Consider the following 50,660-nt stretch of genomic DNA (forward strand, 5'->3'; position numbering starts at 1 on the left):
CGACGCCGCAGCCCGCGCCGGCGCCGGCGTCCGGCCGCGCACCCGCCGCGTCCCCCTCGCCGCCGCCCTCGGCGAGGTCCTCGCCACACCCCTGGACGCCCTCACCGACCTGCCGTCCTTCGACACCTCCGCCATGGACGGGTGGGCCGTCGCCGGCCCCGGCCCCTGGACCGTCCGCGCCGACGGCGGCGTGCTCGCCGGGTCCGGGCGGCCCGAGCCCCTCGCCGACGGCGAGGCCGTGCGGATCGCCACCGGCGCCCGGATCCCCGCCGACACCACCGCCGTCATCCGCAGCGAGCACTCCCGCGAGGCCGGCGGGCAGCTCTACGCCGACCGGCCCGTCACCACCGGCCAGGACATCCGGCCCCGCGGCCAGGAGTGCCGCTCCGGCGACCTGCTGCTGCCCGCCGGCTCCCTGGTCACCCCCGCCGTCCTGGGACTCGCCGCGGCCGCCGGGTACGACGGGCTCACCACCCGGCCCCGGCCCCGCGTCGAGGTGCTGGTCCTCGGCGACGAGCTGCTCACCGAGGGCCGTCCGCACGACGGCCTGATCCGCGACGCCCTCGGCCCGATGCTCGGCCCCTGGCTGGAGCGGCTCGGCGCCGAGGTCACCGCCACCCGCCGGATCGGGGACGACGACGCGGGCGCCGAGGCGCTGCTGGAGGCCGTCACCGGTTCGGAGGCCGACGTCGTCCTCACCACCGGCGGCACCGCCTCCGGGCCCGTCGACCACGTCCACCCGGTGCTGCGCCGGGCCGGCGCCGAGCTGCTGGTCGACGGGGTGGCCGTACGCCCCGGGCACCCCATGCTGCTGGCCCGTCTCGGCGACGAGGCCGGCGGCCGGCACGTGGTCGGCCTGCCCGGCAACCCCCTCGCCGCCGTCTCCGGCCTGCTGACCCTCGCAGAGCCGCTGCTGCGCGCGCTGGCGGGCCGCCGCCGGCGGCCCCGGTACGGGGCCCCCGTCCAGGGCGACGTGCCGGGGCACCCGTACGACACCCGGCTCGTCCCGGTCCGGCTGACCGACGAGCACGCCGTACCGCTTCGCTACAACGGGCCCGCGATGCTGCGCGGCATCGCGGCGGCCGATGCGCTGGCCGTCGTACCGCCGCACGGTGCGCGGTCAGGACAGGACCTGGAGATCCTCGACCTGCCGTGGGTCTCGGGAGGATGTTTCACGTGAAACTGCACGGCCACGACGCCATGGCGCGGGGGGCGGACGAGAAGCTCGTCTCACGCCGCATCAAACTGCCGCGGCAGGTGGTGGAGAAGCCGCTCCGGCAGGTCGCCAAGCGGCTGCTGATGGCGCTGTTCGTCCTGCTCCTGACGGTGCTGATCGTCTGGCTCGACCGGGACGGCTACCACGACAACGCGAACGAGACGGTCGACCTGCTCGACTGCTTCTACTACGCGACGGTGACCCTGTCGACGACCGGCTACGGCGACGTCGTCCCGCACAGCGACAGCGCCCGCCTGGTCAACATCCTGCTGATCACGCCGCTGCGCGTGCTCTTCCTGATCATCCTGGTGGGTACCACCCTGGAAGTGCTCACGGAGCGCACCAGGGAAGAGTGGCGGCTGAGCCGCTGGAGGAAAAACTTGCGCGAGCACACGGTCGTGGTCGGCTTCGGCACCAAGGGCCGCTCGGCCCTCCAGACACTGCTGGCCACCGGCCTCCAGAAGGAGCAGGTCGTCATTGTCGACCCCAGCTCCAAGGTCATCGACATCGCCAACTCCGAGGGCTTCACCGGCGTCGTGGGCGACGCGACCCGCTCCGACGTCCTGCTGCGCGCGGAGCTCCACAAGGCGCGCCAGGTCATCATCGCCACCCAGCGCGACGACACCGCGGTCCTCGTCACTCTGACGGCGCGGCAGATGAACCGCGGCGCGAAGATCGTCGCCGCGGTCCGCGAGGAGGAGAACGCGCCGCTGCTGCGGCAGTCGGGCGCCGACGCGGTCATCACCAGCGCGAGCGCGGCCGGCCGGCTCCTCGGGCTGTCGGTACTGAGCCCCAGCTCCGGCGAGGTGATGGAGGACCTCATCCAGCAGGGCAGCGGCCTGGACATCGTGGAGCGGCCCGTGAAGAAGTCCGAGGTCGGCAAGGGGGTGCGGGAGACCGAGGACCTGGTCGTCAGCGTGCTGCGCGGACACCGGCTGCTGCCGTACACCGACCCGCACGCCAGCCCCCTCCAGCTGACCGACCGCCTGATCACCATCGTGCGCGCCGCCCCGCCGGCGCAGCCCCCGATCAACCTCGGCCCGGCCGACTAGTAGTGCTGCACGGACCGGCCCGGGGCGGGGCGTTGGCGTACGCTCCGGGCCATGCATGCGATCACGATCGAGCAGCCCGGCGGTCCCGAGGCCCTCGTCTGGGACCGGGCACCCGACCCGGTGGCGGGCGAGGGAGAAGTCCTCGTCGACGTCGCCGCGAGCGCGGTGAACCGCGCCGACCTCCTCCAGCGGCAGGGCTTCTACGACCCGCCGCCCGGCGCCTCCCCCCACCCCGGCCTGGAGTGCTCGGGGCGGATCGCCGCCGTCGGGCCCGGGGTGTCGGGCTGGGCCGTCGGCGACGAGGTGTGCGCCCTGCTCAGCGGCGGCGGCTACGCGGAGCGGGTCGCCGTCCCCGCGGGGCAGCTGCTGCCCGTTCCGGCGGGCACCGACCTGGCGACGGCCGCGGCTCTGCCCGAGGCGGCCTGCACCGTCTGGTCCAACCTCTTCATGGTCGCCCACCTGCGCCCCGGCGAGACCGTGCTGGTGCACGGCGGCGCGAGCGGCATCGGCACCATGGCCGTCCAGCTGGCGAAGGCCGCCGGGGCGACGGTGGCGGTCACCGCGGGCGGGCCCGAGAAGCTCGCCCGCTGCAAGGAGCTCGGCGCCGACATCCTGATCGACTACCGGACCCAGGACTTCGCGGCGGAGGTGAAGGCCGCGACCGGCGGGGCCGGGGCCGACGTCATCCTGGACATCATCGGCGCCAAGTACCTCGCACGGAACGTCGATGCCCTCGCCGTGAACGGACGGCTCGTCGTGATCGGGCTCCAGGGCGGCGTGAAGGCCGAGCTGAACCTCGGCGCACTGCTCGCCAAGCGGGCCGCGGTCGCCGGGACGACGCTGCGGGCGCGGCCCCGGGAGGAGAAGGCCGCGATCGTCGCGGCCGTACGGGAGCACGTGTGGCCGCTGGTGGCGGCGGGCCGCGTCCGGCCCGTCGTCCACACCGTGCTGCCGATGCGCGAGGCCGCCGAGGCCCACCGGCTGGTGGAGTCCGGCGCCCACGTCGGCAAGGTGCTGCTGGCCGTCTGACCCCGCAGCGCACTGCGGGGCCGGACGGCCGGGCGCGGTGGCGCGCCGGTCCGGGCGGTCTGACCCCCGCCCGGACCGGCCGCCCCGCCCGCGGGCGGGTCTACAGGGTGCGCAGCAGCACCGCCGGGTTCTCCACGCAGTCGGCGACGTACCGGAGGAAGCCGCCCGCCGTGCCGCCGTCGCACACCCGGTGGTCGAAGGTGAAGGACAGCTGCACGACCTGGCGGACGGCGAGCTCGCCCCGGTGCACCCACGGCTTGGGGGTGATCCGGCCGACCCCGAGCATCGCGGCTTCCGGGTGGTTGATGATCGGCGTCGATCCGTCCACCCCGAACACCCCGTAGTTGTTCAGGGTGAAGGTGCCGCCCGTCAGGTCGGACGGGGCGAGCTTCCCGGTGCGCGCCAGCTCGGTCAGCCGCGCGAACTCCGCCGTCAGCGACTCCGCGCTGCGCTCGTGGGCGTCGCGGACGACCGGGACGACCAGGCCGCGCTCCGTCTGGGCGGCGAAGCCCAGGTGCACGGAGGGCAGGCGGACGATCTCGTTCGCCGCGAGGTCGACCGTGGAGTTGAGCTCCGGGTACCGGGCCAGCGCCGCCGTGCAGATCCGGGCCAGCAGGGCCAGCACCGAGACCTTCGGGCCGCCCGCGGCGTTCATCGCCGCGCGCGCCGCCATCAGCTCGGTGGCATCGGCGTCGACCCAGCAGGTGGCGTCGGGGATCTCGCGCCGGCTGCGCGAGAGCTTGTCGGCGACCGCGCCGCGCAGCCCCTTGAGCGGGATCCGCTCGGCGCCGGCCGGCGCCGCGGCGGCGGTGGCCGGAGCGGCGGCGGGTGCGGCGGGGACGGCCGCCTGCGGCCGGAGCGCCGCCTCGACGTCCGCGCGCAGGATCAGGCCGTCGGGCCCGGACCCGGTCAGGGCGCGCAGGTCGATCCCGTTGTCGCGGGCCAGCTTGCGCACCAGCGGCGAGATGACCGGGACCGGCCCGGCGGGCCGGACGGCGGGAGCGGCCGGAGCAGCGACGGCCGCGGGGGCGGCGGGAGCGGGGGCCGGAGCCGCGGAGGCGGGTCGCACCCGCCTCCGACGCGCCGTGCGCGAGTGGTCCGTGCCGTAGCCGACCAGGACGTTGCCCGAACCGGACTCCTCCGGCTCCCGCACCGTGCCCGCGCCGGCCGCGTCACCCGCGCCCGCACCCACCGCCACCGTGATCAGCGGTGCTCCGACGGGGAGTTCCGTGCCCTCCTCCCCGAAGCGGGCGGTGACGACACCGCCGTAGGGGCACGGCACTTCCACCATCGCCTTGGCCGTCTCGACCTCGACCACGGGCTGGTCGACGGCGACGACGTCGCCGACCGCGACCAGCCAGCGGACGATCTCGGCCTCGGTCAGTCCCTCCCCGAGGTCGGGGAGCTTGAACTCCATCACCTGGGCCATCAGTTCTCCCACTGGAGGCGGGCCACGGTGTCCAGGATCCGGTCCACACCGGGCAGGTGGTGCTTCTCCAGCATCGGCGGCGGGTACGGGATGTCGAAGCCCGTCACGCGCAGCACCGGTGCCTCCAGGTGGTGGAAGCACTTCTCCTGGATGCGGGCGGCGATCTCCGCGCCGGGGCCGCCGAAGCCGTTCGCCTCGTGGACGATCACGGCGCGGCCGGTGCGGCGCACCGAGGCGACGACCGCCTCCTCGTCGAACGGCACCAGCGAGCGCAGGTCGAGGACCTCCAGGTCCCATCCCTCCTCGCGCGCCGCCTCGGCCGCCTCCAGGCACACCGGGAGCGACGGCCCGTACGTGATCAGGGTGGCGCCGGTGCCCGCGCGGCGGACGAGCGCCTTGCCGATGCCGGGCACGCCGGCCGGGGCCTCGGGGTTCCAGTCGGCCTTCGACCAGTAGAGCCGCTTGGGCTCCATGAAGACGACCGGGTCGTCGCTGGCGATGGAGGCGCGCAGCAGCCCGTAGGCGTCCTCGACGGTCGCCGGGGTCACCACGTGCAGCCCGGGGGTGGCCGTGTAGTACGCCTCGGAGGAGTCGCTGTGGTGCTCGACGCCGCCGATGCCGCCGCCGTAGGGCACGCGGATGGTGATCGGCAGGGGCATCGCGCCGCGGGTGCGGTTGCGCATCCGCGCCACGTGCGAGATGAGCTGCTCGAACGCCGGGTAGGCGAACGCGTCGAACTGCATCTCCACGACCGGCCGCAGGCCGTACATGGCCATGCCGACCGCCGTGCCCAGGATGCCGGCCTCGGCGAGCGGGGTGTCCGTGCAGCGGTCCTCGCCGAACTCCTTCGCGAGTCCGTCGGTGATGCGGAAGACGCCGCCGAGGGTGCCGACGTCCTCGCCCATCACGTGCACGGCCGGGTCCGCGGCCATCGCGTCGCGCATGGCCCGGTTCAGGGCCTGCGCCATCGTCGCGGGCTTCGCCGCCACCGTCGTCACGACTGCTCCTCCGCGTCGAGCTCGGCGCGCAGCATGTCCGCCTGCTCGCGCAGCCGGCCGGTCTGCTCCGCGTAGACGTGCGCGAAGATGTCCATCGGGTTCAGGACCGGGTCGGCGTTCATCCGCTCGCGCAGGTCGGCCGCCATCTCCTCGGCGGCGTCCTTGGCCGCCTGGACCGCCTGCTCGTCCAGGATCCCGCGGGCGGTCAGCTCGCGCTCCAGCAGTGCCACGGGGTCGTGCGCCTTCCATGCCTCGACCTCGGCGTCCCCGCGGTAGCGGGTCGCGTCGTCGGCGTTCGTGTGGGCTTCGATGCGGTAGGTGACGGCCTCGACCAGGGTCGGTCCGCCACCCGAGCGGGCCCGCCGGACGGCCTCGGACAGCACCTCGTGGACGGCGGCGATGTCGTTGCCGTCGACCAGGCGGCCGGGCATGCCGTAGCCGACGGCCTTGTGCGCCAGGGTCGGGGCGGCCGTCTGCTTCGAGAGCGGGACGGAGATCGCGAAGCCGTTGTTCTGGACGAGGAAGACCACCGGGGCCTTCCAGACGGCCGCGAAGTTCAGGGCCTCGTGGAAGTCGCCCTCGCTGGTGCCGCCGTCGCCGACCATGGCGAGCGCCACCACGTCGTCGCCGCGCAGCCGGGCCGCGTGGGCCAGGCCGACCGCGTGCGGCAGCTGGGTGGCCAGCGGGGTGCTGAGGGGGGCGATGCGGTGCTCGCGCGGGTCGTAGCCGGTGTGCCAGTCGCCGCGCAGCAGCGTCAGCGCCTGGACGGGGTCCAGGCCGCGCGCCACGGCCGCCAGGGTGTCCCGGTAGCTCGGGAAGAGCCAGTCCTGCTCCTCGAGGACCAGGGCGGCCGCGATCTCGCAGGCCTCCTGGCCGACCGTGGAGGGGTAGACGGCGAGCCGGCCCTGCCGGGTCAGCGCGGTGGCCTGCGCGTTGTAGCGGCGGCCGCGGACCAGTTCCGCGTGGCAGCGGCGCATCAGGTCGGCGTCGAGCCGCTCCGCGGCCGGGGTGCCCAGCACCCGGTACGGCTCGGGGTCCGGGAGCAGCGGAGCGGCGTCCGTACGGGGCCTCCAGGCGGGCGGCGGGGTCGACCGGTGGGACGCACCTGCGCCGGGCAGCTCTTGGACCGTCATGGCGGCGTACACCTCCTCTTGGGAAGCGGGCTGGGGTACCGCCCAGCGGGTGGGCTGGGGGGAGGGACGCGGCCACGGGTGTGAGGCGCCTCACCAACCGATTGTTCGGTCGATGGCGCAATTTGGCTACAGGCGGGTGCAGGCTGTGGACAAAGTGGCGCCGGGGCCCTGGGATGGATGCAGGACGTCCAGGACAGGGAGGCAGTGGGCAATGCCGGATGAACAAATGGCCGCGGCGGGCTCCGCAGCGGGATCCGCACCCACGCCGGCAGGAGGTCCCGCTCCCGCCCCTCAGGCCCCTCCCCGCCCACTGGACCCCATCGACCGTTCGATCATGCGGCTGCTCCAGGCGGACGGACGGGCCTCCATACGGTCGGTCGCCGAGCAGGTGCACGTGTCCCGGGCGAACGCCTACGCCCGTATCAACCGGCTCATCGACGACGGCGTGATCCGCGGGTTCACGGCGCGCGTCAACCACGAGCGGGCGGGCCAGGGCGCCTCCGCCTACATCACGCTGAAGATCGTGCAGAACTCCTGGCGGACGGTCCGCGAGAAGCTCCGCGAGCTGCCGGGCGCGGCCCACATCGCGCTGGTCAGCGGCGACTTCGACGTCCTGCTGCTGGTCCACACGCCCGACAACCGCACCCTGCGCGAACTGGTCCTCACCCGCCTCCAGTCGATCCCGGAGGTGCTCTCGACGCGCACCCTGCTGGTCTTCGAGGAGACCGACCTGCTCGATGCGGGCCCCGGCGGCGGAGCCCAGGCCATCGCGGAGGAGTGACCGCGCCCCTCCGGCCCCGCGCCGGACGCGGCGGCGCCCCGGAGGCGGCCCTGCGGGCCTGCCTCCGGGGCGCCGTTCACGGGGTCACTTCGTCTCGTAGTACCCGAACATGTCGACGATCAGGTCGATGTCGCCGAAGCTCTGGTTCCAGAGGTCGATGGTGCCGTTGGTCCCGCCGGAGCTCGCCTGCACCAGGTTCGGGACCGTCTTGCCCGGCGTGAAGTTCAGCGAGGAGGACTGCGGCGGGTCCTGCCAGACGGCCGTCTCGTCGAAGTAGGACGCCGGCGAGTTCACGTCGGGGGCGACGGAGAGGAAGCCGCTGTCGCGGGTGTTGGTCACCGTCGTGTTCAGCACGTACCCGGCGATGCCCTCCTCCTTGTGGGAGATGTTCATCCAGATGTACTCCTGGCCGGGCAGGGGGCCGCTGCCCCACGTGCGGGTGTCCAGGCGGCGGTGCGGGGCGACGGCCATGAAGGCGCCCGAGCTGTCGGGGCTGTAGTAGCCGACCACGTCGACGATGACGTCGACGCCCGCCCAGGCGCCGTTCATGATGCTGATCCGGCCGTCGGAGCCGACCGGGACGATCACCGAGTTCGCGACGGTCTGCCCGGCCGTGAAGTTGACGTTCGAGGTGTTCGGGGCCGCCTGGCCGCTCGGGTAGACGGTCAGGTGGCCGGCCTCGCGCGGGCCGGTGGCCGTCACGTTCAGGGCCACGGCGGTGGCGTTCGAGGGCACGTAGAGGCCGCCGAGCTGGGTGGAGAAGCTGCCGCGGCCCGCGACCTGGCCGACACGGGGCGCGCCGAGGCCGGAGCGGGTGTCGACGGTGCGGACCGGCGTCATCGGCGTGTAGCCGCTGGAGGCGGTGCGGCTGAAGTAGCCGGTGACGTCGGCGATGAGGTCCACCGCCTCCCAGCCGCCGTTGTACAGCTCGACCGTGCCGTCCTTGCCGACCGGCACGATCACCATGTTGGGGACGGTCTGACCGGCCTCGAAGTTGAGGTTCGAGGTGGCCGGGCGCTGGCCGCCGCCGGGGAAGGCGGTGACGTGGCCGCCCGTGGCGGTGTTGGTGACGGTGACGTTCAGGGCGACCGCGGTGGCGCCGGCCGGGATCTTGGCGTTACCGGCGATCTTCACCCGGGTCGAGGTGTAGGGCGCGACCTTGCCGCCGCCGCTACGGGTGTCCAGCAGGCGGGTCGGGGTGTGCGGCGTGAAGTCCGAGCCGCTGGTCGAGAGCGGGACCTCGTTGACGACCTGGGCGTTGTTCGCCTCGTCGGTCACGGTGACCTTGACGTTGTACTCGCCCAGCTCGGCGTAGCGGTGCTGGCGCTTGACCTCCAGGCCGGGCAGGCCGTCGGCGGTGTCGACGGTCCCGTCGCCCCAGTCGAAGGTGACCTTGAGCGTCGTGCCGGGGGCGCTCACGATCGCCGCCTGCAGCTCGACGCCGTGGGCGGTGGTGGTGCGGCCGTTCAGGACGACGGCCAGCTCCTCGTTGGCGGAGGGGGCGGGCTCCGCCTGCGCCGTGGCGTCGGACTGCGCGGTGGCGCCGGCCTCCGCGCCGGAGCGCGCCTTGCCCTTCGTACCGGGCAGGGCCTTGCGGACCGACCGCTCGGCCGGGCTGTGGAAGGTCTTGGCCTCGGGCTTGGCCAGCGGGCCCGCGTCCACGCCCCCTGCGGGCGCCCCCTTGGCCGCGGGTCGGGCGGGAGCGGCCTGTGCCGCTGCCGGCACCAGGACCGTTCCGAAGCTGGCCGCCACGACGACGGCGGCGGAAATGACAAGACGGCGGTTGCGCACCGGCCCCCCATGTTGATTTTTGAACACGCTCAGGATCGAGTCGGGCCCAGCGTACATGCCGCCACACCCTCTTGATCGCACAATTTTTCGGCCAAAAACCGCAGGCCGGATGGAAGGGACCCGTCCGCTACGGCCGGGCGGTGCGCAGCCCGTCGAAGGCCATGTGGACGACCGCGTCGGCCAGCTGGCCGGGGGTGGTCCCCGGGTGCGGCCGGTACCACTCGACCAGCGAGTTCACCATGCCGAACAGCAGGCGCGTGGCCAGCCTGATGTCCACGTCCGCGCGCAGGTCGCCGTCCGCCGCGGCGGCCTTCAGCAGCTCCGCGACCTGGTGGTCGAACTCGCGGCGCCGCTCCAGCGCCCACCGCTCGGTGCGCGTGTTGCCCCGCACCCGCAGCAGCAGCGTCACGTACGGCAGCTCGTCGACCAGCACCTCGACGGTGCGCCGGGTCACGTACTCCACCCGCTCCACCGCGCGGCCGCGTACGGCGCCGGGCTCGTCGAGGACGGAGAACAGCCCGTCCAGGGCCCGGCTGACGGCGCGCTCCAGGAGTTCCTCCTTGCCCGCCACGTGGTGGTAGATCGAGGACTTCGAGATGCCCGCCGCCTTGGAGAGGTGCTCCATGGAGGTGCCGTCGTATCCGCGCTCGTTGAAGACCTGGACGGCCACGGAGAGCAGGCTCTCCGGGGTGTAGGTGTCGCGCCTGGCGGTCGTCATGCGCCGCCCCCGTCCTGCCCGTCCGCCCCGGCCCCGGCCTCTTCGCCGTCCGCCGCGTCCTCGGCGTAGCCGAGCCTGAACAGCGCGAGGGAGGGCGCGTACCGGCCGCCCGGACAGCGCTCGTCCAGGTGGTGCAGCAGGTCGTAGGCCCAGTCGCGGCCGAGGCGCCGCTGCCATTCGGAGGGGCCGAGCGGGTAGTTCACGCCGAGCTTCATCGCGGTGTCGACGTCCTCGGCGGTGGCCACGCCGCGGGCGACCGCGTCCGCGGTGAGGTCGATCAGCATCGCGACCGTGCGGGCCACGATCATGCCGGGCACGTCGCCGATGACGGAGACCTGCTTGCCGAGGCGCTGGAAGAGGCCGACGGCCTCGGCGAGGGTGCGCTCGCTCGTGTCCTCCGAGGCGGACAGGGCGATCCGGGTGGCGCCGCGGTAGTCCGGCGAGAGGTCGAAGTAGACGACGTCGGTGAACTCGACGGACGTCCTGCCGTCGGCGAGGACCAGCTGGCCCTCGCCGGGCAGCTGGATGTACGGGCCCCCGCTGCCGGCGGCCGTGACGGCCACGCCCGCCTCCTCGATCAGGTCCACGAGCTCCGCGGCCGGCCCGAGGTCGCCGACGACGGTCACCTTCTCCGGCGCCTCCTCGGGCCCGGCGGTGTGCGGCTGCGGGAGCTCCGCGTCCGGCCCGTACGGGAACCAGCCGTGCCCCGACTTGCGGCCGAGGCGGCCCGACTGGACCAGGCGGCGCTGCGCGAGCGACGGGGTGAACTTCGGGCTGCGGTGGAAGGACTCCCACACGGAGCGGGTGACGGCCTCGTTGACGTCCTGGCCGATCAGGTCGGTCAGCGCGAAGGGGCCCATCCGGAAGCCGCCGCACTCGCGGAGCACGGCGTCGATCGTGGCCGGGTCCGCGCCCTGCTCCTCGTACACCGCGAAGGCCTCGGCGTAGAAGGGCCGGGCGATCCGGTTGACGATGAAGCCGGGGGTGTCGGCGCAGCGCACCGGCGTCTTCCCCCAGCCGAGGACGGTGCGGTACGCGGACTCGGCGGCGGCCGGGTCGGTCGCGAAGCCGCTGACCACCTCGACGAGCGGGAGCAGCGGGGCAGGGTTGAAGAAGTGCAGGCCGAGGAAGCGGCCCGGGTGGGCGAGGCCCCCCGCGAGCTCGGTGACGGAGAGGGAGGAGGTGTTCGTGGCGAGCAGCGCGTCCGGGGCGACCACTTCCTCGAGCGCGGCGAACAGCGCCCGCTTGACCGCGGCGTCCTCGACGACGGCCTCGATGACGAGTGCGGCGTCCGCGAGGTCGGCCAGGGTGGCCGCGGATCCGATCCGGGCGGCCGCGTCCGCGGCCTCGGCGCGCTCGACGCGGCCCTTGGCCGCCATCCGCTCCACGCGGTCCCGGACGATGCCGACGGCGTCGGCGGCGAGGCCGGCGTTGACGTCGTGGACCAGGACGCGGTGGCCCGCCAGCAGGGCGACCTGGGCGATTCCCTGGCCCATGGTGCCCGCGCCGACGACCGCCACGGTGCGGGACCGCTCGATTGCTGTCATGTCCTGATCCTCCCGCACCGGGTTGTCCACAGGCCGGTCGGGCCCTCTTGTCCCGACCGATCGTTCGGTTACTCTAACTCCAGTCTGCTCGTCTTCACCCGCCCTTGCCTGAACCCAGCCCGCGATCCAGTCCGATCTTGCCCGGCTCAACGAGGAGTTGGTCCCTGATGGCCGCCGAGCCCACCCGCCCCCAGACGACCGCCCTGTCGGAGCTCTCCGCCCGGCACCGGCCCACCCTCGACCAGGCGCTGGAGGCCATCCGCAGCCGCGCGTACTGGTCCCCGCACCCGGAGCACCCGAAGGCCTACGGCGAGACCGCCCCGGTCGACGGCCTGGCGGCCTTCGAGGCGCTGCGGGGCACCCGCCTGGAGCTGGACCAGCCGGGGACGGACGGCTGGACCGGCGGCGAGGTCTCCCCGTACGGCCCGGAGCTGGGCGTGGAGTACCCGCACGCCGACGTGGACGTGCTGCTGCCCGCGATGAAGGCGGGCATGGCCGCCTGGCGGGACGCCGGCCCGGAGGCGCGCGCCGTGGTCTGCATCGAGATCCTGGCCCGGATCAGCGCCCGGACGCACGAGTTCGCGCACGCGGTGATGCACACCAGCGGCCAGGCCTTCATGATGGCGTTCCAGGCGGGCGGCCCCCACGCGCAGGACCGCGGCCTGGAGGCCGTGGCGTACGCGTACGCGGAGCAGACCCGCGTGCCCGGCGAGGCCGCCTGGTCCAAGCCGCAGGGCAAGAGGGACCCGCTCCGGCTGGACAAGACCTTCAAGGCCGTCCCCCGCGGCATCGCCCTGGTGATCGGCTGCAACACCTTCCCCACGTGGAACGGCTACCCGGGCCTCTTCGCCTCCCTCGCCACGGGCAACCCGGTGCTGGTCAAGCCGCACCCGCGCGCGGTCCTCCCGCTCGCCCTGACCGTGCAGGTCGCCCGCACGGTCCTGGCGGAGGCGGGCTTCGACCCGAACCTGGTGGCGCTGGCGACCGAGCGCCCCGGCGAGGGCATCGCCAAGACCCTCGCGGTCCGCCCCGAGATCAAGCTGATCGACTACACCGGCTCCACGGAGTTCGGCGACTGGCTGGAGGCCAACGCCCGCCAGGCGCAGGTCTACACGGAGAAGGCCGGCGTCAACACGGTCGTCGTCGACTCCACGGACGACTACAAGGGCATGCTGGCGAACCTGGCCTTCTCGCTGTCCCTGTACAGCGGCCAGATGTGCACGACCCCGCAGAACCTGCTCATCCCGCGCGACGGCATCGACACCGACGCCGGCCGCAAGACCTACGACGAGGTCGTCGCGGACCTCGCGGCCTCGGTCGGCGGCCTCCTCGGGGACGACGCCCGGGCCAACGCGCTGCTCGGCGCGCTGGTCAACCCGGACGTCAAGGCCCGCCTGGAGGCGGCGGCCGGGCTCGGCGAGGTGGCGCTCGCCTCCCGCGAGGTCGCGAACCCCGACTTCCCGGGCGCCGTGGTCCGCACCCCGGTCATGGTGAAGCTGGACGCGGCCAAGTCGGACGACGCGGCGCCCTACCTCTCCGAGTGCTTCGGGCCGGTCTCCTTCGCGGTCGCCGTGGACTCCACGGCGGACGCGCTGGAGCTGCTGCGGCGCACGGTCCGCGAGAAGGGCGCCATGACGGTGGGCGCGTACACGACCTCGGCGGACACCGAGCGGGCCGTCGAGGAGGTCTGCCTGGAGGAGTCGGCGCAGCTGTCGCTGAACCTGACCGGCGGGGTGTACGTCAACCAGACCGCCGCGTTCTCCGACTTCCACGGCTCGGGCGGCAACCCCGCGGCGAACGCGGCGCTGTGCGACGGGGCGTTCGTCGCGAACCGGTTCCGCATGGTGGAGGTCCGCCGCCAGGCCTGACGGCCGTGGGGCGGGGGCGGGGCAGGGCCGGCGGCTCAGCCGGCCTTGGGCCCGCCCCAGTGGAAGAGGGACATGGCCACGCTGGTGGCCAGGTTGTAGCTGGACACCTGGGGCCTCATCGGCAGCGACACCAGGTGGTCGGCGCGGGCGCGCAGCTCGGGCGAGATGCCGTGGCGCTCGGAGCCGAAGGCCAGCAGGGCGTCGTCCGGGAGGGCGAGGGCGCGGATGTCCTCGCCCTCGGGGTCGAGCGCGTACAGGGGGCCCTCGGGCAGGGTGTCGAGGGTGACCCGGTCCACCGTCGTCGCGTAGTGCAGCCCTGCACCGGCCCGGACCACGTTGGGGTGCCAGGGGTCGAGGTCGCCGCGGGTCACCACGCCCGTGGCGCCGAAGCCGGCGGCCAGCCGGACCACGGCTCCGACGTTGCCGAGGTTGCGGGGGTTGTCCAGCACGACCACGGGCGCGCTCCGCGGCCGCCGGTCCAGCAGGGACCGCCCCCGCGCCGCGTCCGGCCGTACGGCGAGGGCGGCGACCCCGGTGGGGTGCACGCGGGCGACGAGCCCGCGCAGGTCGGCGGGGCGCAGCAGCCGCCGTACGTCCCCGAGGACGTCGGGGGCGAGCTGCGCGGCCAGCGCGAGGGCGGCGTCGGGGTCTCGGGCCACCGCGATCCGCACGTCCGCACCGAACCGCAGGGCGTGCTTGAGGGCGTGGAACCCGTCGAGCAGCACGAGACCGTCCTGCTCCAGCCCCGCCTGCCACTCCCGCACCGTCTCGTCGCTCATGCCCCGACCCTACGGCGCCGCGCTCACCCCGCGGTCCGCGCACCCGACGGCGGGGAGCCGGGGCCGGGCCCCGCCTCGGCGCCGGGGGCCCGCTGCGGGGGGAGACCCGCGGCGCCCGGCCCTCCGCCCGGCCGCGCCCGGCGCAGCCGCCGCCCGACCCCGGTGCGCATGCCCGCGGCCCGCGCCCCGAGCCACAGCAGGAACGCGGTCGGCAGGAACACCGCGTCGGCGGCGATCATCGCCATGGAGAAGAACGGCAGCCCCAGCAGCACCGCGATGCCCGCGTGCTCCAGCACCATCACGGCGAGCAGGACGTTCTTCACGCGTCGCTGGAAGACCGTGAACGGGAACGCCACCTGCACCGCCACCGTCCCGTACGTCAGCAGCATCACCAGCGTGCCGCTGCCCGCCAGCAGCGACGACAGCTCCGGCCAGGGGCTGAAGTAGTCGAGGCCGAGCGGGTAGTACAGCGCGGTGCCGTCCTGCCAGCGGGACCCCTGGACCTTGTACCAGCCGGCGGTCGCGTAGATCAGGCACACCTCGGCCGCGATGACGAGCATGCCTGCGTTGTGCACCGTGTTCGCGAGGACGTCGAGGACGGCCCGGGCCTCGCTGCGCGGCTCGTGGCGGTCGACCATCCACCACACGGCGCAGACGACCCACAGGGCGGCGAGGGCTGCGACCCAGCCGTAGCCGAGCCGCCCGGTCACCGTGCCGAACGCGAACACGGCGCCGAGGACGCCCCACAGCACCGGCCCGGCCGCCCCGGCGGAGGCCGAGCCGTGGAGCCGCGCCCTGCGCGCGTCCAGCGACCACACCTGCGCACACCGGGTCAGGACCAGGTACATCGCCATCAAATGGATGACGTTGTCCCCGCCGTCGCCCATGAACACGCTGCGGTTCTGCAGCGACAGCACCCCGGCCGCGAACACGGCGGACACCGCCCGGGTCCGCCAGCCCAGGGCGAGCAGGGCGCTCGCCGCCACCGACAGCGCGTACACGGCCTCGAACCACAGGGCGGAGTCCGACCACAGCAGGACGGTGAAGGCGTGGTTGGAGTCGACGAGGCGGCGGGCCAGCTCCCAGCTCCAGGGGCCGTCCGGCCCGTACAGCTCGTGCCGGTGGGGGAACTCGCGCAGCAGGAAGCAGAGCCAGGTCGTCGCGAAGCCGATGCGGACGACGGCGCTCTGGTACGGGCCGAGCGCCTCCCCGGTGGCGCGGGCCAGGGCGCGGCCGGCGGCGGCCCGGGCCCTTCTCACACCGTCCACCACGACAGCTCCCGGTGGTGGGTGCGCGTGTCGGTCTCCTCGCCGCTCCACGCGGGGGCGGCGACGGCGCGGGTGGCGGAGCGCAGCTGGACCCGGACGATCTCGCCGCCGTCGGCGGGGCGGGCGGCGCGCAGCCGGTTCAGCGCGATCCGCTTCAGGTACTGCTCCGAGAGCCCGCCGCGCTCGCCGACGGGCCGGTCCTCCTCGTCGTGCGAGGCGGTGAAGAAGTCCCAGGCCCGCCGCAGCTCGTTCTGGCGGGTGTGGCTCGGGAACAGGCTGTGCCGGATGGCCCTGCCGTCCTCGGCGGAGAGGTCGCGCCACGCCTCGGTGACGAGGCCGCCGTCGCGGGTGCGGACCTGGGCGCGCGCCTCGACGGCGATGTTCTGCTGGAGGGGGTTGGGGGCGAAGAGCTTCCAGTTCTGCTCGAACTCGGGGTAGATCCAGGCGTCCACGGCCGGCGCGTGCCGCTTGCTGAGCGTGTTGGCGGGGGCGACGTGCAGGAAGACGGCCGCGAGGTGGGCGCAGGCGGCGAGGGCGACGGCGGCGAGGGCCGCCGTCGCGACGACGCGGCCGGGGGTGCCGAGGCCCGCGATGCCGGGCGCGCGGACGGGCCCCGGGGAGTCGGGTGGAAGGGGCTCCTCCGCGGCCTCGCGCGCGTTCGCTTCCATCCTGCCCCGATCGTTTCGCCGTCCACAGGGTCGACCTCAGAGGTTGACACCCTACGGGGCGCCGTCTCACCATTGAAGAGCATGAACCGAACGATCGGTCGGTCGGGCGGTAAAAGGACTTCGGCAGGGGGCCGGGATGGTGGCAGTGACCCCGGAATCGGGGCAGGACTCGGGCCTCGGGGCAGACCTCGGGGCGCAGCTCGCGGCGGCCTTCGACGCCGCGGTCGCGGCCGACGAGCGCGTCGAGCCGCGCGACTGGATGCCCGAGGAGTACCGCGCCTCGCTCGTCCGCCAGATGGCGCAGCACGCCCACTCCGAGATCATCGGCATGCAGCCCGAGGCCAACTGGATCACGCGCGCGCCCTCGCTGCGCCGCAAGGCGATCCTCATGGCCAAGGTGCAGGACGAGGCCGGGCACGGCCTGTACCTGTACAGCGCGGCCGAGACCCTCGGCACCAGCCGGGACGAGCTGCTCGACAAGCTGCACTCCGGCCGGCAGAAGTACTCGTCGATCTTCAACTACCCCACGCTGACGTGGGCGGACGTCGGCGCGATCGGCTGGCTCGTGGACGGCGCGGCGATCACCAACCAGGTCCCGCTGTGCCGCTGCTCCTACGGCCCGTACGCCCGCGCGATGGTCCGCATCTGCAAGGAGGAGTCCTTCCACCAGCGGCAGGGCTTCGAGCTCCTCCTCGCCCTCTCGAAGGGCACCCCGGAACAGCACGCGATGGCGCAGGACGCGGTGGACCGCTGGTGGTGGCCCTCGCTGATGATGTTCGGCCCGCCGGACGACGAATCGGCGCACTCGGCGCAGTCCATGGCCTGGCGGATCAAGCGCCACTCCAACGACGAGCTGCGCCAGCGGTTCGTGGACATCGCCGTCCCCCAGGCCGAGACCCTCGGCCTGACCCTGCCCGACCCGGACCTCAAGTGGAACGAGGAGCGCGGGCACTACGACTTCGGCCCGATCGACTGGGCGGAGTTCTGGGACGTCCTCAAGGGCAACGGCCCCTGCAACGAGCAGCGGCTGAGCCAGCGCCGCCGGGCGCACGAGGAGGGCGCGTGGGTCCGCGAGGCCGCCGCGGCCTACGCACGCAAGCACGCGGCGGCACCGGCCGCGGCGGAACGGAACGAGGAGGCACGGGTATGACGCAGAACTGGCCGCTGTGGGAGGTGTTCGTGCGCTCGCGGCGAGGCCTGTCGCACACGCACGCGGGCAGCCTCCACGCGCCGGACGCCGAGATGGCCCTGCGCAACGCCCGCGACCTGTACACCCGGCGCAGCGAGGGCGTCTCCATCTGGGTGGTGCCCTCCGCCGAGATCACCGCCTCCTCGCCGGACGAGCGCGACCCCTTCTTCGCGCCCGCCGCCGACAAGGCGTACCGGCACCCGACCTTCTACGACATCCCGGAGGGGGTGAGCCACCTGTGACCGCCACCGACACCACCGTCTCCGCCGCCCTCGCCCTCGGCGACGACGCGCTGGTCCTCTCGCACCGCCTCGGCGAATGGGCCGGCCACGCCCCCGAGCTGGAGGAGGAGGTCGCCCTCGCCAACATCGCGCTCGACCTGCTCGGCCAGGCCCGCTTCCTGCTGTCCATGGCGGGCGACGAGGACGAGATGGCCTTCCTCCGCGAGGAGCGGTCCTTCCGCAACCTCCAGCTCGTCGAGCAGCCGAACGGGGACTTCGCCCACACCATCGCCCGGCAGCTGTACTTCAGCCTGTACCAGCACGAGCTGCACACGGACCTCGCCGCCGGGGACGGCCCCTTCGCCGGGCTGGCCGCGAAGGCCGTCAAGGAGACCGCCTACCACCGCGACCACGCCGTGCAGTGGACGCTCCGCCTCGGCGACGGCACCGAGGAGAGCCGGCGCCGGATGCGGGCCGCCCTGGACGCCCTGTGGAAGTTCACCGGAGAGATGTTCCAACCGGTCGAGGGGCTCGACGGAATCGACTGGGAGGCCCTGGAGGGCCGCTGGCTCGCCGCCCTGACCGAGGTGCTGGAGCGGGCCGGCCTCGCCCTCCCCGAGGGGCCGCGCACCGGCGCCTGGGCGGCCGGAGCCGGCCGGCAGGGCCTGCACACCGAGCCGTTCGGCAGGATGCTCGCCGAGATGCAGCACCTGCACCGCAGCCATCCGGGGGCGTCGTGGTGACCGGCCCGGCCGGCGCCGGCTCCGGATCCGGCGCCGCGACCGCGAGCCGCCTGGAGGAGGAGCTGGCGGCCCTCGCCGGCTCCGTCCCGGACCCGGAGCTGCCCGTGCTCACCCTCGCCGACCTCGGGGTCCTGCGCGGGGTGCGGATGCACGAGGACGGCCACGCCGAGGTCACCCTGACCCCCACCTACACCGGCTGCCCGGCGGTCGAGGCGATGTCCGCCGACATCGAGCGCGTCCTCGCCGGCCACGGCATCCCCGACGTGCGGGTCCGCACGGTGCTCTCCCCGGCCTGGTCGACCGACGACATCACGGCCGAAGGCCGCCGCAAGCTCGCCGAGTTCGGCATCGCCCCGCCCCGCCCGCACGCCGCGGGCGGACCGGTGCCGGTCGCCCTTTCGGTGCGCTGCCCGCACTGCGGCTCCACCGAGACCGAGCTGCTCAGCCGCTTCTCCTCCACCGCGTGCAAGGCGCTGCGCCGCTGCACCGCCTGCCGCGAACCGTTCGACCACTTCAAGGAGCTGTAGATGGCCGCGACGACGCCGGCGCCCGCGCCGAGCCCCGCGCGACCCGCGCGCCACGGCGCCTTCCACCGGCTGGCGGTGGCCGCGGTCGACCGGCTCACCGACGATTCCGTGGCGCTGACGCTGTCGGTCCCCGAGGAGCTGCGCGACGCCTACCGGCACGCTCCCGGCCAGCACCTGACGCTGCGCCGCACCGCCCCCGGCGGCGCCGAGGTCCGGCGCACGTACTCGATCTGCTCCCCGGCCCCCGACCCGGCCGGGCCCGGCCCGGCGTCGCTCCGGGTGGGCGTCCGCCTGGTGGAGGGCGGCGAGTTCTCCACCTTCGCGCACAAGGAGGCCGCCGCCGGCGATGTGCTGGAGGTGATGGTCCCGGCCGGGCGCTTCGTCCTCGACCCGGCGGCCGCCCCCGCAGGCGCCCACTACGCGGCCGTCGTCGGCGGCAGCGGCATCACCCCGGTGCTGTCCATCGCGGCGACGCTGCTCGCGGCCCGGCCCGACGCCCGGTTCTGCCTGGTGCGCAGCGACCGCACGGCCGCCTCGACGATGTTCCTGGAGGAGGTCGCCGACCTCAAGGACCGCTACCCGGACCGCTTCCAGCTGGTGACGGTGCTCTCCCGCGAGGAGCAGGAGGCGGGCCTGCCGTCGGGCCGGCTCGACCAGGAGCGCCTGACGGGCCTGCTGCCGGCGCTGCTGCCCGTCGCCGAGGTGACGGGCTGGTACCTGTGCGGTCCGTACGGCCTGGTCGTCGAGGCGGAGCGGGCCCTCGGCTCGCTGGGCGTGGTCCGCACCAGGATCCACGAGGAGGTCTTCCACGTCGAGGACGCCGCGGCGCCCGCCGCGCCCGCGGCCGCCGCCGCGGCGCCGGCCCACGGCCGGGTCACCGCGCGCCTGGACGGCCGCGCCGGCACCTGGCCCGTGCAGGCAGGCGAGTCCCTCCTCGACACGGTCCTGCGGAACCGGGCGGACGCGCCGTACGCCTGCAAGGGCGGCGTCTGCGGCACCTGCCGCGCGTTCGTGGTCTCGGGCGAGGTCCGGATGGACCGGAACTTCGCCTTGGAGGCCGAGGAGACGGAAGCCGGGTTCGTGCTGGCCTGCCAGTCGCACGCGCTGACGGAGGAAGTCGAGATCGACTTCGACCGCTGACGCTCCGCCGCCGCCCGCGGCCTGTCCAATTGCCGGAACCTGCCCTATCTTGACGCTCCGTCAGATATCGGGGCGGGTTCCGGCGCATCGGGAGGACGGGCAGTGGACTTCACCTTCACCGAGGAGCAGCAGGCCGCCGAGGAGGCGGCCGCAGCCGTCTTCGCGGACACCGCACCGGACGGGGTGCCCAGTCCGGCCCTGGTCCCCGGCGCCGTCGCGGACGACTTCGACCGAACCCTGTGGTCCCGCCTGGCGGCCGCGGACCTCCTCGGCCTGGTGCTGGCCGAGGAGCACGGAGGCGCGGGCCTCGGCGCCACCGCCCTGTGCCTGGTGCTGCGCGAGGCGGGCAGGGTGCTTGCCCGGGTGCCGCTGCTGGAGCACTGCGCGACCGCCGCGGCGGTCCAGGCCCACGCCGACCCCGAACTGGCCGCCGCTCTGCTGCCCGGCGCCGGCACGGGCAGGCTCGTCCTGACCGCCGCCGCCCACGGCCGCACCGGCCACGACCCGGCGGAGCTCGCCGTCACCGCCCGCCGCGACGGCGCCGACTGGGTGCTGGACGGCGTACAGACCGCCGTCCCCTGGGCGCACGGCGCGGACTGGACCGCCGTACCGGCGCACACCGGCGGCGGGGCGGCGGTACTCGCCCTGGTACCGCGCGGCGCGCAGGGCCTCGCCCTCGCCGACCAGTTCTCCACCAGCGGGGAGCGGCTCGCGGAACTCACCCTGAACGGCGTGCGCATCCCCGCGGCGCACCTCCTCCGGGCCCCGCAGGCGTGGGAGCGGCTGCGCCGGCTCCTCACGCTCGGGACGTGCGCGCTCGCCCTCGGCGCCGGCTCCGCCGTACTCGGCATGACCAGCCGGTACACCTCGCAGCGCGAGCAGTTCGGCTTCCCGGTCGCCACGTTCCAGGCGGTCGCCGTGCAGGCCGCCGACCGCTACGTCGACCTGCGTGCGATGGAGGCCGTCCTCTGGCAGGCGGCCTGGCGCCTCGACACCGACGGGGCCGGCGGCCCGCTGCCCGCGGCCGGCGACCTCGCCGTCGCGAAGATCTGGGCGTCGGAGGGCGTGCGCCGCATCGTCCAGACCGCCCAGCACCTGCACGGCGGCTTCGGCGCCGACACCGGCTACCCGCTGCACCGCTACCACGCCTGGGCCAAGCAGCTGGAGCTCCAGCTCGGGCCGGCCGCCGCCCACGAGGAGGAACTGGGCGACCTGCTGGCCGCCCACCCGCTCTCCTGAGCCCGCAGGAGCCCAGGCCGCCTCCTCCGGAGCCTGCGTGGCGCGTGCCCTAGAGCACGAAGGCGTCGGCCCCGGTCTCCGTCACCATCGCGCGGCCGGCGCCCTGCCAGGCCTGCATGCCGCCGTCGACGTTGACCGCGTCGATGCCCTGGCGGACCAGGTACTGGGTCACCTGGGCGGAGCGCCCGCCGACACGGCACACCACGTGCACCCGGCGGCCGTCCTCGACGGCCTCCGTCAGCTCGCCGAAGCGGGCCACGAAGTCGCTCATGGGGATGTGCAGCGCGCCCTCGACGTGGCCCGCGGCCCACTCGTCGTCCTCGCGGACGTCCAGGACAAACCCTTCGGCGGGCACCGCGGCGGCGTCCACCGAGGGAAGCGGCCCGAAGTTCATACGTCGCCTTCTCTCGTCACAGGTCCGGCCTCCCAACTTAGCCGAGCCCGAGGCCCCCGCGGCCCCGCTACGGCCGGTCGGCCAGCTCCGCCAGCAGGGCCTCCTTCTCGGAGACCTGCGCGAGCAGCTGCTCGGCGATCTCGTCGAGCAGCCCGTCCGGGTCCTCGGGCGCCATCCGCAGCATGGCGCCGATCGCGCTGTCCTCCAGCTCACGGGCCACCACCGACAGCAGCTCCTTGCGCTGCGCCAGCCACTCCAGGCGGGCGTACAGCTCCTCGCTCTCGCCGTACCCCTGCGTCCGGGCGGCGGCCGGGCCGGCCTCCCACTCGGCGGCCAGCTCGCGCAGCTGCTGCTCCTCGCCGCGCCCGTACGCGGCGTTGACCCGCGCGATGAAGGCGTCGCGGCGCTCCCGCTCGGCGTCGTCCTGCGCGAGGTCGGGATGCGCCCGGCGGACCAGGTCGCGGTAGAGGCGGCGGACCTCCTCCGTGGGCCGCACCCGCTGCGGCGGGCGCACCGGCCGGTCGGTGAGCATCGCGGCGGCGTCGTCGGAGATGCCGTCGGAGTCCATCCAGTCGTGGAAGAGCTCCTCGACGCCCGGCATCGGCATCACCAGCGACCGGGCCTCGCGGGCCAGCCGCAGGTCCTCCTCGTCGCCGGTGCGGGCGGCGCGGGCCTCCGCGATCAGCGCGTCCAGCTCGTCGAGGCGCGTGTACATCGGGCCGAGCTTCTGGTGGTGCAGCCGGGAGAAGTTCTCCACTTCGACCCGGAAGGTCTCGACCGCGATCTCGAACTCGATCAGCGCCTGCTCGGCCGCCCGCACGGCCCGCTCCAGGCGGGCCTCGGGCCGCTCGCCGCCGGCCGCACCGCCGTCGCCGGCGCCGTCGGCGCCGCCGGGGTGCCCGGCGGCGGTTTCCTCAGTCTGCTGCTCGCTCACCCGGCCAGCCTAAGGCCGGGGCGCCCGGACCGATGTTTCACGTGGAACATCGGTCCGCGACCGTGACCCGGACGGACGCCGCGCCCCGGCGCCCCGGCGCCGGGCCGGCAGCGGCAACGGCAACGGCAACGGCCGCGGCGCCGGCCTCAGACGCCGGACTCCGCGGCGATCCGCCCCGCCCGCACCGCAGCCACCAGGTCGGCGTGGTCGGCCTCGCTGCGGTCCGCGTAGGCCACCGCGAACGCGGCGACCGCCTCGTCCAGCTCGCCGTTCTTGCCGCAGTAGCCGGACAGCAGCCGCGGATCGGCCGTGTGGGTGTGCGCCCGGGCCAGCAGGGCGCCGGTCATCCGGCCGTAGTCGTCGAGCTGGGCAGCGGTCAGCGCCGCCGGGTCCACGCTCCCCTTGCGGTTGCGGAACTGCCGCACCTGGTACGGGCGCCCCTCCACGGTGGTCCAGCCCAGCAGGATGTCGGACACCACCTGCATCCGCTTCTGCCCGGCCACCACCCGCCGGCCCTCGTGCTCCTCGGCCCGGGCGGCGAAGCCCACCTCCGGCAGGTGCGGCAGCAGCACCGACGGCCGCGCCTCCTTCACCTGGAGCACCAGCGCCTCGCCCCGGTGGTCCACCAGCAGCACCACGTACGAGCGGGTGCCGACACTCCCGGTGCCCACGACCCGGAAGGCCACGTCGTGGATCGCGTACCGGGCCAGCAGCGGCAGCCGGTCGCCCTGGAGGGTCCGCAGGTACGGGTCGAGCGACGAGGCCACGGCGGCCGCCTCCGCGTCCCCGACCCGGCGCAGCACCGGGAGGGCGTCGACGAAGCGCCGCCCGCCGTCGGGGCCCTCCTCGGTCGACCTGGCGGCGAACCGGGCGGAGGTGTTGTTGCGGGCCTTCTCCATGACCCGCTGGAGCGTGCCCAGCAGGTCGCGGGCGTCGGCGTGCGAGACGAGCTCCTCGTCCGCGATGGCGTTCCACGCGTCCAGCGCGGGCAGCTTCGCCAGCAGCCGCAGGGTGCGCCGGTAGGCGCCGACCGCGTCGAGGGCGGCCGCGCGGCAGGCGTCCTCGTCCGCGCCGGCCACACGGCCCGCCAGGACGAGCGAGGTCGCCAGCCGCTTCAGGTCCCACTCCCACGGGCCGAAGACGGTCTCGTCGAAGTCGTTGAGGTCCATGACGAGCCCGCCGCGGGCGTCGCCGTACAGCCCGAAGTTCGCCGCGTGCGCGTCGCCGCAGATCTGGGCGCCGATCCCGGTCACCGGCCCGGCGGACAGGTCGTGCGCCATCAGCCCGGCCGCACCGCGCAGGAACGCGAACGGGTTCGCGGCCATCCGGCCCACCCGTATCGGCGTCAGCGCGGCCACCCGCCCGGCGTTGGACTCCTCCACGGCCTGTACCGCGTCGGGCCGTCCGGCGGGCGGCTCGAACCGGGCGTGCGCGGACCGCGGGACGCGGTCGCGCAGCGCCTTGCCGGTCTGCTTCGGCGAGCCCGCCTCGTGCCGCGGCGCGAAACCGCGCACGGCCGGGATCCGTCCGCCGTCCGCCGCCCCGAGCACCGAGGCGGCAAGGCCCGCCCCCGCCGCGTACTGCTCCGCCACCGTCATCCGTGCCCCCGCCCCGACCGCCGCAGTCCGCCGCGGTCCCGTTGCCTTCCGATTCCGGCGAACCTACCTACAGCCCGGCGTCCCTGGCCAGCAGGGCCGCCTGGACCCGGTTCTCGCAGCCCAGCTTCGACAGGATCCGGCTGACGTACGTCTTCACCGTCGCCTCGCTCATGTGCAGCCGGCGGCCGGCGTCCGCGTTGGACAGCCCCTCGCCGAGCAGCGCCAGCACCCCGCACTCCCGCTCGCTCAGCTCGGCGATCCGCCGCCGCGCCTCCTCGCTGCGGGCTGCGGCCCGGCCCGTGGCCAGCTGGTCCACGACGTGACGGGTCGCCCCCGGCGAGAGGTAGGCGTCGCCCGCGGCGGCCGCCCGGACCGCGCCGATCAGCTCGCCCGGCGCCGAGTCCTTCAGCAGGAACCCGGCGCTGCCCTGGCCGAGCGCCCGCAGCACGTTCTCCTTCTCCCCGAAGGTCGTCAGGACCAGCGCCCGCACCTCGGGGGCGGCCCGGCGCAGCTCGCCGAGCGCGGTCAGGCCGTCCATCACCGGCATCTGGATGTCCAGCAGCACCACGTCGGGCGTGTGGGCGCGGGCGAGATCCACCGCCTGCCGGCCGTCGGACGCCTCCGCCACGACCTCGATCGCCGGGTCCGAGGTCAGGATCATCCTGATCCCCGCCCGGATCAGCGGCTCGTCGTCAGCGATCACGACGCGGATCACCTTGGCTGTCACCCGTGCTCCTACTGCTCGGCCTCGTACGACTGCTTGTCGACGAGCTTGCCGTCCTTGAAGCAGAACCGGAAAACCGTATCGGTGCCGAAGTCCGAGTCGTCGGCCGACATCAGGGCCAGGCACTCCGAGCCCTCGGGCCGCGGCGGCCCCTTCCGGTCCAGGCCGTCCGTCAGGAAGCTGTCCCCGTCGGGCAGCCGGTCCCGTACCGACTGCTCGGATTCGCCGACGCGCACCCGGTCGTAGTCCGCCCGGCTGATCATGGCGCTGTTCGCCGACCCTATGAACAGGGCGACCATGGCGGCGAACACGATCAGGAGCGCCACCAGGGACGCCACCGCTATGCCGCAGCCCAGTGCGAGCCCGCCGAACCGGCTGCGCCCCCGCACGGCCAGCTCCCGGTCGACGGCCGCCCAGTCCATCGGCGGCGCACCGGCGAGCCCCCGCTCCTGCTGGCCGAAGTCGTCGGCGGCGTCCTCGGCCCCGGCCGGCTCCGCCCCGTACGGCAGCACGCCTGCGATCCGGAAGCCGCCGTCCTCGGTCGCCCCGGCGTGCACCATCCCGCCGACGAGCCGGGCCCGCTCCCGCAGGCCGGTGAGCCCCTGCCCGCCGGAGACCACCGCACCGGCTCCCGCCGCGGGGGCCGGCCCGTTGGCGACCTCCACGACCAGGGAGTCGTCCTCGTAGCGCAGCTCGACCGCGATCGGCGCACCAGGGGCGTGCTTGTACGCGTTCGTCAGCGCCTCCTGCACGATCCGGTACGCGGCGTGGTCGCACGCCGCGGCCAGCGGCCGGGGCCGGCCCGCCGTGCCCAGCCGCACGTCGGTGCCCGCACTGCGCGCCGCCTCGACGATCCCGGCGATGCCGGCGACCCCGCGGGCGGCGGGCTGCGCCTCCTCGACCGGGGCGGGCGCCTCCACGCCGTCGCGCAGGATGCCGACGGCCTCGCGCAGTTCGTGCATGGCGGACACCGAGGCCTGCCGCAGCACGCCGACGGCCTCGCGCTGGCGGTCGGTGAGCTCCGGGTCGACCTCCAGGGCGCCGGTGTGCACCGAGATCAGGGCGAGCTGGTGGCCCAGGCTGTCGTGCATGTCCTGGGCGATCCGCTGCCGTTCGCGCAGCCGGGCCTGGCCGGCGACCATCGCCCGCTCCCGCAGGAGCTGCCCGTTGCGCTCCTGCAGGGCTTGCAGCAGGGTCCGGCGCTGCGACCAGTACCGGCTGGCGAGGCCGGGCATGACGGTCGTCACCAGGAACATCAGCGTGGTGAAGACGACGACCAGCAGCGGCCGCATGCCCGCCCACTGTTCGATGACGCCGAAGCCGACGGAGGCGAGGAAGGCGAGGACGAACGCCGCGAGCGCCCGCCCCGCACCGACGATCCGGCGGCCCGCGGACCAGCCGAGCGGGAGGGTGACCAGCACCGTGCCCGGCAGGAAGGGGCCGACGGCCGCCGCGGCGACGAGGGTCGCCGCGGGCAGCCGGCGGCGCAGCAGAACGAGCGGGAACACCGCCGCGGCGCCGAGCGCCATGCGCACCGGACCGCCGCTGTCGAGCTCCTCCACCCCGAGGCCGAGCAGCGCGACGCCGGCGGCCAGCGCCAGGTCGGCCGCGAGCATCCGCCCGGTCCAGGGGTCGGGGCCCCGCAGCCACCGCAGGCCCGCACGTGTCTTCGCCGTCACATCCACGCGAAGACCCTAGACATGCGCGCGGGCACGGCACCGCCCTCTTTCGTCGCGTTCCGGCCGACGAAAGTCGGCCGCGTCACACGGAGTTGTGGGCACGACGAAAGAACCCCCGGTGCGGATTTCTCCGAACCGGGGGTTCTGTCAGTGGGCGAGGGGGGATTTGAACCCCCACGTCCCGAAGGACACTGGCACCTGAAGCCAGCGCGTCTGCCGTTCCGCCACTCGCCCGAGCGGCGTCCCAGTGGTTCTTCCCTTTCGGTCCGTCCCCCTGGCGACGTCGAAACATTAGCACGTCATCGGGGGTGGATTCACATCGCTTTCCGCGGGCACCCGGGAGGCGACCGGGAACGCCCCTCCCGCACAGCACTCCGGGTGCGGGACACTGTCCCTTGCGCACCCCTACGATCCCTTGTGAGGACCAACACTCGTCCGCACAGGTCCCAGGGGGAACCACCCGAATCCGCCACGCGTGGATACGATCAGTAAGCAGTACAGGGCGACAGCGACGGAGGAGGTGCCCCATGGGAGTTCTGAAGCGGTTCGAGCAGCGACTCGAAGGTCTGGTGAACGGCACCTTCGCCAAGGTCTTCAAGTCCGAGGTCCAGCCCGTCGAGATCGCCGGCGCCCTCCAGCGGGAGTGCGACAACAACGCCACGATCTGGAACCGTGAGCGGACGGTCGTCCCCAACGACTTCATCGTGGAGCTGAGCACCGGCGACTACGAGCGCCTGAGCCCGTACTCGGGACAGCTCGGCGACGAGCTCGCGGGCCTCGTCCGCGACTACGCCAAGCAGCAGCGCTACAGCTTCATGGGCCCGATCAAGGTCCACCTGGAGAAGGCCGAGGACCTGGACACCGGCCTCTACCGGGTCCGCAGCCGGACCCTGGCCGCCAGCACCTCCCAGCCCCCGTCGCCGCAGAACCAGCCGGGCGGCTACGGCTACCCGCCGGTCGCCGCGCCGCCCATGCCGGCCGGGCCGCCGCCGGGCGCCCCCGGCCACCGGCCCGGCGCCCCGGCCGGGCCCGCCGCCCCCGGCGGCGGCCCGCGGCGCCACTGGATCGAGATCAACGGCACCCGCCACCAGATTTCCCGCCCGACGCTCGTACTCGGCCGAAGCACCGAGGCCGACGTGCGGATCGACGACCCCGGCGTCTCGCGCCGGCACTGCGAGATCCGGACCGGAACGCCCTCGACGATCCAGGATCTCGGGTCCACCAACGGCATCGTGGTGGACGGGCAGCACACCACCCGCGCTACGCTCCGCGACGGCTCGCGGATCGTCGTGGGCAGCACCACCATCATTTACCGGCAAGCCGAAGGGTGAAGCGGGGGCAATGTCAGAGCTGACCCTGACGGTCATGCGGTTGGGTTTCCTGGCCGTTCTGTGGCTGTTCGTCATCGTGGCCGTCCAGGTCATCCGCAGCGACCTCTTCGGTACGCGCGTCACGCAGCGCGGCTCGCGCCGCGGCGGCGGCTCCGCGCCGCAGGCGGCCGGCCGCCAGGCCGCCGGGCCCCCGCAGCAGCGCCAGCGCCGGGGCGCGCCCACCAAGCTCGTCGTCTCCGAGGGCACGCTGACCGGCACCACGGTCGCCCTGGCGGGCCAGACGATCACGCTCGGCCGGGCGCACGACTCCACGATCGTGCTGGACGACGACTACGCCTCCAGCCGCCATGCCAGGATCTACCCCGACCGTGACGGCCAGTGGATCGTCGAGGATCTCGGGTCCACGAACGGCACGTACCTCGACCGGACCCGGCTGACCACCCCGACGCCCATCCCGCCGGGCGCCCCGATCCGCATCGGCAAGACCGTCATCGAGCTGCGGAAGTAGTACGAGAATGAGCGAGCGGAGCGAGCGAGCCGCGGCAGTCCGTCCCGCCCGGGGCACGGACCCGAGCGCGCTCCCGACCGGAGGGTGGGCAGTGTGGCTCGAGACCGGCTGTACCCCGACCAGGCGTCGACAGGGCAGGTGCACATGAGTCTGTCCCTGCGGTTCGCCGCCGGATCCCACAAGGGCATGATCCGGGAGGGCAACGAGGACTCCGGGTACGCCGGCCCGCGCCTCCTCGCGGTCGCCGACGGCATGGGCGGCCAGGCCGCCGGCGAGGTCGCCAGCTCCGAGGTGATCTCCTCGCTCGTGCAGCTCGACGACGACGTCCCGGGCTCCGACATCCTCACCTCCCTCGGCTCCGCCGTGCAGCGCGCCAACGAGCAGCTGCGCATCATGGTCGAGGAGGACGCCCAGCTCGAAGGCATGGGCACCACGCTGACCGCCCTGCTGTGGACGGGCCAGCGGCTCGGCCTGGTCCACGTCGGCGACTCCCGCGCGTACCTGCTGCGCGACGGCGTCCTGACGCAGATCACGCAGGACCACACCTGGGTGCAGCGCCTCGTCGACGAGGGCCGCATCACGGAAGAGGAAGCCACCACCCACCCGCAGCGCTCGCTGCTCATGCGGGCCCTGGGCAGCGGCGACACCGTCGAGCCCGACCTGTCGATCCGCGAGGTCCGGGCCGGCGACCGCTACCTGATCTGCTCCGACGGCCTCTCCGGCGTCGTCTCCCACCAGACCCTGGAGGAGACCCTCGCCGACTACCACGGGCCGCACGAGACGGTGCAGTCCCTGATCCAGCTCGCCCTGCGCGGCGGCGGACCGGACAACATCACCTGCATCGTCGCCGACGTCCTCGACACCGACAGCGGCGACACGCTCGCCGCCCAGCTGAACGACACCCCGGTCGTCGTCGGCGCGGTCGCCGAGAACCAGCACCAGCTCTTCGACGGCGGCGCCATGCAGACCCCCGCGGGCCGCGCCGCCGGCCTCGGCCGGCAGGCTCCCCCGCCCGCCGGCGCCTTCGGGCCGCCCGGCAGCGGCGACGCCCCCGGCTACGGCTACCCCGACCAGAGCCAGTCCGGGGGCGCGTACGGCAGCTTCGGCGACCCCGAGCCCTACGACGACGGCGCCGCCTTCGACGACGGGTACGACAACCCCCGCAGGCGCCGCGGCAAAGGGCGCAAGTGGACCACCCGCACCCTGCTCCTGCTGCTCGTCGCCGGCGTCGTCGGCGGCGGCCTCTACGCGGCCCACCGCTGGACGCAGACGCAGTACTACATCGGCGTCAAGGGCGACCACGTGGCGCTCTTCCGCGGCATCAGCCAGAATCTGGGGCCGCTGCAGCTCTCCAAGGTGGAGACCGACCGCCCCGACATCGAACTGAAGTACCTGCCGCCCTTCAAGCGGAAGCTGGTGGAGGACACCATCGGCGAGACCAGCCTCGACGGGGCCCGCAAGAAGGTCGATGAACTCGGCACCCAGGTCGCCGCGTGCAAGAAGGAAGAGGAGCGCCGCAAGGCCGAGGCGCAGAACAGCCCGACACCCGGCCCCAGCCTGACTCCCGAGGAGCAGCAGCTGGTCGGCCAGTGCCAGAAGCAGTAGACCCACGCGGGCACAGGGGGCCTGCCACACCATGAGCGTTGTCACCAACACGACCACCATCGGTGCCATCGAGCTGCCGAGCCGGCGGAACACCGAGCTCATGCTGCTCGTGTTCGCCGTGGTCATCCCGATCTTCGCCTACGCCAACGTGGGTCTCGCGATCCACGGGGAGCTGCCCCCGGGCATGCTCGCCTACGGGGGCGGCCTCGCCGTCCTGGCGGGCCTCGCCCACTTCGTCGTACGCCGCTACGCCAAGTACGCCGACCCGCTGCTGCTGCCGATCGCCACCCTGCTCAACGGCCTCGGCTGCGTGCTGATCTGGCGGCTCGACCAGTCGGAGCGGCTCCAGAACCTGGCCAAGCGGAGCTTCGGCGCGTTCTCGGAGTCGGCGCCGCGCCAGATGATGTACACCGCGGTGGCCATCGCCCTGTTCGTCGCGGTGCTGCTGCTCCTGAAGGACCACCGCACGCTCCAGCGGTTCACGTACATCTCGATGGCCGCCGCGCTCGTCCTGCTGATCCTGCCGGTCATCCCGGGCCTCGGCGCGGACGTCTTCGGCGCGAAGATCTGGATCAGCGTCGCCGGCTTCTCCATCCAGCCGGGCGAGTTCGCCAAGATCGTCATCGCGGTCTTCTTCGCCGGCTACCTCATGGTCAAGCGCGACGCCCTGGCCCTGGCCTCCCGCCGCTTCATGGGCCTCTACCTGCCGCGCGGCCGCGACCTCGGCCCGATCCTGATGATCTGGGCGATGAGCCTGCTCATCCTCGTCTTCGAGAACGACCTCGGCACCTCGCTGCTCTTCTTCGGCATGTTCGTGATCATGCTGTACGTGGCGACCGAGCGGACCAGCTGGATCGTGATCGGCCTGCTGATGAGCGTCGGCGGCGCCGTCGTCGTCGGCACCTTCGCCAGCCACGTCCAGGCCCGCGTCAACGCCTGGCTCGACCCCTTCGGCTGCTACACCACCTCGGGCGCCTGCGAGCAGGTCGGCCAGTCGATCATGAGCTTCGGCTCCGGCGGCGTCCTCGGCACGGGCTGGGGCCAGGGCAACTCGGACCTGATCGGCTTCGCCGCGAACTCCGACTTCATCTTCTCCACGGTCGGCGAGGAGCTCGGGCTCTCCGGCGTGATGGCCTTCCTCCTCCTCTACGGCCTGATCATCGAGCGCGGTGTGCGCACCGCACTGGCCGCCCGCGACCCGTTCGGCAAGCTCTTCGCCATCGGCCTGTCCGGAGCCTTCTCGCTCCAGATCTTCGTGGTCGCCGGCGGCGTCATGGGACTCATCCCGCTGACCGGCATGACCATGCCCTTCCTCGCGTCCGGCGGTTCGTCCGTCCTCGCCAACTGGGCCCTGATCGGCATCCTCATCCGGATCAGCGACACCGCGCGCCGCCCCGCTCCCGCCCCCGCGCCGTCCCCCGACTCCGAGATGACCCAGGTGGTCCGCCCGTCATGAACAAGCCGCTGCGCCGCATCTCGATCTTCTGCGGGCTGCTGGTCCTCGCCCTGCTCGTGCGCACGAACTGGCTGCAGTACGTGCAGGCCGAGGAGCTCAGCACCCGCAAGGAGAACCGCCGGGTCCAGATCGCCCAGTACGCGATCCAGCGCGGCAACATCATCGTCAAGGGCGGCCAGGCCATCACCGGCTCGACGGCCACCGACGGCAGCGACTACAAGTACAAGCGGACCTACGTCAACGGACCGCTGTGGGCGCCGGTCACCGGCTACGCCTCGCAGGCCTTCGGGTCCACGCAGCTGGAGGCCCTGGAGGACAAGATCCTCACCGGGAACGACGACCGGCTGTTCTTCGACCGCACCATCGGCATGTTCACCGGCGAGAAGAAGGCCGGCGGCAACGTCGTCACCACGCTCATGCCGGACGTGCAGGAGGCCGCCTACCGGGCGCTCGACAACAAGAAGGGCGCGGTCGCGGCCATCGACCCGCGCACCGGCGCGATCCTGGCCCTGGTCAGCACCCCGTCGTACGACCCGGGCACCTTCGCGGGCAACTCCAAGACGGACGAGAAGGCCTGGGTCGAGCTGAAGGACGGCGAGGACAAGAAGCTCGTCAACCGCGCCCTGCGCGAGACGTACCCGCCCGGCTCCACCTTCAAGGTCGTCACCGCGGCCGCCGCGCTGGAGCACGGCGTCGTGAAGGACGTCAACGAGCCGACGGACACCCCGGAGCCCTACATCCTGCCGGGCACCCGGACCCCGATGGTCAACCACGCGACGGGCTGCGAGAAGGCCAGCCTGCTCGCGGCGATGCGCGTCTCCTGCAACTCGGTCTTCGCCAACCTCGGCGACAAGGTCGGCCGCGACAAGATGGTCCAGACGGCCGAGAAGTTCGGCTTCAACAACGACAAGATCGACACTCCGGTACGCGCCTTCGCGAGCGTCTACGACAAGACGATGAACCGCGACGGCAACGCCCAGAGCTCCATCGGCCAGTTCAACACCGCGGCCACCCCGCTGCAGATGGCCATGGTGACCGCGGCCATCGCCAACGACGGCAAGCTGATGAAGCCGTACATGGTGGACCAGCTGACGGCGCCCAACCTCGACGTGGTCGAGAAGCACGAGCCGCAGGAGATGAGCCGCCCGCTCTCCGCCGCGAACGCGCAGAAGATCCAGCAGACGATGGTCGACGTCGTCGAGAACGGCACCGGAAAGCCCGCGAGGATCAAGGGCGTCACCGTCGGCGGCAAGACCGGCACCGCGCAGCACGGCGAGGGGAACAAGAAGCGCCCCTACGCCTGGTTCATCTCCTACGTCCAGAACCCGGACGGCGGCTCCCCGGTCGCCGTCGCCGTCGTCATCGAGGACAGCGGGGCGGACCGCGAGGACATCAGCGGCGGCGGCCTGGCCGCCCCGGTCGCCAAGGCCGTGATGGAGGCCGTCCTGAAGAGCAAGATCTGACGGACGCGGTGGACCGGTCGACGGCACGGACAATGGAAGGACCGCCGCGGGGCGGGAAGGCCGCCGCGGCGGACCGGACCGCCGGCGGCGCCGCCGAGCGCGCGCACTGTACCGGTCCGGTATCAGGCTGTGGCCGCCAACCGATCACCGAGGATCGGCCGGTAGCCTTTGCGCGAACAGCACACCGCCGGACCACACACGGGTGCGGTCGGGACTGACGGAGAGGGCTGGAACGTTATGGAAGAGCCGCGTCGCCTCGGCGGCCGGTACGAGCTGAGCCACGTGCTCGGCCGCGGTGGCATGGCCGAGGTCTACCTCGCCCACGACACCCGGCTCGGCCGTACCGTCGCCGTCAAGACCCTGCGCGCCGACCTGGCCCGAGACCCGTCCTTCCAGGCCCGGTTCCGGCGCGAGGCCCAGTCGGCGGCCTCGCTCAACCACCCGGCGATCGTCGCGGTCTACGACACCGGCGAGGACTACGTCGACAACATCTCCATCCCGTACATCGTCATGGAGTACGTCGACGGCTCGACCCTGCGCGAACTCCTGCACTCCGGGCGGAAGCTGCTGCCCGAGCGCACGCTGGAGATGACGATCGGCATCCTCCAGGCGCTGGAGTACTCGCACCGCGCCGGCATCGTCCACCGCGACATCAAGCCCGCCAACGTCATGCTCACCCGGACCGGCCAGGTCAAGGTCATGGACTTCGGCATCGCCCGCGCCATGGGCGATTCGGGCATGACCATGACCCAGACCGCGGCCGTCATCGGCACCGCCCAGTACCTCTCCCCGGAGCAGGCCAAGGGCGAGCAGGTCGACGCGCGCTCCGACCTCTACTCCGCGGGCTGCCTGCTCTACGAGCTGCTGTGCGTGCGGCCCCCGTTCATCGGCGACTCCCCCGTGGCGGTCGCCTACCAGCACGTACGCGAAGAGCCCCAGCCGCCGTCGAACTTCGACCCCGAGATCACGCCCGAGATGGACGCGATCGTGCTGAAGGCGCTCGTCAAGGACCCCGACTACCGCTACCAGTCGGCCGACGAGATGCGCGCCGACATCGAGGCCTGCCTGGAGGGCCAGCCGGTCGCCGCCGCCGCGACGATGGGCACGGCCGGCTACGGCTACCCCGATCCGAACCACGCCTACGGGCCGCAGGGGTACGACCAGCCGACCACCGCCATGCGCCCGGCCGACGCCGGCCAGACGTCGATGATGCCGCCGATGCCCCCGGGCGGCGACGGCGGCTACTACCCGGACCAGGGACCCGGCTACGACCAGGGCCACGGCCGCGGCCGGCAGCAGAAGAAGAGCCGCGCCTCGACCATCCTGCTCGTCACGGCGGGAATACTGGTGCTGGTCGGGGCGATCCTGATCGGCCGCTCCCTCTTCAGCGGCGGCGCCGACAACCGGCCCGCCGTGCCCAAGCTGATCGGCCAGACCTTCGACGCGGCGCAGCGCAGCGCCGACAACGTCGGCCTCAAGGTGGAGAAGGCGGGCGAAGAGCCCTGCGCGGAGCAGCCCAAGGGCAACGTCTGCAAGCAGGACCCGGCGCCCGACGCCCGCGTCGACGAGGGCACCGTGGTCAAGCTGACGATCTCCGCCGGTGCTCCGCTCCAGTCCCTGCCCGATGTCCTCAACATGCCGTTCGAGGAGGCGGAGAAGGCGCTCAAGGACAAGAAGTTCCAGGTCGAGAAGAAGCTCCAGGACTCCGAGCGGACCCCCGGCACGGTGCTGGAGCAGAACCCGAAGCCGGGCGCCCAGGCCCAGCAGGGCTCGCCGGTCACGCTGACGGTGGCCAAGGAGCCGGCCAAGACGGCGATGCCGGACATCATGGGCAAGACCCGCGAGGAAGCGATCAAGCTGCTCAACGGGGCGAAGCTGAAGCTGGGCAGCACGACCGAGGTCGACTCGCCGGGCGCGACGCCGAAGACGATCGTCCAGCAGCAGTACCCGGCGGGCGAGCAGCTGGCCCCGGGGACGACGGTCAACGTGCAGATCAGCAAAGGAGCACAGCCGACCCAGGTCCCGAACCTCGCCGGACGGACCCTCGAACAGGCCAAGCAAGAACTCGCGGCGCGGGGACTGACCTTCGGCCGGGTGCTGTCGGGTCCGACGGACGACAAGGCGCAGGTCGTGGGCTCCGACCCGAACGCCGGCTCGCCCGTCCAGACAGGCACGGCGGTGAACCTCTTCACCATGCCCGGCGGCAACCAGCAGGGCGGCGGCTTCTTCGGAGGCCTGACCGGCGGCCGCTGACCGGCACCCGGCACCGGAAGAGGCCCGGCCCCTCCCTCGCGGGAGGGGCCGGGCCTCTTCCGTGCGTGCCGGCCGTGGCCGGCCGGGGCCGGCGGCCGCGTCAGCGCAGCTCGGCCGGCGGCGTCCGCTTCGCGTCGACCTTCTCGGTGCGCACCAGCTCGCCCCACACCACGTAGCGGTACTTCGAGGTGTAGACGGGGGTGCAGGTCGTCAGGGTGATGTAGCGGCCCGGGGCGGTCTTCCCCGACTCCTTGGGCACGGGGGCGATGACGTCGACGTTGTACTTGGAGGTCTGCCGCAGTTCCGCGAAGACCTTGTAGACGTACCAGGTGTCCCGCGTCTCGAAGACGATCGCGTCGCCCCTGCGGATCTTGTGGATGTCGTGGAACTTGGCGCCGTGCCCGTCGCGGTGCGCCGCCAGCGCGAAGTTGCCCGAGGCCTCCCAGGGCAGCGCCGACTTCACCGGCTCCGTGTAGTAGCCGGCGACGCCGTGGTTCAGCACCTCGGGCGACGTGCCCCGCTTGACCAGCACCTCGCCGCCGCCCATCGCCGGCACGTGCAGGAAGCCGGCGCCGCCCTGCGTGTCCAGCGCGCCGGGTTCGGCGGGGGCGCCGGCCGCGGGGGCGCTCAGCCACTGGCGGCGGATCTCGTCCCCGCGGGAGGAGGCCTGCCGGTCGGCGAGGACGTTGGTCCACCACAGCGAGTACGCCACGAACAGGCCGAGCACCAGGCCTGCCGTGATCAGGAACTCGCCCAGCAGGCTCAGGAACCCGGCGAGCAGGCTGCGGTTCCGGGGCGGTGCGGTAGGGGGCACTGCGGTTCGTCCTTCGGGCGGGAGAGCCGCTGCGGGCTCAGCGGGCGGCCAGCGCGGGCGGGGCGCCCTGGCCGCGGGGGCGTTCGTCGACCATCCTGCCCCATACGATCAGGCGGTAGGTGCTGGTGAACTCGGGCGTGCAGGTCGTCAGCGTGATGTACCGGCCCGGCGCGGTGAACCCGGAGCCCTTCGGGACCGGTTCGAGCACCGACACGTTCGTCGGCGGCGTCTGCGGCAGGACCGAGGCCATCTCGTACGTGTAGTACGCGTCCCGGGTCTCGACCACGATCGGGTCGCCCGGCACCAGCCGGTTGATGAAGCGGAACGGCTCGCCGTGGGTGTTGCGGTGGCCCGCCACCGCGAAGTTGCCCTGCTTGTCCGAGGGCATCGCCGTCTTCAGCGCCCCGTCCGCGTAATGCCCGACCATGCCGCGGTCGAGCACCCTGGCCTTGCTGGTGCCCTCGGCCACGGGCACCTTCACGTCGAGTTTCGGGATGTGGAGGATCGCGAAGCCCTGGCCCGGCTCGAAGGCGGCCGGGGGCGGGGCGGCGTCCCCCTCGGGCTGCCGCTCCCAGGTCTGGCGCAGCGAGCCGGCGGCCCCGTCGGCCGTGCGCTGCGCGAGCACGTTGGTGTACCAGAGCTGGTAGGCGACGAACAGCAGCATCACCAGTCCCGTGGTGATCAGCAGTTCGCCCGCCAGACGGCTCAGGACGACCGCTGGGCCGCCCGAGGCGGGCCGCTTGCGCCGCCGCCCGCCCCCGCGCCTGCGGGCCCGTCTGGCGGCCTGCTGGGCGGCCCTGCGCCGCGCGGCCCGGCCCTCCGTGGGGGCGGACGGCGCGAGCGAGGTCACGCGACGGCCTTGCCCACCACCGGGGCCAGCCCCGCGGAGCGCTCGACGGCGCCCTCGTCGCCGCAGCGGACGAGCCAGTTGGCGAGCATCCGGTGGCCCCACTCGGTGAGCACCGACTCGGGGTGGAACTGGACGCCCTCGACGTCGTGCTCGCGGTGCCGCAGGCCCATGACGATCCCGTCCTCGGTCCGCGCCGTGACCTCCAGCTCGTCCGGCAGGGTCTGCGGCTCGGCCGCGAGCGAGTGGTAGCGGGTCGCGGTGAAGGGCGAGGGGAGCCCGCGGAAGACCCCGAGCCCCTCGTGGACCACCGGGGAGGTCTTGCCGTGCAGCAGCTCGGGCGCGCGGCCGACGACGCCGCCGTACGCGACGGCCATCGACTGCATGCCGAGGCAGACGCCGAAGACCGGGACGCCGGTGGCGGCGCAGTGGCGGACCATGTCGACGCAGACGCCCGCCTCCTCGGGGGTGCCCGGCCCGGGGGAGAGGAGCACGCCGTCGAAGCCGTCCTGGGCGTGGGCGGTGGCGACCTCGTCGTTGCGCAGCACCTCGCACTCGGCGCCGAGCTGGTACAGGTACTGGACCAGGTTGAAGACAAAGCTGTCGTAGTTGTCCACGACCAGAATGCGCGCGCTCACGGAGTGGCTCCCGATCCCTCGTCCACGGTTACGTCGTTGAACGGAAGGAGCGGCTCGGCCCACGGGAAGACGTACTGGAACAGCACGTAGACCACCGCGAGGACGAGTACGAGGGAGATCAGCGCGCGCACCCACGCGTTGCCCGGCAGGTGCCGCCAGATCCAGCCGTACATCCCGTCCGCGTCCCTTTCGCTCTCGCACCGCGTGGGCGGTACGCACACAGGGTAAAGCCAGCGGCGCGCCGGGGAGGGCCGTCCGCCCGAACCCCGGACGGCCCCGGAGGGGCGGGCGCCCGGCGGGTCAGGGTGTGGCGGGCGCGGAGGAGGCGTCGGCCGGCTTGGCGTGGTGGAGGTCGACCGTGCCCGAGTAGCCGGGGAGCTTCAGCTCCCTGTGCTCGTCCACCTTCCAGCCGAGGCCGTACGCGGCGACGTACATCTGGTAGTTCTGCAGCGCGGGGGAGGCCGCGAGCGCCCGGCGCAGCGCGGCGGGGTCGCCGACGGCGCTCACCTTGTAGGGCGGGGAGTAGACGCGGCCCTGGAGGATCAGCGTGTTGCCGACGCAGCGCACCGCGCTGGTGGAGATCAGCCGCTGGTCCATGACCTGGATGCCCTGGGCACCGCCCTGCCACAGGGCGTTCACGACGGCCTGGAGGTCCTGCTGGTGGATGACCAGGTCGTTGGGCTGCGGCTCGGGGATGTTCGGGATGCGGGCGGTGGCGTTCGGCGGGGCGTCGTTGAGGGTGACGGTGACGCCCTTGCCGGACAGCGCCTCCAGGCCGGCGGTGGCGCGCAGGGCGGCCAGTCTGGCGTCCTCGGCACGGGTGCTGCCGTCGTCGCGGTCGGCGAGGGCCTCGACGCGGCCGCGGGCGGCCGCGGTGGACTGCTCCAGCAGCGCGTTGTTCTGGCTGCGCTCGTGGATGAGGTCGGTGAGCCGCAGGAGCGATGCGTCCGTGCGGATGTTCGTACCCTTGGAGGTGTTGAAGCTGGTGACGAAGATCAGTCCGGCGAGGGCGAAGACGGCGGCGGTGAGCAGCCGGACCGCCCGGAACCGGCGACGGGGACCCGCGGAGGAGTCGGCGGAATCGCTCAACGTACCCTTCTCCTTCAACGCCACAGGTCCACTACGCTAACGGACGCCCGGGGCAGGCAGGTCCCCAGCGCATCGACAGGAGAGCCCCTCGTGCCGAAGTCACGTATCCGCAAGAAGGACGAGTTCACCCCGCCGCCCGTGAAGGCGCAGCCGATCAAGCTGACGAACCGGAGCTGGGTCGCCCCGGTCATGCTGGCGTTCTTCCTGATCGGCCTCGCCTGGATCGTCGTCTTCTACGTGAGCGAGACCCAGCTGCCGATCGAATCCCTCGGCAATTGGAACATCGTGGTCGGATTCGGATTCATCGCGGCCGGGTTCGGCGTCTCCACGCAGTGGAAGTAGGCAGGTCGCGGGGTCCGGGCGGTTGAGGCACACCGGCCGCCCGGCCCGCAAGTTCTCCCCATGAGTTATCCACAGCGTCATCCACACCTGAGGAAAAGACAGAAGATCTGTGGATAACCCTGTGGAGGGTTGACGCCGGTGTGATCAGGTGAGTGCCGCCGTACGGACCAGTACCACCGCCGCGACCAGCAGGAACACCACCGCACAGGCGCCCCACTGGATGAGCGGCCGCTTTCCCCCGCCGGCGGGCCGGATCATGGCCGCCCCGAGCAGCAGGCCCGTGATCAGGCCTCCCACGTGCGCCTGCCAGGACACCTCCAGCCGGCCGCCGTACGGCGCGAAGGTCAGCACCAGCATCAGCACGAGCATGACCGCGACCGGCCGCATCTCCTGCCGCGTGCGCCGCACCAGCACCACGGTCGCCCCCAGCAGCCCGAACACCGCGCCCGAAGCGCCGAGCGTCGGCGCGTTCGGCGGCGTCAGCAGGTACACCACCGCGCTCCCGCCCAGCCCGGACAGCAGGTAGAGGGCGAGGAAGCGGGCCCGGCCGAGCGCGGCCTCCAGCGGGCCGCCGAGGAACCACAGGGCGAGCATGTTGCCCGCGATGTGCCACCACTCCACGTGCAGGAACACCGAGGTCAGCAGCCGGTGGTACTCCCCGGTGGCCACGCCCTGCAGAGGAGCGCCCCAGAACTGCACGTAGAGGCCGAGCAGCTCCAGCTGCACGGCCAGGCCGGGCACGGCCAGCGCAGCGAGGAACACGGCGGCGTTGACCCCGATGAGGACCTTGGTGACGAGATGGGGGTCGGCTTCGACCCGGCCGCCCGCCAGCGTCCGCGGCGCGTTCGCCCCCGGCCGGTGCCCGGTTCCGGAGCCGCCGCGGACGCAGTCGGGGCACTGGAAGCCGACGGCCGCACTGATCATGCAGTCCGGGCAGATGGGCCGCTCGCAGCGGGTGCAGCGGATGGCCGTGTCGCGGTCCGGGTGGCGGTAGCAGCCCGGCAGACGGTCGGTGTCCATCGGTCCCCTCGATCGGCGGCGGGGCACGGCGCGCCCCGCCGGTCCGGTATGCCCTCAGGACGGACGGGCGGGCCGGAAGGTTCCCGGCCCGGCGGCGTCAGCGCCGCTCGACCGAAACGGACTGGATGACGACGTCCTCCAGCGGCCGCTCGGTCCGGGGGTTCGTCGGCAGCCCCGCGATGGCGTCGACGACCTTCCGGCCGGCCGCGCCCGTCACCTCGCCGAAGATCGTGTGCTTGCGCGTGAGCCACGCGGTGGGGGCGACGGTGATGAAGAACTGCGAGCCGTTGGTGCCCGGCCCCGCGTTGGCCATGGCCAGCAGGTACGGCTTGGTGAAGGCCAGGTCGGGGTGGAACTCGTCGGCGAACTGGTAGCCGGGGCCGCCCGTGCCGTTCCCCAGCGGGTCGCCGCCCTGGATCATGAAGCCGCTGATGACCCGGTGGAAGACGGTGCCGTCGTACAGCGGTTCCGTCGTCTTCTGGCCGTCGGTGGGGCGGGTCCACTCGCGCGCGCCGGTGGCGAGCTCCACGAAGTTCCGCACGGTCTTCGGGGCGAAGTTCTCCAGCAGCTCGACCTCGATGTCGCCGTGGCTGGTCTTCAGGGTGGCGTAGAGCTTGTCGGCCACGGGTCCGCCTTCCTAGTCGGCACTGTCGGTTGCCGATCCTCCCACGAAGGGCGGTACGGAACGGAAATCGCCCACCCGGATGCCCTGTCGTGCATGCCGCCCGCCCGCAACACAGGCATGATCCGACAAAGGGTGGAAAGGTGAACTGTGTCCGCCACCGATGAGGAGGATCACGTGACCCGCAAGGACAGCGTGCGCCTGTGCGCCGACAGCGCCCGGGACACCATGAAGCACGCAGCGGAAGTGGTGGCGCCGTACGCAGAGACCGCCAAGGAGGCGGCCGTCCACTACGCGCACGAGGCGAACGACCGGCTCGCGCCGCTGGTGGCCCAGACGGCCCACCAGGCCTCGCGGCAGGCGCGCACGGCGTACGAGTGCCACCTGCACCCGCGGCTGAAGGCCGCGCGCACGCATGTGCCGCCGCACGTCGACCGGGCCGCCGTACAGGCCGTGCACGAGACGCGCCGAGTGGCCCGGCAGGCCGCCGACTACGCCGGCCCGCGGCTGGAGCACGCCATCGCGGCGGGCCGCCCCGTGGCCGAGGAGGCCGCCTCCCGGTCCGTGGCGGCGATCGCGGCGCTGCGCGGCCAGGTGTCGGCGCAGGAGGTGCAGCGGCTGATCAGGCGCCACGAGCGGCGGGCCCGCACCGGGCGCGTGCTCAAGGGCCTCGCGGTGGCCGCGGCCGTGGCCGGCGCCGCGTACGCCGCATGGCGCTGGTGGGACAGCCAGTCGAGCCCCGACTGGCTGGTCGAGCCGCCCGCGGCGACCGAGCTGTCCTCCCGCCAGGACACCCCGGCGAACTTCGACGACGAGCTCGCTGAGAAGGAGCGCGAGGCCACCGAGGAGGAGTGAGCCTCTGCGCAGGCCGCACGTGCGCGGGGCCCGGATCCGGTGGATCCGGGCCCCGCGCGGTCCCCGCCGGACTCAGCGCGGCAGGGTGAGCACCTGGCCGGGGTGGACCAGGTGCGGGTCGGTGCCGACGACCCCGCGGTTGAGGGCGTACAGCTCCCGCCAGCGGGCCTCGTTCCCCAGCTCCCGGCGGGCGATCAGCATCAGCGTGTCGCCCTTGCGGACCGTGTACGTGCGCCTGCCGGCCCCCGCCGCGGGCCCGGGCTCCCGCGCGGGGGCCGCCGGGACGGCCTTGTGCGCGGCCGAGGACGGCGTCGGCGTGTACGGCGGCCGGCCCGCCGCGGCGGGGCGCTGCGGGGCCGCGGCCTTCGGCGGGCCCGGGGCGGCCTTCGGCGGGGCGGCGGCCGCCATCCGCTCGGCGGCGGCGCGCGTCGCGTCGACCGCGTCGGCGTAGGTCGCCGCGTAGTCGGCGGATGCCCGTCCCGCGGCCTTCCGGGCGGCCTCCTGCTTCTTCTTCTCGGACTTCAGGAAGTCGAAGAGTCCCATGTCATGCGCCTCCGGCGTGGTCTCGCCCCCCGGCTCGGTGCCTGCCACCCCACTGTCGGCCAGGTCTGTCCGGCGGGCCCCGCGGCCGACCCATCCGGGGGACGGCCGGCGCCGCGGATCAGCGGCTACCGGAGCCCGGAGATGTCCACCGACCGCTCCGGCGGCGGCGTGCGGGCCGGCACCGGGGCGCCGTAGTCGAGGAAGTCGGCCCGCGCGCTCCGCCCGTCCTCGCGGCCTTCGAGGCGCAGCAGGCGGGGCTCGCCCTCGGTGGCGACGTAGAAGGTGGCCGTGTCGCCGCCGCGGGTTCCGGTGACGGTGACCGCCGGGGTGCCGCCGACGGTCGCGCGGCCGCCCTTGTGAAGGCTCCCGGTGGCCAGGCGCGAGGCGTAGGCGCGCTGGAAGTCCTTCAGGTCGCAGACGTCCGTGAGCTTGCGCAGCAGGACGTTGTCGGACGTGCCGTGCAGCCAGCGGTCGCCGATCAGGGCGGCGGCGCCGTCCGCGGCGGGCGCGGGCACCTGCGACCGGAGGAAGGCGGCGTCCGGCTTCACCCAGATGTCCCGGCCCCGCTTGACGATCTCGGCGCGGCCGCCGCCGCGCGGCAGGGACACCGACCCGGCGCAGTTGCCGTCCACGTCGAAGCGGAGGTCGAGGGTGGTCGCACCCTTCTCCCCGTCGGCGTGCGCCACCATGTGCACGGAGCGCGCCCGGGTCAGCTCCGTCCTCGCCTTGTCGACGATCGCGCGGGCGCTCTCGTCCTCGATGCCGTTGCCGGCCGGGGCCAGACCGGTCAGCAGGGCGGCCGAGCAGCCGGCGGCCAGTGCGGCGGCCGCCTTGCGGAACCGTGCCATCTCGTCACCTCCGCAGGGGAACGCCCCCCGGCCAGCGTAGGCCCGCGGGCACGGCGGCGCACATGCGGAAGAGGCCCCTGGCCTGCGTGTTCGCAGGCCAGGGGCCTCTCTTCCGGTGGAGCTTAGGAGATTCGAACTCCTGACATCTGCCTTGCAAAGGCAGCGCTCTACCAACTGAGCTAAAGCCCCGGAATGCGGACGCGACCATCCCCCGTCGAAGGAGTGGCCGTTCCGCACAACAGAGTACCGGGTTCTCGGCCGCATCCCGCAAAATGATGGGGACTCCCCTCGCGCGACCACTCTCCGTAAGATGCTCGGCGAGGTTCGCACCAGCGAAGGGGAGTAGGACGAGTGGACGCAGTACAGCAAGAGGCCACGGCCAGAGCCAGGGAGCTCCAGCGCAGCTGGTACGGCGAGCCCCTCGGTGCCCTCTTCCGCCGGCTCATAGACGACCTCGGCCTGAACCAGGCCCGCCTCGCCGCCGTCCTCGGCCTGTCGGCGCCCATGCTGTCCCAGCTGATGAGCGGCCAGCGCGCGAAGATCGGCAACCCCGCGGTGGTCCAGCGGGTGCAGGCGCTCCAGGACCTCGCGAGCCAGGTGGCGGACGGCAGCGTCAGCGCCGCCGAGGCCACGGACCGCATGGACGAGATCAAGCGCACCCAGGGCGGCTCCGTCCTCAGCAGCAGCACCCAGAACAGCACCGGTTCGGGCGCCCCGACGGTCAAGCGCGTCGTCCGCGAGATCCAGTCCCTGCTGCGGTCGGTCTCCGCCGCCGGCGACATACTCGACGCCGCGAACAGCCTCGCGCCCAGCCACCCGGAGCTCGCGGAGTTCCTCCGGGTGTACGGCGCCGGCCGCACGGCGGACGCCGTCGCGCACTACGAGGCGCACCAGAACTGACGCCTCCGGGCGCGGACGGACACCACAACGGGGGATGCACAGCCATGGGCGAGGTCTTCGCCGGCCGGTACGAACTGGTCGACCCGATCGGCCGGGGCGGCATGGGCGCCGTCTGGCGGGCCTGGGACCGGCGGCGGCGCCGGTACGTCGCCGCCAAGGTCCTCCAGCAGGGCGACGCCCACACCCTGCTGCGGTTCGTACGCGAGCAGGCCCTGCGGATCGACCACCCGAACGTGCTGGCGCCGGCCAGCTGGGCGGCGGACGACGACAAGGTCCTCTTCACGATGGACCTCGTCGGGGGCGGCTCGCTCGCCCACCTGATCGGCGACTACGGGCCGCTGCCGCCGCGCTTCGTGTGCACGCTCCTCGACCAGCTCCTCGCGGGGCTGGCGGCGGTGCACGCGGAGGGCGTCGTCCACCGCGACATCAAGCCCGCCAACATCCTGCTGGAGGCGACCGGGACCGGCCGGCCGCACCTGCGGCTGTCCGACTTCGGCATCTCGATGCGCAAGGGCGAGCCCCGCCTCACCGAGACCGACTACGTGGTGGGCACCCCCGGCTACTTCGCGCCCGAGCAACTCCTCGGCTCCGAACCCGACTTCCCCGCCGACCTGTTCGCCGTCGGCCTCGTCGCGCTGTACCTGCTCCAGGGCGCCAGGCCCGACTCCCACGCCCTGGTGGAGCGCTTCCGCGCCCACGGCACCCCGGGCGCCCCCGAGGGCGTGCCCGCACCGCTGTGGGACGTCGTCGCGAACCTCCTCCAGCCCGACCCGCAGACCCGGTTCAAGACCGCCACGGGCGTGCGCAGAGCCCTGGCCGAGGCCGTGGAGCTGCTGCCTGCGGACCCGCCGGAAGCCGCCGACGTGGAGGTCTTCGACCAACTGGGCCCGCTGCCGCCGGGCTTCGGCCCGCAGGGGCCCGAGAGCGCCGCGGGCGGCGGCCCGGACCCGCGGAATCCGGCGGGGGCGGCCGCCGGCCCGGAGGCGGCCCCTTCTCCGCCGGGCGGCGTGCCGACGGCCGGGGCGGGGGCCGGCGAGCCGACCCGTACGGACCCGCGGGCGGCCGCGGCGGCGCCGGCCTGGGCACCCGCGGCGCCGCCGGTTCCCGCGCCCGCACCGGCCGCCGCGGCGGCGCCCGCCGGTGCGCCCGCCGGTGCGCCCGTCCACCCCGACTCCTCGACGACGGGCAGCTTCCACCTGGCCCCGCCGGTCCACGCCGTACCGCAGCCCGCCCGCCCGGCTCCGGCGCCGGACTCGGGGGCGGTCGGCCGCGGCCGCGTCGCCCCGCCGTCGAAGGCGGCCGCCGCGGCGCTCCTCGCGGCCGCGCTGCTGTGCTTCGCCGTCGGCGTGTGGGCGCTGACCCAGGCCTGAGCCGCGCTCTGGGCCTCACCCTGAGCCGCGCCCGGTCGGGGGCCCGTCAGCCGGTGCGCCCGCGCCGGGCCAGCAGCAGCCAGCCGCCCAGGACGAGCAGGAGCAGCGTCCCGGTCCCGAAGCCGCCCGCCGCGACGGTGCCCATGGCCGCCCGCCGGTCCGCGGCTCGGGCCGCCTCCGGCTCCGTCAGGCCCTCCCGGGCCGCCGTGCGGTCCGCGTCGTCGACGCCGAAGCCGGACAGCGCCAGGCCCTCGGCGTACGGGGGCGGGGCCGCCGCCTTGCCCTGCACGGTCAGCCGCAGCGTCAGCGGCACGGGTACGGCGTCCTCGGTGAACTCGCCGACCTTCTCGCCGAGCGTGACCGCCAGGTAGTACCAGCCGGCCACCCGGGCCCCGCCCGCCTCGGAGCTGCTCGCGAACCGGTTCTCGTAGGCGACCGGCGCGGTGGGCGGGAGGGTGAGGCCCGCCTGCTTCCCGTCGTAGCCGGTGTCCTTGTCGTCGAGCACGCTGCGGTAGGGCGTGTACAGGGTGACGCCGAGCCCGGTGGAGGCGGAGGCGAAGTCCTTCGTCAGTTTCGCCGCGGACAGCTCGGCGCCGACCGACAGCTGCTGGCCCCAGTCCAGCGGCACCCGGTAGAAACGCGTCTGACCGGGCCTCAGCCCGTCCCGCCAGACGCCCGTGCCCAGCGCGCGGGCGTCGTTGAAGCCCGTTCCGCCCTCGCGGGCCACCGGCTCGGACGCCGGCGGCTGCGGCGGGGTGGACGGCCACCCGCTGGGGGCGGCCGCGGGGGCGTTGCCGGTCTTCAGGCCGGGCTCGCGGGAGACGGTGAGCTCCACGGGCCACGGGGACCGGTCGGAGTTCTTCGAGGCCTCCCGGGTGACCTTCACGTAGTAGACGCCGGCCTGCTGGCAGTCGCCGTCCTCCTGGAGGCGGCGCACCGCCGCGGCGCCGATGGGCCGGGCGCCCAGGCCGTAGCCGAAGGTCGTCCGGCCGGGGCTGCCCGGGCAGGAGCGGCCGGCGGTGGTCATCACCGTGACCTCCAGGCCGTCACCGCCGGAGTCGATCCTGGCGCCGGGCTTCGGCACCAGCACCGCGGAGACGTACACGCTGGAGGCGTCGTCGAGGTTCAGCCGGTAGAAGCGGCTGCCGGGGGCGAGGGTGTCGCTGTAGACCGCGCCCGGCTCCACGGCGGGGGCGTCGGCCGAGGACTCGGCGCCCTGCACCGGGCGCGCACCGTCGGCCGTCCGGTACGCCGGCAGCGGCTCCCCGGCCGCGTACGCGGGGCCCGGCAGCCCCGCCGCCAGCCCCAGGGCCGCGGCCACCGCGGGCAGCCTCCTGCGCAGCCGACCCATCACACCCACCCCCGCTTTTGCCAAAGCAACCGCAATCTTTGCATAACGGAATAATTCGCCACAGAACAGCACGAAGCCCCGGCCGCACGGGCAGCCGGGGCTTCGCGGATCAGCCTTCGGGTCTCACACGCCGGAACCGGAGGGCACGGAGTCGGTTGCCTCCGTCCACAGGTCCTGCTCGGCGCGGTCCGCCTGGATCTGGCGGTACACGAGGAGACCGCCGATGGCGGCCAGTGCGACCAGGAGCAGCTTCTTCACCGCGCGACCTCGTCTTTCGTCGTCGTTGGGGTACCTCTGGCCGCCAACAATACACACCGATCGATACCGTTCGGTGACCTGGGAGGCCCCGGACGGCCGAACGACGAAGACCCCCGGGCCTTGCGGCCTGGGGGTCTTCGTCAACTGTGGGGCTAACAGGATTTGAACCTGTGGCCTCATCCTTATCAGGGATGCGCTCTAACCAACTGAGCTATAGCCCCTCCGCGCTGCGCGCTGACTCCTGAAGATTAGCGCACAGACGCTGGAGTTCCCAAATCGCTGATCAGGGCCCTACTCGTCCTCGGCGAGCGTGAGCTCCACACCGCCGACGAAGCCCGCCGACAGGTTGTAGATGAACGCGCCCAGCGTCGCGAGCGCCGTGGCGAGCACGACGTCGATCACGGCGATGACCGAGGTGAAGACGAGCACCCGCGGCAGCGACATGAAGGCCTGGAGGTCGAAGCCGTTGCTCTCGCTGGAGCCGGTCGCCTCGCTGATGGTGCTGCCCACGGTCGAGAAGACGCCCATCGCGTCCATGACCATCCACAGCACCGCCGCCGCGACGACCGTGCACACGCCGAGCGCGATCGACAGCAGGAAGCTGACCTTCATCACCGACCACGGGTCGGCCTTGGCCACCCGCAGCCGCGCCTTGCGCGTCCTCGGCGTCGTACGCACTCCCGGGCGCGGCGCGCGCTGCGAGGTGCCCGGGGTGCCGCCGCGGGACGCACCGGCGCCCGAGGGGGCCTCGTACGCCTGCGGCGGGTGGTACGGCTGCGGCTTCTGCTGCTGGGGCTTCGCCTGCGGCTGCTTGCCGGCCTTCTCCTGCTTCGGCTGCGGCTTGGCCTTGGACTTCGATCCGCGCGCGTCCGTCACGGTCGTCGCCCCGCCCTCGGCGTCCGCGGCCCCGGCCCGGGAGTCCGCGGCGGGGCCACGGGCACCGTCCTCCCCAGTCTTGGCCGGTCCGGCGCCCGTGGCTCCACTCACGACTTACTCCTCGTGCTCCCCGGCCGGAGGCTGTGCGCCCCCGGCTGCCTCGGCGGCCTGTGATTCGGCGGCCTCGGTCTCCTCGACCTCGTCAGCATCCTGACCCGCCTCGGCGTTCCGCGCGATACCGACCACGGCATCCCGCTTGCCCAGATTGATCAGCTGGACGCCCATGGTGTCACGGCCCGTCTCCCGGACTTCGCTGACTCGCGTACGGATCACACCACCGCCGAGCGTGATGGCGAGGATCTCGTCCGTCTCGTCGACCACGAGCGCCCCGACGAGCGAACCGCGGTCTTCCACGATCTTCGCAGCCTTGATGCCGAGACCGCCACGCCCCTGGACGCGGTATTCGTCCACCGGGGTCCGCTTGGCGTAGCCGCCGTCGGTCGCGGTGAAGACGAACGTACCGGGCCGGACCACGCTCATCGAGAGCAGCTCGTCGCCCTCGCGGAAGCTCATGCCCTTCACGCCGGAGGTGGCGCGGCCCATCGGGCGCAGCGCGTCGTCGGTCGCCGTGAAGCGGATCGACTGCGCCTTCTTGCTGATCAGCAGCAGGTCGTCCTCGGCGGAGACCAGCTCGGCGCCGATCAGCTCGTCGTCGCTGCCGTCCTCGCGCTCGCGGAGGTTGATGGCGATGACGCCGCCCGAGCGGGGGGAGTCGTAGTCCTTCAGCGAGGTCTTCTTCACCAGGCCGGCCTTGGTGGCCAGGATCAGGTAGGGCGCGGCCTCGTAGTCGCGGATCGCGAGGATCTGCGCGATCTGCTCGTCCGGCTGGAAGGCCAGCAGGTTGGCCACGTGCTGGCCGCGGGCGTCGCGCCCGGCGTCCGGCAGCTCGTACGCCTTGGCGCGGTAGACGCGGCCCTTGTTGGTGAAGAACAGCAGCCAGTGGTGGGTGGTGGACACGAAGAAGTGGTCGACGATGTCGTCCTGCTTCAGCTTCGTGCCGCGCACGCCCTTGCCGCCGCGCTTCTGCGAGCGGTAGTCCTCGGTCTTGGTCCGCTTGACGTAGCCGCCGTTGGTGATGGTGACGACGATGTCCTCTTCGGCGATCAGGTCCTCGATGGACATGTCGCCGTCGAACGGCACCAGCTTCGAGCGGCGGTCGTCGCCGAACTTGTCGACGATCGCGGCGAGCTCCTCGCTGACGATCGCGCGCTGCTTCTCCGGGGACGCCAGGATCCCGTTGTACTCGTTGATCTTCGCCTGGAGCTCGTCGTGCTCGGCGACGATCTTCTGGCGCTCCAGGGCGGCCAGGCGGCGCAGCTGCATCTCGAGGATGGCGTTGGCCTGGATCTCGTCGATCGAGAGGAGGCCCATCAGGCCCTCGCGGGCGACCTCGACCGTGTCGCTGCGCCGGATGAGGGCGATGACCTCGTCGATGGCGTCGAGCGCGGCGAGCAGGCCGCGCAGGATGTGCGCCCGCTCCTCCGCCTTGCGCAGGCGGAAGCGGGTCCGCCGGACGATGACCTCGACCTGGTGGTGCACCCAGTGGCGGATGAACGCGTCCAGCGACAGGGTCCGCGGCACGCCGTCGACCAGCGCCAGCATGTTCGCGCCGAAGTTGGTCTGCAGGTCGGTGTGCTTGTACAGGTTGTTCAGGACGACCTTGGCGACGGCGTCGCGCTTGAGCACGATGACGAGGCGCTGGCCGGTGCGCGAGGACGTCTCGTCGCGGACGTCGGCGATCCCGCCGATCCTGCCGTCCTTGACGAGGTCGGCGATCTTCTGAGCCAGGTTGTCCGGGTTCACCTGGTACGGGAGCTCGGTGACCACCAGGCACTGGCGGTTCTGGATCTCCTCCACCTCGACGACGGCCCGCATGGTGATGGAGCCGCGGCCGGTGCGGTACGCCTCCTCGATGCCCTTGCGGCCCACGACGAGCGCGCCGGTCGGGAAGTCGGGGCCCTTGATGCGCTCCATGAGCGCGTCGAGCAGCTCCTCGTGCGGGGCCTCCGGGTTGGCCAGGTACCACTGGGCGCCTTCGGCGACCTCGCGCAGGTTGTGCGGCGGAATGTTGGTCGCCATGCCGACGGCGATGCCGGCGGAGCCGTTGACCAGGAGGTTCGGGAAGCGCGCCGGCAGGACCGTCGGCTCCTGGTTGCGGCCGTCGTAGTTGTCCGTGAAGTCGACGGTCTCCTCGTCGATGTCGCGGACCATCTCCATCGACAGCGGCGCCATCTTGCACTCGGTGTACCGCATGGCGGCGGCCGGGTCGTTGCCCGGGGAGCCGAAGTTGCCGTTCGAGTCGACGAGCGGCATGCGCATCGACCACGGCTGGGCCAGGCGGACCAGGGCGTCGTAGATCGAGGAGTCGCCGTGCGGGTGGTAGGTGCCCATGACGTCGCCGACGACGCGGGCGCACTTGTAGAAGCCCTTCTCGGGCCGGTAGCCGCCGTCGTACATCGCGTACAGCACGCGGCGGTGCACCGGCTTGAGGCCGTCGCGCACGTCCGGCAGGGCGCGCGAGACGATGACGGACATCGCGTAGTCGAGGTAGGAGCGCTGCATCTCCGTCTCGAGCCCGACGGGCTCGATGCGCAGCTGCGGCTCGTCCTCCGCGGGGTTCTCGGCGGTGGGGGTGGTTTCGTCGGCCATTGCTGGTCAGAAATCCTTTCGGGCGGCCGTGAGAGCCGACTCAGATGTCGAGGAAGCGGACGTCCTTGGCGTTGCGCTGGATGAAGGAGCGCCGGGCCTCGACGTCCTCGCCCATGAGCACGGAGAACAGGTCGTCGGCCTGGGCGGCGTCGTCCAGGGTGACCTGGCCGAGCACGCGGTGGTCGACGTCCATGGTGGTGACGCGCAGCTCCTCGGCGTTCATCTCGCCCAGACCCTTGAAGCGCTGGATCGAGTCCTCCCGGATCCGCTTGCCGTTCTGCTTGCCGAGCTCGACGA

General features: G+C 73.3%; 48 protein-coding genes, 3 tRNA genes and 1 pseudogene. 21 read left to right on the top strand and 31 right to left on the bottom strand.

The window, feature by feature from the left end:
- The 3 genes from EF903_RS02320 to EF903_RS02330 form a co-directional block, all read left to right on the top strand.
- Positions 1-1,180, top strand: a 1,180-nt coding sequence (locus EF903_RS02320; protein WP_148142498.1) for a molybdopterin molybdotransferase MoeA, incomplete at its 5' end; no start/stop codon positions are given.
- Positions 1,168-2,268: a TrkA family potassium uptake protein gene (locus EF903_RS02325; RefSeq protein ID WP_125540901.1), complete on the top strand. Its 1,101-nt coding sequence runs from the start codon at positions 1,168-1,170 to the stop codon at positions 2,266-2,268. The genes EF903_RS02320 and EF903_RS02325, both read left to right, overlap by 13 nt.
- A 51-nt stretch (positions 2,269-2,319) precedes the next feature.
- Entirely contained in the window at positions 2,320-3,297 is a 978-nt protein-coding gene (locus tag EF903_RS02330) for an NAD(P)H-quinone oxidoreductase (RefSeq protein WP_125540902.1), read from the top strand.
- 100 nt (positions 3,298-3,397) lie between these two features.
- Here EF903_RS02330 and EF903_RS02335 read toward each other — a convergent pair whose 3' ends face one another.
- The 3 genes from EF903_RS02335 to pdhA are packed head-to-tail and all read right to left on the bottom strand — an operon-like array spanning position 3,398 to position 6,857.
- Positions 3,398-4,726: a dihydrolipoamide acetyltransferase family protein gene (locus EF903_RS02335; protein WP_125540903.1), complete on the bottom strand. Its 1,329-nt coding sequence runs from the start codon at positions 4,724-4,726 to the stop codon at positions 3,398-3,400.
- Positions 4,726-5,724: an alpha-ketoacid dehydrogenase subunit beta gene (locus EF903_RS02340; protein ID WP_125540904.1), complete on the bottom strand. Its 999-nt coding sequence runs from the start codon at positions 5,722-5,724 to the stop codon at positions 4,726-4,728. The genes EF903_RS02335 and EF903_RS02340 overlap by 1 nt, the downstream gene beginning before the upstream one ends.
- The gene (pdhA, locus tag EF903_RS02345) at positions 5,721-6,857 is read right to left on the bottom strand and encodes a pyruvate dehydrogenase (acetyl-transferring) E1 component subunit alpha (protein ID WP_125540905.1); all 1,137 of its coding nucleotides are present in this window, start codon (positions 6,855-6,857) and stop codon (positions 5,721-5,723) included. The genes EF903_RS02340 and pdhA overlap by 4 nt, the downstream gene beginning before the upstream one ends.
- A 211-nt stretch (positions 6,858-7,068) precedes the next feature.
- Between pdhA and EF903_RS02350 the strand changes: the two genes are divergently transcribed.
- Positions 7,069-7,638: an Lrp/AsnC family transcriptional regulator gene (locus tag EF903_RS02350; RefSeq protein ID WP_125540906.1), complete on the top strand. Its 570-nt coding sequence runs from the start codon at positions 7,069-7,071 to the stop codon at positions 7,636-7,638.
- An 84-nt stretch (positions 7,639-7,722) separates the two neighbouring features.
- Here the strand turns inward: EF903_RS02350 and EF903_RS02355 are convergent, their stop codons facing one another.
- From EF903_RS02355 to EF903_RS02365, 3 genes are all read right to left on the bottom strand, one after another.
- Positions 7,723-9,486, bottom strand: a complete 1,764-nt coding sequence (locus EF903_RS02355; protein WP_125540907.1) for a PKD domain-containing protein — start codon at positions 9,484-9,486, stop codon at positions 7,723-7,725.
- Between the two features lie 70 nt (positions 9,487-9,556).
- Positions 9,557-10,147, bottom strand: coding sequence for a TetR/AcrR family transcriptional regulator (locus EF903_RS02360; RefSeq protein WP_125540908.1), 591 nt, complete (start codon positions 10,145-10,147; stop codon positions 9,557-9,559).
- Entirely contained in the window at positions 10,144-11,694 is a 1,551-nt protein-coding gene (locus EF903_RS02365; protein WP_125540909.1) for a 3-hydroxyacyl-CoA dehydrogenase, read from the bottom strand. The genes EF903_RS02360 and EF903_RS02365 overlap by 4 nt, the downstream gene beginning before the upstream one ends.
- Before the next feature lie 167 nt (positions 11,695-11,861).
- On the opposite strand from EF903_RS02365, the gene paaN reads away from it, so the two are divergent.
- Positions 11,862-13,562, top strand: a complete 1,701-nt coding sequence (paaN, locus tag EF903_RS02370; RefSeq protein WP_125540910.1) for a phenylacetic acid degradation protein PaaN — start codon at positions 11,862-11,864, stop codon at positions 13,560-13,562.
- 35 nt (positions 13,563-13,597) lie between these two features.
- Here paaN and EF903_RS02375 read toward each other — a convergent pair whose 3' ends face one another.
- Genes EF903_RS02375 through EF903_RS02385 form a run of 3 tightly spaced genes read right to left on the bottom strand, consistent with a single transcriptional unit; the run spans position 13,598 to position 16,277 of the window.
- The gene (locus tag EF903_RS02375) at positions 13,598-14,341 is read right to left on the bottom strand and encodes an RNA methyltransferase (RefSeq protein ID WP_125540911.1); all 744 of its coding nucleotides are present in this window, start codon (positions 14,339-14,341) and stop codon (positions 13,598-13,600) included.
- 23 nt (positions 14,342-14,364) lie between these two features.
- Complete coding sequence (locus tag EF903_RS02380) at positions 14,365-15,609, bottom strand: HTTM domain-containing protein (protein WP_399419965.1); 1,245 nt, start codon at positions 15,607-15,609, stop codon at positions 14,365-14,367.
- Entirely contained in the window at positions 15,597-16,277 is a 681-nt protein-coding gene (locus EF903_RS02385) for a DUF5819 family protein (RefSeq protein WP_125540912.1), read from the bottom strand. Before EF903_RS02385 ends, EF903_RS02380 begins: the two co-directional genes overlap by 13 nt.
- A gap of 136 nt (positions 16,278-16,413) precedes the next feature.
- On the opposite strand from EF903_RS02385, the gene paaA reads away from it, so the two are divergent.
- The 6 genes from paaA to EF903_RS02415 all read left to right on the top strand — a co-directional run bounded on the left by paaA (position 16,414) and on the right by EF903_RS02415 (position 21,336).
- Positions 16,414-17,427, top strand: a complete 1,014-nt coding sequence (paaA, locus tag EF903_RS02390; RefSeq protein WP_114053292.1) for a 1,2-phenylacetyl-CoA epoxidase subunit PaaA — start codon at positions 16,414-16,416, stop codon at positions 17,425-17,427.
- Positions 17,424-17,708, top strand: a complete 285-nt coding sequence (paaB, locus tag EF903_RS02395) for a 1,2-phenylacetyl-CoA epoxidase subunit PaaB (RefSeq protein ID WP_114053291.1) — start codon at positions 17,424-17,426, stop codon at positions 17,706-17,708. The genes paaA and paaB overlap by 4 nt, the downstream gene beginning before the upstream one ends.
- Positions 17,705-18,430 carry a 1,2-phenylacetyl-CoA epoxidase subunit PaaC gene (paaC, locus tag EF903_RS02400; protein WP_125540913.1) on the top strand — a complete coding sequence of 242 codons (726 nt, stop codon included), beginning with the start codon at positions 17,705-17,707 and terminating at the stop codon, positions 18,428-18,430. Before paaB ends, paaC begins: the two co-directional genes overlap by 4 nt.
- A complete protein-coding gene (paaD, locus tag EF903_RS02405) occupies positions 18,424-18,957 on the top strand; it encodes a 1,2-phenylacetyl-CoA epoxidase subunit PaaD (protein WP_390335692.1) in 534 nt (177 codons plus the stop codon). Before paaC ends, paaD begins: the two co-directional genes overlap by 7 nt.
- Positions 18,958-20,097, top strand: a complete 1,140-nt coding sequence (locus EF903_RS02410; protein WP_125540915.1) for a 2Fe-2S iron-sulfur cluster-binding protein — start codon at positions 18,958-18,960, stop codon at positions 20,095-20,097.
- 102 nt (positions 20,098-20,199) lie between these two features.
- A complete protein-coding gene (locus EF903_RS02415; RefSeq protein WP_125540916.1) occupies positions 20,200-21,336 on the top strand; it encodes an acyl-CoA dehydrogenase family protein in 1,137 nt (378 codons plus the stop codon).
- A gap of 49 nt (positions 21,337-21,385) precedes the next feature.
- Here EF903_RS02415 and EF903_RS02420 read toward each other — a convergent pair whose 3' ends face one another.
- The 6 genes from EF903_RS02420 to EF903_RS02445 form a co-directional block, all read right to left on the bottom strand.
- Entirely contained in the window at positions 21,386-21,730 is a 345-nt protein-coding gene (locus EF903_RS02420; protein ID WP_125540917.1) for a rhodanese-like domain-containing protein, read from the bottom strand.
- A 67-nt stretch (positions 21,731-21,797) separates the two neighbouring features.
- On the bottom strand, positions 21,798-22,664 hold the full coding sequence (locus EF903_RS02425) for a J domain-containing protein (RefSeq protein WP_399419970.1): 867 nt from the start codon (positions 22,662-22,664) through the stop codon (positions 21,798-21,800).
- Positions 22,665-22,810: 146 nt separating this feature from the next.
- Positions 22,811-24,262: a DUF2252 domain-containing protein gene (locus EF903_RS02430; RefSeq protein WP_125540918.1), complete on the bottom strand. Its 1,452-nt coding sequence runs from the start codon at positions 24,260-24,262 to the stop codon at positions 22,811-22,813.
- 67 nt (positions 24,263-24,329) lie between these two features.
- The gene (locus EF903_RS02435; protein ID WP_125540919.1) at positions 24,330-24,989 is read right to left on the bottom strand and encodes a response regulator transcription factor; all 660 of its coding nucleotides are present in this window, start codon (positions 24,987-24,989) and stop codon (positions 24,330-24,332) included.
- An 8-nt stretch (positions 24,990-24,997) separates the two neighbouring features.
- Positions 24,998-26,671, bottom strand: a complete 1,674-nt coding sequence (locus EF903_RS02440) for a sensor histidine kinase (RefSeq protein ID WP_260614720.1) — start codon at positions 26,669-26,671, stop codon at positions 24,998-25,000.
- 145 nt (positions 26,672-26,816) lie between these two features.
- Positions 26,817-26,899: transfer RNA gene (locus tag EF903_RS02445), tRNA-Leu, on the bottom strand.
- A 293-nt stretch (positions 26,900-27,192) separates the two neighbouring features.
- On the opposite strand from EF903_RS02445, the gene EF903_RS02450 reads away from it, so the two are divergent.
- The 6 genes from EF903_RS02450 (at position 27,193) to pknB (ending at position 35,281) form a co-directional block, all read left to right on the top strand.
- Positions 27,193-27,996 (top strand): DUF3662 and FHA domain-containing protein, encoded by an 804-nt coding sequence (locus EF903_RS02450; RefSeq protein ID WP_125540920.1) that lies wholly within the window; start codon positions 27,193-27,195, stop codon positions 27,994-27,996.
- A 10-nt stretch (positions 27,997-28,006) separates the two neighbouring features.
- The gene (locus EF903_RS02455; protein WP_125540921.1) at positions 28,007-28,504 is read left to right on the top strand and encodes an FHA domain-containing protein; all 498 of its coding nucleotides are present in this window, start codon (positions 28,007-28,009) and stop codon (positions 28,502-28,504) included.
- A gap of 144 nt (positions 28,505-28,648) precedes the next feature.
- Positions 28,649-30,109: a PP2C family serine/threonine-protein phosphatase gene (locus EF903_RS02460; RefSeq protein WP_125540922.1), complete on the top strand. Its 1,461-nt coding sequence runs from the start codon at positions 28,649-28,651 to the stop codon at positions 30,107-30,109.
- A 31-nt stretch (positions 30,110-30,140) separates the two neighbouring features.
- A complete protein-coding gene (locus EF903_RS02465) occupies positions 30,141-31,565 on the top strand; it encodes an FtsW/RodA/SpoVE family cell cycle protein (RefSeq protein ID WP_125540923.1) in 1,425 nt (474 codons plus the stop codon).
- The gene (locus EF903_RS02470) at positions 31,562-33,028 is read left to right on the top strand and encodes a penicillin-binding protein 2 (protein ID WP_125540924.1); all 1,467 of its coding nucleotides are present in this window, start codon (positions 31,562-31,564) and stop codon (positions 33,026-33,028) included. The genes EF903_RS02465 and EF903_RS02470 overlap by 4 nt, the downstream gene beginning before the upstream one ends.
- A 237-nt stretch (positions 33,029-33,265) precedes the next feature.
- Positions 33,266-35,281, top strand: coding sequence for a Stk1 family PASTA domain-containing Ser/Thr kinase (gene pknB, locus EF903_RS02480; protein ID WP_125540926.1), 2,016 nt, complete (start codon positions 33,266-33,268; stop codon positions 35,279-35,281).
- A 100-nt stretch (positions 35,282-35,381) separates the two neighbouring features.
- Here the strand turns inward: pknB and EF903_RS02485 are convergent, their stop codons facing one another.
- The 5 genes from EF903_RS02485 to EF903_RS02500 form a co-directional block, all read right to left on the bottom strand.
- On the bottom strand, positions 35,382-36,095 hold the full coding sequence (locus tag EF903_RS02485) for a class E sortase (protein ID WP_125540927.1): 714 nt from the start codon (positions 36,093-36,095) through the stop codon (positions 35,382-35,384).
- 37 nt (positions 36,096-36,132) lie between these two features.
- Positions 36,133-36,945 (bottom strand): class E sortase, encoded by an 813-nt coding sequence (locus tag EF903_RS02490; RefSeq protein ID WP_390335696.1) that lies wholly within the window; start codon positions 36,943-36,945, stop codon positions 36,133-36,135.
- Entirely contained in the window at positions 36,942-37,580 is a 639-nt protein-coding gene (locus tag EF903_RS02495; RefSeq protein WP_125540929.1) for an aminodeoxychorismate/anthranilate synthase component II, read from the bottom strand. Before EF903_RS02495 ends, EF903_RS02490 begins: the two co-directional genes overlap by 4 nt.
- Positions 37,577-37,753 carry a hypothetical protein gene (locus EF903_RS33780; protein ID WP_185902496.1) on the bottom strand — a complete coding sequence of 59 codons (177 nt, stop codon included), beginning with the start codon at positions 37,751-37,753 and terminating at the stop codon, positions 37,577-37,579. The genes EF903_RS02495 and EF903_RS33780 overlap by 4 nt, the downstream gene beginning before the upstream one ends.
- 127 nt (positions 37,754-37,880) lie before the next feature.
- Positions 37,881-38,669, bottom strand: coding sequence for a DUF881 domain-containing protein (locus EF903_RS02500; RefSeq protein WP_125540930.1), 789 nt, complete (start codon positions 38,667-38,669; stop codon positions 37,881-37,883).
- Positions 38,670-38,759: 90 nt separating this feature from the next.
- On the opposite strand from EF903_RS02500, the gene crgA reads away from it, so the two are divergent.
- Positions 38,760-39,011, top strand: a complete 252-nt coding sequence (crgA, locus tag EF903_RS02505) for a cell division protein CrgA (protein ID WP_114053275.1) — start codon at positions 38,760-38,762, stop codon at positions 39,009-39,011.
- A 144-nt stretch (positions 39,012-39,155) separates the two neighbouring features.
- Here crgA and EF903_RS02510 read toward each other — a convergent pair whose 3' ends face one another.
- Both EF903_RS02510 and EF903_RS02515 read right to left on the bottom strand, forming a co-directional pair.
- Positions 39,156-40,031: a rhomboid family intramembrane serine protease gene (locus tag EF903_RS02510; RefSeq protein WP_125540931.1), complete on the bottom strand. Its 876-nt coding sequence runs from the start codon at positions 40,029-40,031 to the stop codon at positions 39,156-39,158.
- Between the two features lie 97 nt (positions 40,032-40,128).
- Positions 40,129-40,656 carry a peptidylprolyl isomerase gene (locus EF903_RS02515; RefSeq protein WP_125540932.1) on the bottom strand — a complete coding sequence of 176 codons (528 nt, stop codon included), beginning with the start codon at positions 40,654-40,656 and terminating at the stop codon, positions 40,129-40,131.
- Between the two features lie 174 nt (positions 40,657-40,830).
- Between EF903_RS02515 and EF903_RS02520 the strand changes: the two genes are divergently transcribed.
- Positions 40,831-41,508, top strand: a complete 678-nt coding sequence (locus EF903_RS02520) for a DUF5324 family protein (RefSeq protein WP_125540933.1) — start codon at positions 40,831-40,833, stop codon at positions 41,506-41,508.
- A 72-nt stretch (positions 41,509-41,580) separates the two neighbouring features.
- Here EF903_RS02520 and EF903_RS02525 read toward each other — a convergent pair whose 3' ends face one another.
- The 3 genes from EF903_RS02525 to EF903_RS02535 all read right to left on the bottom strand — a co-directional run bounded on the left by EF903_RS02525 (position 41,581) and on the right by EF903_RS02535 (position 43,088).
- Entirely contained in the window at positions 41,581-42,051 is a 471-nt protein-coding gene (locus EF903_RS02525; RefSeq protein ID WP_125540934.1) for a LysM peptidoglycan-binding domain-containing protein, read from the bottom strand.
- 125 nt (positions 42,052-42,176) lie between these two features.
- Positions 42,177-42,899: a hypothetical protein gene (locus tag EF903_RS02530; RefSeq protein ID WP_125540935.1), complete on the bottom strand. Its 723-nt coding sequence runs from the start codon at positions 42,897-42,899 to the stop codon at positions 42,177-42,179.
- Between the two features lie 116 nt (positions 42,900-43,015).
- Positions 43,016-43,088: transfer RNA gene (locus EF903_RS02535), tRNA-Ala, on the bottom strand.
- A gap of 162 nt (positions 43,089-43,250) precedes the next feature.
- Between EF903_RS02535 and EF903_RS02540 the strand changes: the two genes are divergently transcribed.
- Positions 43,251-43,799 (top strand): DNA-binding protein, encoded by a 549-nt coding sequence (locus tag EF903_RS02540; RefSeq protein WP_125540936.1) that lies wholly within the window; start codon positions 43,251-43,253, stop codon positions 43,797-43,799.
- A gap of 44 nt (positions 43,800-43,843) precedes the next feature.
- The gene (locus EF903_RS02545) at positions 43,844-45,169 is read left to right on the top strand and encodes a serine/threonine-protein kinase (RefSeq protein ID WP_125540937.1); all 1,326 of its coding nucleotides are present in this window, start codon (positions 43,844-43,846) and stop codon (positions 45,167-45,169) included.
- A 46-nt stretch (positions 45,170-45,215) separates the two neighbouring features.
- On the opposite strand, the gene EF903_RS02550 is transcribed toward EF903_RS02545, so the two are convergent.
- From EF903_RS02550 to EF903_RS02575, 6 genes and pseudogenes are all read right to left on the bottom strand, one after another.
- Positions 45,216-46,490: a hypothetical protein gene (locus EF903_RS02550; protein WP_260614724.1), complete on the bottom strand. Its 1,275-nt coding sequence runs from the start codon at positions 46,488-46,490 to the stop codon at positions 45,216-45,218.
- A 153-nt stretch (positions 46,491-46,643) separates the two neighbouring features.
- Positions 46,644-46,778: a DLW-39 family protein gene (locus tag EF903_RS02555; RefSeq protein ID WP_208809277.1), complete on the bottom strand. Its 135-nt coding sequence runs from the start codon at positions 46,776-46,778 to the stop codon at positions 46,644-46,646.
- A 147-nt stretch (positions 46,779-46,925) separates the two neighbouring features.
- Positions 46,926-46,999 (bottom strand) — tRNA-Ile (locus tag EF903_RS02560).
- Between the two features lie 70 nt (positions 47,000-47,069).
- Positions 47,070-47,765 carry a DUF3566 domain-containing protein gene (locus EF903_RS02565; RefSeq protein ID WP_125540939.1) on the bottom strand — a complete coding sequence of 232 codons (696 nt, stop codon included), beginning with the start codon at positions 47,763-47,765 and terminating at the stop codon, positions 47,070-47,072.
- Between the two features lie 3 nt (positions 47,766-47,768).
- Positions 47,769-50,363 carry a DNA gyrase subunit A gene (gene gyrA / locus EF903_RS02570; RefSeq protein ID WP_125540940.1) on the bottom strand — a complete coding sequence of 865 codons (2,595 nt, stop codon included), beginning with the start codon at positions 50,361-50,363 and terminating at the stop codon, positions 47,769-47,771.
- Between the two features lie 40 nt (positions 50,364-50,403).
- Positions 50,404-50,660, bottom strand: a pseudogene (locus EF903_RS02575) (DNA topoisomerase IV subunit B); the annotation flags it as partial.

This window comes from Streptomyces sp. WAC05292, assembly GCF_003949955.1.
GTDB lineage: Bacteria > Actinomycetota > Actinomycetes > Streptomycetales > Streptomycetaceae > Streptomyces > Streptomyces globosus.

Excerpts from the sequence above, each read along its gene's own strand:
- EF903_RS02325 (WP_125540901.1), top strand. The coding sequence starts at position 1,168 with ATGTTTCACGTGAAACTGCACGGCCACGACGCCATGGCGCGGGGGGCG.
- EF903_RS02330 (WP_125540902.1), top strand. The coding sequence starts at position 2,320 with ATGCATGCGATCACGATCGAGCAGCCCGGCGGTCCCGAGGCCCTCGTC.
- EF903_RS02335 (WP_125540903.1), bottom strand. The coding sequence starts at position 4,726 with ATGGCCCAGGTGATGGAGTTCAAGCTCCCCGACCTCGGGGAGGGACTG.
- pdhA (WP_125540905.1), bottom strand. The coding sequence starts at position 6,857 with ATGACGGTCCAAGAGCTGCCCGGCGCAGGTGCGTCCCACCGGTCGACC.
- EF903_RS02350 (WP_125540906.1), top strand. The coding sequence starts at position 7,069 with ATGCCGGATGAACAAATGGCCGCGGCGGGCTCCGCAGCGGGATCCGCA.
- EF903_RS02355 (WP_125540907.1), bottom strand. The coding sequence starts at position 9,486 with ATGTACGCTGGGCCCGACTCGATCCTGAGCGTGTTCAAAAATCAACAT.
- EF903_RS02360 (WP_125540908.1), bottom strand. The coding sequence starts at position 10,147 with ATGACGACCGCCAGGCGCGACACCTACACCCCGGAGAGCCTGCTCTCC.
- EF903_RS02365 (WP_125540909.1), bottom strand. The coding sequence starts at position 11,694 with ATGACAGCAATCGAGCGGTCCCGCACCGTGGCGGTCGTCGGCGCGGGC.
- paaN (WP_125540910.1), top strand. The coding sequence starts at position 11,862 with ATGGCCGCCGAGCCCACCCGCCCCCAGACGACCGCCCTGTCGGAGCTC.
- EF903_RS02375 (WP_125540911.1), bottom strand. The coding sequence starts at position 14,341 with ATGAGCGACGAGACGGTGCGGGAGTGGCAGGCGGGGCTGGAGCAGGAC.
- EF903_RS02385 (WP_125540912.1), bottom strand. The coding sequence starts at position 16,277 with ATGGAAGCGAACGCGCGCGAGGCCGCGGAGGAGCCCCTTCCACCCGAC.
- paaA (WP_114053292.1), top strand. The coding sequence starts at position 16,414 with ATGGTGGCAGTGACCCCGGAATCGGGGCAGGACTCGGGCCTCGGGGCA.
- paaB (WP_114053291.1), top strand. The coding sequence starts at position 17,424 with ATGACGCAGAACTGGCCGCTGTGGGAGGTGTTCGTGCGCTCGCGGCGA.
- EF903_RS02410 (WP_125540915.1), top strand. The coding sequence starts at position 18,958 with ATGGCCGCGACGACGCCGGCGCCCGCGCCGAGCCCCGCGCGACCCGCG.
- EF903_RS02420 (WP_125540917.1), bottom strand. The coding sequence starts at position 21,730 with ATGAACTTCGGGCCGCTTCCCTCGGTGGACGCCGCCGCGGTGCCCGCC.
- EF903_RS02430 (WP_125540918.1), bottom strand. The coding sequence starts at position 24,262 with ATGACGGTGGCGGAGCAGTACGCGGCGGGGGCGGGCCTTGCCGCCTCG.
- EF903_RS02450 (WP_125540920.1), top strand. The coding sequence starts at position 27,193 with ATGGGAGTTCTGAAGCGGTTCGAGCAGCGACTCGAAGGTCTGGTGAAC.
- EF903_RS02455 (WP_125540921.1), top strand. The coding sequence starts at position 28,007 with ATGTCAGAGCTGACCCTGACGGTCATGCGGTTGGGTTTCCTGGCCGTT.
- EF903_RS02460 (WP_125540922.1), top strand. The coding sequence starts at position 28,649 with ATGAGTCTGTCCCTGCGGTTCGCCGCCGGATCCCACAAGGGCATGATC.
- EF903_RS02465 (WP_125540923.1), top strand. The coding sequence starts at position 30,141 with ATGAGCGTTGTCACCAACACGACCACCATCGGTGCCATCGAGCTGCCG.
- EF903_RS02470 (WP_125540924.1), top strand. The coding sequence starts at position 31,562 with ATGAACAAGCCGCTGCGCCGCATCTCGATCTTCTGCGGGCTGCTGGTC.
- pknB (WP_125540926.1), top strand. The coding sequence starts at position 33,266 with ATGGAAGAGCCGCGTCGCCTCGGCGGCCGGTACGAGCTGAGCCACGTG.
- EF903_RS33780 (WP_185902496.1), bottom strand. The coding sequence starts at position 37,753 with ATGTACGGCTGGATCTGGCGGCACCTGCCGGGCAACGCGTGGGTGCGC.
- EF903_RS02510 (WP_125540931.1), bottom strand. The coding sequence starts at position 40,031 with ATGGACACCGACCGTCTGCCGGGCTGCTACCGCCACCCGGACCGCGAC.
- EF903_RS02525 (WP_125540934.1), bottom strand. The coding sequence starts at position 42,051 with ATGGGACTCTTCGACTTCCTGAAGTCCGAGAAGAAGAAGCAGGAGGCC.
- EF903_RS02530 (WP_125540935.1), bottom strand. The coding sequence starts at position 42,899 with ATGGCACGGTTCCGCAAGGCGGCCGCCGCACTGGCCGCCGGCTGCTCG.
- EF903_RS02545 (WP_125540937.1), top strand. The coding sequence starts at position 43,844 with ATGGGCGAGGTCTTCGCCGGCCGGTACGAACTGGTCGACCCGATCGGC.
- gyrA (WP_125540940.1), bottom strand. The coding sequence starts at position 50,363 with ATGGCCGACGAAACCACCCCCACCGCCGAGAACCCCGCGGAGGACGAG.